The organism is Siphonobacter sp. BAB-5405 (genome assembly GCF_002872335.1).
Classification (GTDB): domain Bacteria; phylum Bacteroidota; class Bacteroidia; order Cytophagales; family Spirosomataceae; genus Siphonobacter.
This window is the reverse complement of record NZ_NJAG01000016.1, coordinates 113,490-171,160: the sequence shown is the minus strand read 5'-3', so window position 1 is coordinate 171,160 and position 57,671 is coordinate 113,490. Positions and strand designations below refer to the sequence as shown.

At 49.4% G+C, this 57,671-nt stretch carries 51 protein-coding genes and 1 pseudogene (2 of these 52 cut by a window edge); 21 read left to right on the top strand and 31 right to left on the bottom strand.

Features of this window, described 5'->3' with window-relative positions; genetic code table 11:
• The 3 genes from BWI97_RS15035 to BWI97_RS15025 all read left to right on the top strand — a co-directional run.
• Positions 1-352, top strand: partial view of a TonB-dependent receptor gene (locus BWI97_RS15035; protein WP_102201572.1) — the 3' end only. It extends 2,837 nt beyond the left edge of the window; 352 of the gene's 3,189 nt are visible here — the last part of the coding sequence; the start codon falls outside the window, past its left edge; it ends in the stop codon at positions 350-352.
• A gap of 12 nt (positions 353-364) precedes the next feature.
• Complete coding sequence (locus tag BWI97_RS15030) at positions 365-2,125, top strand: RagB/SusD family nutrient uptake outer membrane protein (protein WP_102201571.1); 1,761 nt, start codon at positions 365-367, stop codon at positions 2,123-2,125.
• 750 nt (positions 2,126-2,875) lie between these two features.
• On the top strand, positions 2,876-3,814 hold the full coding sequence (locus tag BWI97_RS15025) for a polysaccharide deacetylase (protein ID WP_102201570.1): 939 nt from the start codon (positions 2,876-2,878) through the stop codon (positions 3,812-3,814).
• A 6-nt stretch (positions 3,815-3,820) separates the two neighbouring features.
• On the opposite strand, the gene BWI97_RS15020 is transcribed toward BWI97_RS15025, so the two are convergent.
• From BWI97_RS15020 to sufC, 10 genes are all read right to left on the bottom strand, one after another.
• Complete coding sequence (locus BWI97_RS15020) at positions 3,821-4,891, bottom strand: DUF2891 domain-containing protein (RefSeq protein ID WP_094808802.1); 1,071 nt, start codon at positions 4,889-4,891, stop codon at positions 3,821-3,823.
• 197 nt (positions 4,892-5,088) lie between these two features.
• A complete protein-coding gene (locus BWI97_RS15015; protein WP_102201569.1) occupies positions 5,089-5,385 on the bottom strand; it encodes a hypothetical protein in 297 nt (98 codons plus the stop codon).
• Positions 5,386-5,670: 285 nt separating this feature from the next.
• Positions 5,671-6,567, bottom strand: a complete 897-nt coding sequence (gene hemF / locus BWI97_RS15010; protein ID WP_102201568.1) for an oxygen-dependent coproporphyrinogen oxidase — start codon at positions 6,565-6,567, stop codon at positions 5,671-5,673.
• Between the two features lie 4 nt (positions 6,568-6,571).
• Positions 6,572-9,190, bottom strand: a complete 2,619-nt coding sequence (locus BWI97_RS15005) for a penicillin-binding protein 1A (protein WP_102201567.1) — start codon at positions 9,188-9,190, stop codon at positions 6,572-6,574.
• 128 nt (positions 9,191-9,318) lie between these two features.
• A complete protein-coding gene (locus BWI97_RS15000; protein ID WP_102201566.1) occupies positions 9,319-9,753 on the bottom strand; it encodes a BrxA/BrxB family bacilliredoxin in 435 nt (144 codons plus the stop codon).
• A gap of 147 nt (positions 9,754-9,900) precedes the next feature.
• A complete protein-coding gene (locus tag BWI97_RS14995) occupies positions 9,901-10,212 on the bottom strand; it encodes an SUF system Fe-S cluster assembly protein (RefSeq protein ID WP_094808761.1) in 312 nt (103 codons plus the stop codon).
• Between the two features lie 195 nt (positions 10,213-10,407).
• A complete protein-coding gene (locus tag BWI97_RS14990; protein WP_102201565.1) occupies positions 10,408-10,833 on the bottom strand; it encodes a SufE family protein in 426 nt (141 codons plus the stop codon).
• A gap of 92 nt (positions 10,834-10,925) precedes the next feature.
• Complete coding sequence (locus BWI97_RS14985; protein ID WP_369826595.1) at positions 10,926-12,164, bottom strand: SufS family cysteine desulfurase; 1,239 nt, start codon at positions 12,162-12,164, stop codon at positions 10,926-10,928.
• A gap of 183 nt (positions 12,165-12,347) precedes the next feature.
• Positions 12,348-13,664: a Fe-S cluster assembly protein SufD gene (gene sufD, locus BWI97_RS14980; protein WP_102201563.1), complete on the bottom strand. Its 1,317-nt coding sequence runs from the start codon at positions 13,662-13,664 to the stop codon at positions 12,348-12,350.
• An 82-nt stretch (positions 13,665-13,746) separates the two neighbouring features.
• The gene (gene sufC, locus BWI97_RS14975) at positions 13,747-14,505 is read right to left on the bottom strand and encodes a Fe-S cluster assembly ATPase SufC (RefSeq protein WP_094808757.1); all 759 of its coding nucleotides are present in this window, start codon (positions 14,503-14,505) and stop codon (positions 13,747-13,749) included.
• A 346-nt stretch (positions 14,506-14,851) separates the two neighbouring features.
• Here sufC and BWI97_RS14970 point away from each other — a divergent pair, with 346 nt between their 5' ends.
• The 3 genes from BWI97_RS14970 (at position 14,852) to BWI97_RS14960 (ending at position 18,373) form a co-directional block, all read left to right on the top strand.
• Positions 14,852-16,282 (top strand): arginine deiminase family protein, encoded by a 1,431-nt coding sequence (locus BWI97_RS14970; protein WP_102201562.1) that lies wholly within the window; start codon positions 14,852-14,854, stop codon positions 16,280-16,282.
• 51 nt (positions 16,283-16,333) lie between these two features.
• On the top strand, positions 16,334-17,266 hold the full coding sequence (gene ctlX / locus BWI97_RS14965) for a citrulline utilization hydrolase CtlX (RefSeq protein ID WP_094808755.1): 933 nt from the start codon (positions 16,334-16,336) through the stop codon (positions 17,264-17,266).
• 225 nt (positions 17,267-17,491) lie between these two features.
• A complete protein-coding gene (locus BWI97_RS14960) occupies positions 17,492-18,373 on the top strand; it encodes an SDR family oxidoreductase (protein WP_102201561.1) in 882 nt (293 codons plus the stop codon).
• A 109-nt stretch (positions 18,374-18,482) separates the two neighbouring features.
• Here the strand turns inward: BWI97_RS14960 and BWI97_RS14955 are convergent, their stop codons facing one another.
• Positions 18,483-19,421, bottom strand: a complete 939-nt coding sequence (locus BWI97_RS14955) for a M20/M25/M40 family metallo-hydrolase (protein WP_369826593.1) — start codon at positions 19,419-19,421, stop codon at positions 18,483-18,485.
• A 209-nt stretch (positions 19,422-19,630) separates the two neighbouring features.
• Between BWI97_RS14955 and BWI97_RS14950 the strand changes: the two genes are divergently transcribed.
• Together BWI97_RS14950 and BWI97_RS14945 are read left to right on the top strand one after the other, a co-directional pair.
• Positions 19,631-19,993, top strand: coding sequence for a hypothetical protein (locus BWI97_RS14950; protein ID WP_102201560.1), 363 nt, complete (start codon positions 19,631-19,633; stop codon positions 19,991-19,993).
• Positions 19,994-19,997: 4 nt separating this feature from the next.
• Complete coding sequence (locus BWI97_RS14945) at positions 19,998-20,546, top strand: GNAT family N-acetyltransferase (protein WP_102201559.1); 549 nt, start codon at positions 19,998-20,000, stop codon at positions 20,544-20,546.
• A gap of 183 nt (positions 20,547-20,729) precedes the next feature.
• Here the strand turns inward: BWI97_RS14945 and BWI97_RS14940 are convergent, their stop codons facing one another.
• A complete protein-coding gene (locus tag BWI97_RS14940; protein WP_094808751.1) occupies positions 20,730-21,692 on the bottom strand; it encodes an alpha/beta fold hydrolase in 963 nt (320 codons plus the stop codon).
• A 165-nt stretch (positions 21,693-21,857) separates the two neighbouring features.
• Here BWI97_RS14940 and BWI97_RS14935 point away from each other — a divergent pair, with 165 nt between their 5' ends.
• Complete coding sequence (locus BWI97_RS14935; protein ID WP_102201558.1) at positions 21,858-23,990, top strand: alpha-L-fucosidase; 2,133 nt, start codon at positions 21,858-21,860, stop codon at positions 23,988-23,990.
• An 86-nt stretch (positions 23,991-24,076) separates the two neighbouring features.
• Here BWI97_RS14935 and BWI97_RS14930 read toward each other — a convergent pair whose 3' ends face one another.
• Both BWI97_RS14930 and BWI97_RS14925 read right to left on the bottom strand, forming a co-directional pair.
• Entirely contained in the window at positions 24,077-24,523 is a 447-nt protein-coding gene (locus BWI97_RS14930) for a hypothetical protein (protein WP_102201557.1), read from the bottom strand.
• A 73-nt stretch (positions 24,524-24,596) separates the two neighbouring features.
• Positions 24,597-25,700 (bottom strand): AI-2E family transporter, encoded by a 1,104-nt coding sequence (locus BWI97_RS14925; RefSeq protein ID WP_102201556.1) that lies wholly within the window; start codon positions 25,698-25,700, stop codon positions 24,597-24,599.
• Between the two features lie 213 nt (positions 25,701-25,913).
• On the opposite strand from BWI97_RS14925, the gene BWI97_RS14920 reads away from it, so the two are divergent.
• Together BWI97_RS14920 and BWI97_RS14915 are read left to right on the top strand one after the other, a co-directional pair.
• Positions 25,914-26,714 (top strand): inositol monophosphatase family protein, encoded by an 801-nt coding sequence (locus tag BWI97_RS14920; protein WP_094808747.1) that lies wholly within the window; start codon positions 25,914-25,916, stop codon positions 26,712-26,714.
• A 53-nt stretch (positions 26,715-26,767) separates the two neighbouring features.
• Complete coding sequence (locus BWI97_RS14915) at positions 26,768-26,941, top strand: FeoB-associated Cys-rich membrane protein (RefSeq protein WP_102201555.1); 174 nt, start codon at positions 26,768-26,770, stop codon at positions 26,939-26,941.
• Positions 26,942-27,008: 67 nt separating this feature from the next.
• On the opposite strand, the gene BWI97_RS14910 is transcribed toward BWI97_RS14915, so the two are convergent.
• A complete protein-coding gene (locus BWI97_RS14910; protein WP_158242769.1) occupies positions 27,009-27,542 on the bottom strand; it encodes an NADPH-dependent FMN reductase in 534 nt (177 codons plus the stop codon).
• Positions 27,543-27,678: 136 nt separating this feature from the next.
• On the opposite strand from BWI97_RS14910, the gene polA reads away from it, so the two are divergent.
• Both polA and BWI97_RS14900 read left to right on the top strand, forming a co-directional pair.
• Complete coding sequence (gene polA / locus BWI97_RS14905) at positions 27,679-30,501, top strand: DNA polymerase I (protein ID WP_102201553.1); 2,823 nt, start codon at positions 27,679-27,681, stop codon at positions 30,499-30,501.
• A gap of 185 nt (positions 30,502-30,686) precedes the next feature.
• Entirely contained in the window at positions 30,687-31,205 is a 519-nt protein-coding gene (locus BWI97_RS14900; RefSeq protein ID WP_094808743.1) for a hypothetical protein, read from the top strand.
• A 98-nt stretch (positions 31,206-31,303) separates the two neighbouring features.
• Here the strand turns inward: BWI97_RS14900 and BWI97_RS14895 are convergent, their stop codons facing one another.
• From BWI97_RS14895 to BWI97_RS14850, 10 genes and pseudogenes are all read right to left on the bottom strand, one after another.
• On the bottom strand, positions 31,304-32,344 hold the full coding sequence (locus tag BWI97_RS14895) for a PA0069 family radical SAM protein (protein WP_102201552.1): 1,041 nt from the start codon (positions 32,342-32,344) through the stop codon (positions 31,304-31,306).
• A 156-nt stretch (positions 32,345-32,500) separates the two neighbouring features.
• A complete protein-coding gene (locus BWI97_RS14890; protein ID WP_094808741.1) occupies positions 32,501-32,899 on the bottom strand; it encodes a VOC family protein in 399 nt (132 codons plus the stop codon).
• Positions 32,900-33,362: 463 nt separating this feature from the next.
• Positions 33,363-34,460 (bottom strand): annotated as a pseudogene (locus tag BWI97_RS14885) (alkaline phosphatase family protein); the annotation flags it as partial.
• A 24-nt stretch (positions 34,461-34,484) separates the two neighbouring features.
• Complete coding sequence (gene eboE / locus BWI97_RS14880; RefSeq protein WP_102201550.1) at positions 34,485-35,696, bottom strand: metabolite traffic protein EboE; 1,212 nt, start codon at positions 35,694-35,696, stop codon at positions 34,485-34,487.
• Between the two features lie 209 nt (positions 35,697-35,905).
• Positions 35,906-37,054 carry a 3-dehydroquinate synthase gene (locus BWI97_RS14875; protein WP_102201549.1) on the bottom strand — a complete coding sequence of 383 codons (1,149 nt, stop codon included), beginning with the start codon at positions 37,052-37,054 and terminating at the stop codon, positions 35,906-35,908.
• Between the two features lie 91 nt (positions 37,055-37,145).
• Positions 37,146-38,021 (bottom strand): UbiA-like protein EboC, encoded by an 876-nt coding sequence (eboC, locus tag BWI97_RS14870; protein ID WP_233207861.1) that lies wholly within the window; start codon positions 38,019-38,021, stop codon positions 37,146-37,148.
• Between the two features lie 353 nt (positions 38,022-38,374).
• The gene (locus BWI97_RS14865) at positions 38,375-39,274 is read right to left on the bottom strand and encodes a TatD family hydrolase (RefSeq protein WP_369826594.1); all 900 of its coding nucleotides are present in this window, start codon (positions 39,272-39,274) and stop codon (positions 38,375-38,377) included.
• Positions 39,275-39,421: 147 nt separating this feature from the next.
• Positions 39,422-40,288 carry an EboA domain-containing protein gene (locus BWI97_RS14860; RefSeq protein WP_102201546.1) on the bottom strand — a complete coding sequence of 289 codons (867 nt, stop codon included), beginning with the start codon at positions 40,286-40,288 and terminating at the stop codon, positions 39,422-39,424.
• 273 nt (positions 40,289-40,561) lie between these two features.
• On the bottom strand, positions 40,562-42,451 hold the full coding sequence (locus BWI97_RS14855) for a glycoside hydrolase family 88 protein (protein WP_102201545.1): 1,890 nt from the start codon (positions 42,449-42,451) through the stop codon (positions 40,562-40,564).
• Positions 42,452-42,570: 119 nt separating this feature from the next.
• Positions 42,571-43,806, bottom strand: coding sequence for a DUF819 domain-containing protein (locus tag BWI97_RS14850; RefSeq protein WP_102201580.1), 1,236 nt, complete (start codon positions 43,804-43,806; stop codon positions 42,571-42,573).
• A gap of 588 nt (positions 43,807-44,394) precedes the next feature.
• Here BWI97_RS14850 and BWI97_RS14845 point away from each other — a divergent pair.
• The 4 genes from BWI97_RS14845 (at position 44,395) to BWI97_RS14830 (ending at position 48,183) form a co-directional block, all read left to right on the top strand.
• Complete coding sequence (locus BWI97_RS14845; protein WP_094808735.1) at positions 44,395-44,874, top strand: Lrp/AsnC ligand binding domain-containing protein; 480 nt, start codon at positions 44,395-44,397, stop codon at positions 44,872-44,874.
• A 71-nt stretch (positions 44,875-44,945) separates the two neighbouring features.
• Positions 44,946-46,409, top strand: a complete 1,464-nt coding sequence (gene sufB / locus BWI97_RS14840; RefSeq protein WP_102201544.1) for a Fe-S cluster assembly protein SufB — start codon at positions 44,946-44,948, stop codon at positions 46,407-46,409.
• 150 nt (positions 46,410-46,559) lie between these two features.
• Positions 46,560-47,582 carry an RluA family pseudouridine synthase gene (locus tag BWI97_RS14835; protein ID WP_102201543.1) on the top strand — a complete coding sequence of 341 codons (1,023 nt, stop codon included), beginning with the start codon at positions 46,560-46,562 and terminating at the stop codon, positions 47,580-47,582.
• Positions 47,583-47,733: 151 nt separating this feature from the next.
• Complete coding sequence (locus BWI97_RS14830; protein WP_102201542.1) at positions 47,734-48,183, top strand: GNAT family N-acetyltransferase; 450 nt, start codon at positions 47,734-47,736, stop codon at positions 48,181-48,183.
• A gap of 134 nt (positions 48,184-48,317) precedes the next feature.
• Here the strand turns inward: BWI97_RS14830 and BWI97_RS14825 are convergent, their stop codons facing one another.
• Both BWI97_RS14825 and BWI97_RS14820 read right to left on the bottom strand, forming a co-directional pair.
• Positions 48,318-48,944, bottom strand: coding sequence for a carbonic anhydrase (locus BWI97_RS14825; protein WP_094808730.1), 627 nt, complete (start codon positions 48,942-48,944; stop codon positions 48,318-48,320).
• Positions 48,945-49,104: 160 nt separating this feature from the next.
• Positions 49,105-49,479, bottom strand: a complete 375-nt coding sequence (locus BWI97_RS14820) for a helix-turn-helix domain-containing protein (protein WP_102201541.1) — start codon at positions 49,477-49,479, stop codon at positions 49,105-49,107.
• 98 nt (positions 49,480-49,577) lie between these two features.
• Between BWI97_RS14820 and BWI97_RS14815 the strand changes: the two genes are divergently transcribed.
• From BWI97_RS14815 to BWI97_RS14800, 4 genes are all read left to right on the top strand, one after another.
• The gene (locus BWI97_RS14815; protein ID WP_102201540.1) at positions 49,578-50,108 is read left to right on the top strand and encodes an NAD(P)H-dependent oxidoreductase; all 531 of its coding nucleotides are present in this window, start codon (positions 49,578-49,580) and stop codon (positions 50,106-50,108) included.
• Positions 50,109-50,865: 757 nt separating this feature from the next.
• Positions 50,866-52,167 carry a rhamnogalacturonan acetylesterase gene (locus BWI97_RS14810; protein ID WP_102201539.1) on the top strand — a complete coding sequence of 434 codons (1,302 nt, stop codon included), beginning with the start codon at positions 50,866-50,868 and terminating at the stop codon, positions 52,165-52,167.
• A gap of 169 nt (positions 52,168-52,336) precedes the next feature.
• Positions 52,337-53,125 carry a rhamnogalacturonan acetylesterase gene (locus tag BWI97_RS14805; RefSeq protein ID WP_102201538.1) on the top strand — a complete coding sequence of 263 codons (789 nt, stop codon included), beginning with the start codon at positions 52,337-52,339 and terminating at the stop codon, positions 53,123-53,125.
• 60 nt (positions 53,126-53,185) lie between these two features.
• Positions 53,186-54,313 carry a glycoside hydrolase family 88 protein gene (locus BWI97_RS14800; protein WP_102201537.1) on the top strand — a complete coding sequence of 376 codons (1,128 nt, stop codon included), beginning with the start codon at positions 53,186-53,188 and terminating at the stop codon, positions 54,311-54,313.
• Between the two features lie 129 nt (positions 54,314-54,442).
• Here the strand turns inward: BWI97_RS14800 and trmD are convergent, their stop codons facing one another.
• The 4 genes from trmD to BWI97_RS14780 form a co-directional block, all read right to left on the bottom strand.
• A complete protein-coding gene (gene trmD / locus BWI97_RS14795; protein WP_094812995.1) occupies positions 54,443-55,117 on the bottom strand; it encodes a tRNA (guanosine(37)-N1)-methyltransferase TrmD in 675 nt (224 codons plus the stop codon).
• 77 nt (positions 55,118-55,194) lie between these two features.
• Positions 55,195-55,764, bottom strand: coding sequence for a ribosome maturation factor RimM (gene rimM, locus BWI97_RS14790; RefSeq protein WP_102201536.1), 570 nt, complete (start codon positions 55,762-55,764; stop codon positions 55,195-55,197).
• Between the two features lie 137 nt (positions 55,765-55,901).
• Positions 55,902-56,447, bottom strand: coding sequence for a 30S ribosomal protein S16 (locus BWI97_RS14785; RefSeq protein WP_094812991.1), 546 nt, complete (start codon positions 56,445-56,447; stop codon positions 55,902-55,904).
• Between the two features lie 506 nt (positions 56,448-56,953).
• On the bottom strand, positions 56,954-57,671 hold the 3' portion of the coding sequence (locus BWI97_RS14780; RefSeq protein ID WP_094813528.1) for an OmpA family protein. Its footprint extends 848 nt past the window's final position; 718 of the gene's 1,566 nt are visible here — the last part of the coding sequence; the start codon falls outside the window, past its right edge; it ends in the stop codon at positions 56,954-56,956.

Sequence of the window (57,671 nt, the reverse complement as noted above, 5' to 3'; positions counted from 1 at the left end):
TCGTTCCCGGGCCCGCCCCACGGTAAACCGCCCTTCCTTCTGGACGGATCACTGGACACCGGAAAACCCGAACGCCGCGTATCCCGACCCGTTCTACGAAGATTCGTACAGTGTGGCTTCGTCGTTCTGGTTTAGGAATTCCTTCAGCTTCGCGATGCGAAACCTGAATATCAACTACGCATTACCCGCTCCTGTAGCTAAAAATATGGGAATCGGCAGCATGAGCGTGTTTCTGGTAGCGATCAACCCGATTAATTTTTACAATCCCTACACGTACAAAACGTATCAGGGAGCTTACGATTCCTATCCGACCATCCGGTCGTTTTCGCTGGGTCTGAATGTGGGTTTTTAATTGACGAACGAAATGAAAGGTATACATACACTGATGGTGGCGGGCAGTCTGCTCGGGCTGATGACCAGCTGCGAGAAAGCTCTGGATAAAACCGACCTGGGTTCCACGCCGCCGGAACTGATTTACAACGATTCTACACTAACGAACCTGAGTCTGAACTACCTCTATGATCAGAACCTGCCCAGCTGGGGCGGAACCTGGGGAACGTCCAGTAACTTATCGGATGAATCTTACGGAGAAAGTAAATACTTCGAAGGAACCATTCAGCCGAATGACGTAGCTGATTTTGGAACGGCCCTCAACAATACCAACAACTACGCCAAAATCCGGCAGTTGAATATGTTCCTGGAAGAGGTCAGCAAAGGAGCACTACAACCGTCCACTAAAAACCGCATGAAAGCTCAGGCTTTCTTTTTCCGGGCCTGGCGGTATTTCGATCTGGTACGGATCTACGGGGGCGTACCCCTGATCTTAACGCCGCAGTATGCGGTAGGCGTGGAGGCTAAGGAAGGAACCTTTGTCCCCCGGAATACGACGACGGAAACTTATACGCAGATTACGGCCGACCTGGATTCGGCGATGCGGTACCTGCCCAATACCTGGACTACCTCCGATTGGGGCCGGATTACGAAAGGAGCCGCCGCCGCACTTAAGGCTCGGGTGTTGTTGTACGCGGCTAGTCCGCAGTTCAACCCCGGCGACGTCAAGAGCAAGTGGCAGGCAGCGTATGACGCCAGCGTACAGGCCAATGCCATTCTGACGGCCAGTGGCTACAAACTGAATGACTCATTTGATCAGCTATGGTTCCAGGAAGTGAATAACCCGGAAGCCGTTTTCATTACGGGTTTTAATACGAACTCAGGCGGTCAGTTGAACAAAAATAACGGATACGATAATTCGACCCGCCCCTCTTATACGGGCACGGGCGGTGGCTCGAACCAGCCTTCCTGGGAACTGGTCAAAGCTTTCCCGATGCTGGACGGCAAGAAGCCCGGCGAATCGACGAAGTACGCGTATTCGGATACGCTGTTCTACAAAAACCGGGATCCTCGCTTTGGCAAAACCATTGCCTACAACGGTGCCACTTGGCCCTTGAATGGTAATACGAACTACCGCCTCTGGACGTATTTTGCCGGTGGAAAAACCGTCGAGCAACGGGCCAGTAACACGGGTTTTTACACGCGGAAGGCCATTAACCCCAGCCTCGCAATTGGTGAAGTTCAATTTGCTGGTACGGACTGGATGGAAATTCGCTTTGCCGAAGTGCTGTTGAATCTGGCGGAAAGTGCGGTAGGGGCAGACCGACTCGACGACGCCTACACGCAATTGAAAGCCATTCGCAAACGGGCCGGGATCGAAGCGGGTACCAATGGTTTGTACGGATTAAAGGAAAACATGACCCGGTCGGAACTCTTTGAGGCCATTCTGCACGAACGCCAGATTGAGTTTGCCTTCGAAGGAAAACGTTTCTGGGATCTGCGACGCTGGAAACTGATCGAAAAAACGCTGAACGGTAAACGCCGAACCGGAGTAATCATCAACCTGAAAACGACCGGTGTACCCGCTGATTTTGCGAATAATCGTAACAACATCAATCTGGACGAGGCGTATCAAAAGTACTTTACGATCTCGTTCAAGGATATGGATACGCGGTATACGATCAACTGGAAGCCGGAATATTACTTCTTTGCCATTCCACAATCGGCGATCGATAATAACCCGAGACTCATCCAGAATAACACCTGGGGCGGATCTTTCGATCCGGTGCAGTAGTGCGAGATTTAGTCGACCTACAACAACCCGGAGGCTTCAGGCCTTCGGGTTGTTTGTTTAGAGGGCTTGTCTGGAGGAGGATTTCCGGGTTACGGTGCATGGCATAGGGGGGCGGGTGCAAGCACCCCCGCATTTCCGGGGCTATTGCTGTTGAACCCCTTCGGGGTTGAGTGTTCGTTTGAAAAAGTGAAGTGATAAGTTTCAAAACGTGTTCCTACCCTCTGACAATTTCCAAGGGCCTATCCATTCCAGATTTATTTTAGAAATCCGATAGAGTCAGCGGACGCGTTGTCCGTAGCATTTGCTACGGACGTGTAAGTTGGTAGGCTGTGCCTACCTGGCTGGTCAAGCACCTCGCATACGAGGTTATGTATATTGAACTCCTTCAGAGTTGGGGTGATCGTTTGAAAGAAGGGTAGCAGTGCCCATTTCGCAGCTTTCGGATTTATAATTTCATGAATTGAAAATCCACAACAGGTAGGTTACTGATTACAAATCAGGAACAGCAAGAACAGCGAAGGAATACGAGTTAGTGGAGAGCAAGGCTATTACCGAACCCCGGAGGGGTGTAACCCATGGACATCGGTTACACCCGTGGACATCATTACTCCGCTCTTTACACGCTTCGTAATTGCTCTATAGCATATACAACCAGCCATTTTTTTGCATAAAATAGCTCCACGCTGAAAACGAAGCATCCGCTATTAATAAATTCAGCCACTAATTAACTGATACGAATTCCCCAAGGATATGAAAATACTTCTTCGGTCTGTCTTTACCCTATCGGTACTAAGCGTCTCTACGGCGTATGGTCAACTGACCAACTACCAGGTCTGGAACGGACAAAGCAATGGTCAGCTCGTGTTACGTCGCTGGCAACAGGAAGGAAAAAACTATTACTGGATGGTCAACCCGAAAACGCTGGAGACAACCATCGCACCGGATGTGGTCGTGCAGCCGCTGGAACCGCAGGCTGTCTCTCGTACCATCTCGGGTACTGCCTACGGTCGGGCGTTGAAGCAGGAACAGCTGCGGGAGGGGCCATTGCAAGACGCTGGAATCGAACGTACCAATGTCAATGAAAAAGGCTTTAGTCTAACGATGGATTTATGTCCTTCCCACAAACCGTTAACCCGTTCCGTATTTGAAGACCTCATCGCCGCCTTCGAACCCGAAGAGAAGCCCATACCGCTCACCATTACCATCACCGGACTCTGGATTCAAACCCACGAAGATGACCTGGAATGGCTGAGAAGCCTCGAAAAACGCGGTGACTTACGCATTACCTGGGTGAACCATTCCTTTCACCATTACTTCAATCCGAAGCTGCCCCTGACCCGCAATTTTCTGTTAAAAAACGGTACAAACATTCAGGATGAAGTGTTACAAAATGAACAGGCCATGATTACTCACGGATTACTGCCTTCCATCTTTTTTCGCTTCCCTGGCCTGATTTCAGACCGATCCATTTTCGACGAAATCCTCAAGCTGGGTTTGTTACCGCTCGGAAGCGACGCCTGGCTGGCGAAAGGACAAATACCCCAGAACGGGAGTATCGTTCTGATTCATCCGAACGGCAACGAACCCATCGGTATCGCCGATTTTGTGAAATTGGTGAAAAGCAAAGCTTCTTCTATCCGTAAGAAAGACTGGCTGCTATATGATTTACCCGCCAGTCTGTCGAAATAGAATCATTTACTCTACACTCAACGCGTATACGGCAAAGGAAGCCAGCCAGTGTTCGCCACCGTAATTGCCCGCTGCCACGTGCGGTAAGGTTTTACTAAGGTGTTCGCTGGCACTATCAAGCAGCAACTGACGACGTTTATCCTGTTTCGGCAGGGCAGAAGCAATGCCCTTCATGCACCAGGCCCGGCTCAGGCAAAGACCATCGAGGTGAACGATGGAATAATCCGTACGGTCGCTTACGAAAGGAAGCTTGGTCACCGTGTTCAGACTTTCCTTGCTTAAGTAGCGATCGAACCAGTTCAGAAAATCCTTGGCAGGCAAAACCCGACGCATCAGATCGCAGACTTCCAGCGAAGGCGACAGAAAATCCGTACCGTCGGGTTCCTGATAACCCGGTGCATTGGTATTGCCGCCGTAGTAATCTTTGCTTCGCTGAATGATTAGTTTTTCAAACGCCGTATCCTTGACAGTTCGGGCGTAATCCAAGGCAAACACCAGACCAAAAGCCGTATTGGGGTGCACGCCCGTGCGATTCGGATAGGTTTGTTTGGGTAGAAAGTTTTTCCAGAGCGTCAGGATTTTGGCCGTGAGGGGCTGAAGATTCCGGTGCCAGACTTTCGCCTGCGGGTCGTTCCAGGTTTGCAGCTCTTCGTCTAGTTTCAGCAACCAGGCCCAGCCGTAGGTACGCTCAAAGCCTTTCGCCAATTTGTAAGTATCGAAATACGCCGCTTCCGCCTGTAGGCGTGAGGCCTGAAAACTTGAATCCAGCACAGCCCGAATGGCCGACTGCTCCGGCAATGTTGGAAACGTTTTCAGCAATCGTACCAGCATCCAGTGCCCGTGTACGGAGGAATGCCAGTCCAGACAACCGTAGAAGGAAGGGTGTAATTGCTGAGGCGTCAGTTGGAGATCCGACTCAAATTCGTACGTATGATTGGGCTTGTTGGGGAGTACCTGCGTGATACAATGCAGGGGCAGGCTCGCTAAATGGGAAGCCTGAGCTTCGGTTAAAGAAGGGGTCTGAGCCAGCACCTGACCACTCATCGCCAGACCGGCCAGGAAGATACCGTATTTCATTGCGTTCATTAAGGAAAAGAAACGGGCCCCAAAAGCGGTTGCCCGGATGCGTTACAAGTTATCACCGTAACGAATCCGGGCAATGCAGCAATGAATAAAATCAGATCGTTGAAGGTAAAAATGGTTGTCGGTTGAACGTTTTGCGACTGGATACGCCACTCATCCTTTCCTCACACACGGGGGACGAGCGTAAAAAACTAACGAGAAACTTTTGCGGGCTGGGCGGTTGGCGGCGTTTGTTGAGCTGCCTGAGCGTTACGATTGGGTTTATAAATAGCACCCGTGGCAAAATCAACAATGAGTCCCGGCCAGAATAAAATAATATCGGCAATCAGGGCACCGGTACGAACGGCTCGCTGGGGTTCACCCGCTCCCGGTTTACGTCGTTGATGATCGGTAATGCGTCCGCCAAAAACGGTGGCACAACTACTCAGCGAACCGGTAAGCGTAAGGGTACACAGTCCCAGTACAAGGTACTTTTTGAGGGCTTTCATGATAAACAAAACAATTTTAGGTTGAAGGAAACAGGGGAATAGTCGCTGGATTCAATCTCACGCGATAGTGGCCTATATAGAGAGGTTTCCGCCAGCGACCTTACAAAAATGGCTGAACGTTACTGCCCATTCCAGAACAAGCCGAACCAGGTGCCAGCAATACGGGCTGAAGTGTATAAAACGGAGAATGAACTGTAGAGAATACGGAAGCCAAAAAAGGAAAAACCCCGGATCCATTACCTAAAGCAGGAATGAATCCGGGGTTCTAAAAAAAACGAAATAGGACTATACCCAGTCTACGCCCTTGCGTAACCAGGCCAGTGTCTGAGCTTCGGCACTGCCCGGCTCGGGGTGATGATCGTATTCCCAGCGGGCCAGGGGAGGTAAACTCATGAGAATGGATTCCGTACGACCATTGGTTTCCAAACCGAATTTGGTACCCCGGTCATGGACCAGATTAAACTCAACGTACCGACCCCGCCGCAGGAGTTGCCAGTCGCGTTGAGCTTCGGTGTAAGGCTCGTCCCGATGTTTCAACATCAGGCTGGTATAAATCGGTGCAAACGATTCGCCAATAGCCTTTGTAAATGCAAACAGGTGTTCTTTACTCTGCGTTTCGGAGGGTTTTAAATAGTCGTAGAAAATTCCTCCAATACCCCGCGTTTCATCGCGGTGCGGCGAAAAGAAATAGTCGTCCGCCCAGTTCTTAAATTTGGGATAGTACTCCGGTGAAAAGCGGTCACAGGCTGCTTTCAATTGCTGATGAAACCAGCGGGCATCCGCTTCGTTGACGTAATGAGGGGTCAGATCGATGCCCCCGCCAAACCAGCAGCTTCCCGTCGAAAGCTCAAAGTACCGGACGTTCATGTGGATGATGGGTACATTCGGATTTACCGGATGTTGTACAATCGAAACACCCGTAGCAAAGAATTCCGTTCCTTCTTCCACACCCAGCGAAGCCCGCATTTTTGGATGGATTTCACCCGATACCGCGGAAAAACCTACGCCTCCTTTTTCAAGTACGGCTCCATCGGCAATGACCCGTGAGCGACCGCCGCCGCCGCCGGGACGTTCCCAGTGATCTTCCCGGAACTGGGCCTTCCCATCGGCTTTTTCCAGCTCCTGGCAAATGTGATCCTGCAATCCCTTGAAGTACTCGGAAATCTGATGTTTATCAATCATGCGTTTAATTAAAATTCAGGGTACTGTCGGGTCTGGGTTCCACGATGGGCGGAGCAAAAAGATCTTCCAGCGAATCATTTGCAAAGTAATTCGTGGTATCACTTTGAATCGGAGCGTACCAGGTCTGGCAGGATTTGTATTCCTTCGTAACAATCAGATTCAACTCCTGTTCGGTCGGGAATGGTTTAAGGGTATACGCTCCGCTATTCAGAATACGCAGCATGAAATCCTTATAAATCGGCAGGGCCGTTTGGGCTCCTTCCCCGCGTCGACCTTTGAAGTGAATACTTCGGTCATCGCCCCCGACCCAGACGCCCGTTACCAGATCGGTGGTTACGCCCATGAACCAGCCGTCGGAATAGTTGGATGTAGTACCCGTCTTACCCCCAAAAGAATCGTACAGGGTCTGCCGCGATACGCCTTTAGGGTTGAATTGCCAGAGTAATCGGGAAGAAGTACCACCGCCCGTGATACCGCCCTGCAACATGTTACGCAAGAGAAAAGCTGATTCCGGACGAATGACCTGCGTACGGTTTTTCACGGCGGTATCTTTGAAGTCGGCCAGTACTTCGCCATCGCGATCTTCAATGCGGATGACGAGTTGCGGCTCAATCCGGAACCCGCCGTTGAGGAACGTAGCGTAGGCCTGTACCATTTCGTACAAGGACACGTCTTCTGAGCCCAGACCCACCGAAGGAACGGGCTGAATCCGGCTCTTGATGCCCAGCTTATGGGCGTACATGGCTACCGTATCGGGTGTAACCAGATCGGTTACCTGGGCGGCTACCGAGTTGATGGAACGGGCCATGGCTTCGCGTAACGTCATGTCACGATAGGTGAAATAGCCTTCCGCGTTTTGGGGCGACCATTTTTTGACTTCACCCTTTTCTTCGTACACTTTCGTGAAGGGCTGATCTTTCACCTGATAGCAGGGACTCAAATTCCGGGGGCCATCAATCGCCGAGCAGTACATAATCGGCTTAAAGGTCGATCCGGGCTGACGCTTGGCCTGCCGCACGTGATCGTACTTGAAATAATTGTAGTCCAAACCACCTACCCAGGCCTTGATGTAACCCGTTTGGGGATCCATCGCGAACATACCCGCCTGTAGCATCCGTTTGTAGTACGACAGAGAATCCAGTGAGGAAAACTCCTGTTCAGCACGGGTAATCTGCGGTTCGTCGTCGGTTCGGGCTTTGTCATTCCAGGCAAAAACGCGTACCGGATGTTTTCTGTTTTTCAGGTAATACCAGACGGAATCGGGCTGATTAGGGTAGCGTTTGGCCAAAGCCTTGTAGGCTTCCGTGCGTTTCGCCGCGGAGTCCAGAAAGTTAGGAATTTCCTGACCATTCTCGTAAATCCAGGGGTTGCGGGAGCCCCAGTGTCCTTTAAATTCCCGCTGGGTTTTCCGCATGTTGCTAACCAGAGCCTTGATGGCATCCGACTGCATGCGGGAGTCGATCGTCGTGTAGATTTTCAGACCATCGGTGTACAAATCCACGCGTTCGTCGTTGGCCTCGGCCCATTTGGCCACGGCTTCGGCAATGTATTTTTTGAAATAACCTTCGTAACCCACGGCTTCTTCTTCCTGCAGGGCTTTTTCGCGGTCGGTACGCACGCCCAGATCAAGGCTTGCGATGGAATCCGACTGAGCGGCGGTCAGGTAGCCGTACTTGGCCATCTGAGCGAGTACCACGTTCCGGCGTTCTTTGGATCGTTCCGGATTCAGGAACGGGTTATAGGTAGTTGTTGCTTTCTGAAGACCGACCAGTACCGCACCTTCCTGTACACTCAGGTCCTGGGGTTGCTTGCCAAAATACACGCGGGCCGCCGTCCGGATTCCGTAGGTGTTGGAACCGAAATCGACCGTATTGAAGTACATCAGCAGAATATCCTGTTTGGAGTATTGTCGTTCGAGTTTCATGGCCGTAAGCCATTCCTTCGACTTAATGACAAATAGACCCAAAACCGGAATGGAGCCAAGCAAACCTTTACGGCCAATGCCCTGCTTCTTACGAATCTTAAAGAGGTTTTTCGCGACCTGCTGGGTGATGGTCGAACCACCGCCGCGTTGATTACGTGTGAGAACTCCGTATGCCACACGACCCATGGCCGGCCAGTCAATACCGCCGTGTTCGTAGAAGCGGGCATCTTCGGTAGCAATCAGGGCATCGACGATGTGTTTGGGAAGTTCATCGAAGTTCCGTACGGGGGTACGGTTTTCGGTGAAAAAGCGACCGATGGGTTTACCATCCGCCGTGTAAATTTCGGAGGCTACGGCCAGGTCAGGGTTGGCAAGTTCTTCGGTACTGGGGGTTTCGCCGGTGAGGTACAGGAAGTTCGTTTCCAGTACAAACCAGTATACCAACAGCAGTACGACGAGATTGATACCAAAACTGGCAATGCGACCCGGCCAGGGATGTTTGCGGCGGAAGGCCCGGTACGGAGCCCGAACCCGGTGTAGCCAGAAGTCGGATACATTGGTTTCGAAGCGTACATAGGGCTGTCCGATGATTCGTGCCAGCAGCATACGAATCAGGCTCCAGAGCTTACTAAAGATCCAGACGAAGGGAAACGTAATGATTTTCCAGAGCGTACTGAAAAAGACGCGTATTTTTTTCATGCGTGCGTAATAGACCTGCCAATGGGCGGATGGGGCGAAGTTAAACACTTCCCAGCAAAAAATAAGCCCTTCCGATATTAACTCGGAAGGGCTACTTTTTATTTTATCCGCCAGAGGCGTTGATTTTCTTAGGCTTCAGCAGGGCTGCAAAATTCTTCGAAAACCATTTCCAGATGCTGAGCAATTACTTCTGCCGGACGACCTTCAATGTGGTGACGTTCGACGAAGTGTACCAGTTCACCGTCTTTGAACAGAGCAATCGCGGGTGAGCTGGGGGGATAAGGTAACGTGTACTCCCGAACTTTCGCCGTAGCTTCCATGTCCACACCCGCAAAAACCGTCGCTAAACGATCGGGTTTGAACTGGGAATTATTCACTGCGTATTTCACACCGGGACGAGCCGTACGGGCCGAGCAACCACATACGGAGTTGATGAATACCAGCGTAGTACCTTCTTCGGCTTCCGCCATCGTTTGGTCTACTTCCTGAGCCGTGTGTAATTCTTTGAAACCACCTTCCGCGATATCCATTCGCATCGGCAGTACTAATTCAGCAGGGTACATTGACATTGCTTGATGATTTATTAAGTGATTAGACTTTTATTGGTTGATTGATACTGGTTGATCGTTGCTGGTTGTTTGTTAATGGTTGTTACTAGTTGCCTGATTCACTAGTAACAAACAACCTAAAACTAACAACTAGAAACCATGCTACATGAATCCTAACTCCAGTTTGGCCACGTCCGACATCATGTCCTGACTGTACGGAGGATCGAACGTTAATTCAACGGATACGTCGGATACGCCTTCGATTTCGCGGACTCGCTGTTCTACCTCTCCTGGAATTTCACCCGCGGAAGGACAAGCCGGCGAGGTCAGCGTCATGAGTACATAAACGTTATTAACCGGAAAGATTTTAATGTCATAAATCAGACCCAGCTCGTAGACATCCACGGGAATTTCAGGGTCATATACGGTTTTCAGGGCAGCTACTACCTTGTCCCGTAATTCGGATTCAGTCATGGGATAATTATGTTTGGAGTTTGGAGTTTAGGGTTTGGAGTTAATGACTACTGATCAATAAACTGCTACTACAGGCCAACGCGGTATCTTCGAACACAAACCTCGGAAGCCCCAACTCAAAACCCTAAATTCCAAACGTATTAATTCTATGTGAAGCTCGGAAGCTCTAACTCAAAACCCTAAACCCAAAACGACCTAACCTTTCTGTAAAGCACTAAACGCCAGACCGTAGGTTTTCATTTGCTTGACCATGGACGCCAGCCCGTTGGAACGGGTTTGGGCCAGGTGTTGCTGTAAACCTACTTTTTCCATGAAGTACAGGTCCGAATTGACAATTTCATCGGGCGTGTGACCCGAGTATACCCGCACCAGCATGGAAATCAGACCTTTAACGATAATCGCGTCGGAGTCAGCCGTAAAGATAACCCGGTCGCCCTGCAGTGCTGCGTGGAGCCATACCCGGCTCTGACAGCCTTTGATGATATGATCCTCGGTTTTATACTGCTCGTCCAGGGGCGTCAGTTTCTTGCCAAGATCAATGATGTATTCATATTTCCCTTCCCAATCGTCGAACAATTCAAACTCTTCGATGATCTCGTCCTGGGTTTCGTTAATAGTCATATCTGGTAGTTGTTGGTTGATAGTGGTTGGTAGTTTTAAGTTGATCGAATCAGTGGAAATCATCAACGAACAACCAATAACCATCAACTAAATTACGCCATGAGCTTTTTCACTCGCTGCAAACCGGCGACTAATTTATCGATTTCTTCCATCGTGTTGTACATCGCAAATGAGGCACGGGTTGTTCCGAGAATGCAGAAACGGTCCATGACAGGTTGCGTACAGTGGTGACCCGTCCTCACGGCAATGCCCTGCTGATCAAGAATGATCCCAATGTCCTGATGGTGCACGCCTTCCAGTACGAAAGACAGTACCGAAATTTTTTCCTTCGCCTGACCAATCAGCCGAATGCCGTCCATCTGACCAATTTGCTCGGTCGCGTATTGCAGCAACTGATGTTCGTAAGCCGCAATGTTCGGTTTGCCAATGCTGGTGATGTAGTCAATTGCCGCTTTCAGGGCTACCACATCGGCGATATTGGGAGTACCGGCTTCGAATTTGTAGGGCAGGTCGTTGTACGTCGTTTTCTCGAACGTTACTTCCTTGATCATTTCTCCACCGCCCATATAGGGAGGCATGGCTTCGAGTAAAGCCCGTTTTCCGTACAGCACACCCAGTCCGGTCGGACCGTAGATTTTATGAGCTGAAAGAGCGTAGAAATCCGCGTCCAGGTCCTGCACATCGATGTCAAGGTGGCTACTGGCCTGTGCTCCGTCAATCAGAACCACGGCACCGGCTGCGTGAGCTTTGGCAATGATTTCCTTGACGGGATTGACCGTTCCCAGGGAGTTGGAAGCGTGGTTGACGGCTACAATCTTCGTGCGTTCAGAGAGCATACCTTCGAACGTGTAGAGATCAAGTTCACCATTTTCCAGTACAGGAATAGCCCGGATGGTCAAGCCTTTTTCGCCCGCCAGCATTTGCCAGGGAACGATGTTGGAGTGGTGCTCCAGTCCGGAAATGATAATTTCGTCGCCTTCTTTGAGAAAGTGCCGTCCGTAGGTCTGAGCCACAAGGTTTATACTCATGGTCGTACCTGACGTGAAGATGATTTCTTCCGCCGAAGGAGCGTTCAGAAAATCCCGAACGGCCCGACGTGAGGCCTCAAAATCAGCCGTCGCTTTTTCCGCCAGCGTGTGAATACCCCGGTGAATATTGGCATTGTAGCCCCGGTAGTAATTCATCAACGCTTCAATCACTGGAATCGGCTTTTGCGTAGTCGCGGCGTTATCGAAATAGACCAGCTTACGGCCATTGATTTCCTGATCCAGAATCGGAAAGTCAGCTCGTATGCGTTCGATGTCAAAAGGAATCGTGGAGGTTGTGGTCATCATGGTGGGAATCGTTTCTCCGTCAATCTTAGATATAATCAAGATTTTAGGAAAAGAGTTTCGGTTGGGCGTGGAAACTACGCATTCACTTTCGGAAAAAAGCGAATCTAAAAAAACGACCGAAACGAAGGGTGAATAACACAAGCCATCGTTTCGGTCCGTTTGTTACCGTATACCCGTAGATTACACTTCGCCTACTTTCTTGGCGAGGGCGTTTTCCAGGTACTCGCGAATGGCCGGAATTTTGATTCGTTCAACCACGTCTTCGGCAAAGGCCAGCATCAGCAGAGCCCGTCCTTTTTCTTTGGGAACTCCGCGGGATTGCAGGTAAAAGAGAGCCTCTTCGTCCATCTGACCCGTCGTCGTACCGTGCGAACACTTCACGTCGTCGGCGTAGATTTCCAGCTGGGGCTTGGTATTCATCGTAGCTTCAGGGGAAGCTAGTACGTTCTTACAGCTCTGGTAGGCATTGGTTTTCTGAGCATCCTCGCGTACGAAGATTTTGCCGTTGAAAACACCCGTAGCCTGATCAAAGATGATGCCTTTGTACAATTCGTTCGAGTACGAATTGGGCATGGCGTGATCAACCAGCGTATGGTTATCGATGTGCTGTCTGCCGTTGGGCAGATACAGACCGTTCAGGTGAGCTTCTACGTGTTCACCGTTCAGGACCAGGTTCAGGTTGTTCCGTACCCAGCCGCCGTTGAGCGTTACCGTCGTATCGTGCGTCTGGCTGGCCCGGCTGTGTTGTACCTGCGTAGTGCCGATGTGATAGGCTTTCTGCGTTTCGTCCTGAACCTTGTAGTGATCGAAATGAGCTTCTTCACCCACAAATGCTTCGGTCACCGTATTGGTAAAGGAAGAAAACTCACCCAGCGTACGAAATGATTCTGCCACTTTCACTTCCGCCCGATCTCCAACGATAATCAGGTTGCGGAGCTGAATGGCTACATTCTCGGTACGGGCGTCGGAAATGAAACGGAGAATAATCGGCGTTTCAACCACTTTGCCTTTGGGTACGTAAATGAACGCTCCATTCTGAGCAAACGCCGTATTCAGAGCCGTGAAGGCATCTTTGGAATCGTCGGCGTACTGGGCAAAATGTTTTTCTACCAGTTCGGGATACTTTTTGTATCCTTCGGTAAAGGGCAGAATCTCTACTTCTTCCGAAGGCGAAACAATCGTCGAAAGCTGGGGCTGATACTGTCCGTTTATAAAGTAAAGAATATTTCCTGCCAGGTTCGGTATTTGGAGGGAAACCAGATCTTCGTCCGTAATAGAGGCCACCGGCGTAATATTAAATGCCTGATTGACCAGATTTTTAACGTTCGAATATTTCCACTCTTCGTGCTTGATCGTTGGGAATCCCAGCTGCTCAAAACGCGTCAGGGCCTGCCGCCGCCGCTGGTGTAGCGAACTGCGACTTTCGCCGTTCATACGCGTTTCATTCAACTGAAACTCGGCAATCAACTGGGCTTTAAAATCAATCGGAGTAGTCATTAAAGTTGGTGGATCGTCATTCGTAACGAATTCGAATGAATAACACGTTTAGAAATAAACTCGACGAAAGCGTACGCTTGGGTTAGACCAGAGCATCCACTTCTGCCTTGATCCAGTCGTAGCCTTTTTCTTCCAGTTCCAGAGCCAGTTCTTTCGTGCCGGATTTCACGATACGGCCTTTGTAAAGCACGTGTACGAAGTCAGGAACGATATAATCGAGTAAGCGTTGGTAGTGCGTAACGACAATGAACGAACGCTCGCCATCGCGTAGGGTATTTACGCCTTCAGCGACAATACGCAGGGCGTCAATGTCCAGACCGGAATCCGTCTCATCCAGAATACCCAGTTTGGGTTCGAGCATCGCCATCTGGAATACTTCATTCCGTTTTTTCTCACCGCCGGAAAAGCCCTCGTTGAGTGAACGGCTCAGCAGAGACTGATCGATATTGACCAGTTTCATCTTTTCCTTCATGCGTTTGAGGAAGCTGACGGCATCCAGGGGTTCCTCGCCCCGGTACTTACGGATTTCATTAAGAGCCGTTTTCAGAAAGTTCGTCGTCGAAACGCCGGGAATTTCTACCGGATACTGAAATGCGAGAAAAATGCCTTCTGCGGCCCGTTCCTCGGGAGCCAGTTCCAGCAGATCTTTGCCATCAAATTGGACCGTGCCTCCGGTTACGTCGTAGTCTTCGCGTCCAGCCAGTACAGAGGCCAGCGTACTCTTGCCCGAGCCGTTGGGTCCCATAATGGCGTGAACTTCACCGGGTTTCACTTCGAGATTGATGCCTTTCAGAATCTGCTTCTCTCCAATGGATGCCTGAAGGTTCTCTATTTTAAGCATAGCTGCTATGTCAAGGTAAATGTTTCAAAGTGCAAAGGTACAGGTTCTTCCGCAAAAGAATGCTGTCTATGAAGGGATAACTTGCTTTTCAACGGATTGGTTCTCTTTGCGAAAGGGAAGAAAAAGGGATTTGAAAATTTTTTCTGGGTTTAAACGAAATAGGGCCTGTTTTGGCACGAAAGGCCGAATTTCTTGTTTTTGAAGTGTCCGGGAAGCCTCTATCTTGCGGGCCGAGTAATCAAGTTTTGCGGGGAGAATGGTCGATGAATAGGCAAACAAAGCCCGCGTTTACGGACGCAATGGGCTGATAGCAACTCCCGAGTAAAACCCCAAACTAGTAAACCGTATGCAACCCATTTTTGTCGCCAGTGAAGTAGGCACGCTTCAGCGGCTACTCATTCACAGTCCCGATTCCGGGTTAGGGAAGGTGGTACCTTCCAAAGCTCAGGATTGGCTTTTCGAGGATATCGTTCATCTGGATACCATGCGGAAAGATGAGTACGATTATTACGTAAAAATTCTACTGTACTTTCTGGATCCGGAAAAAGTAAAGGGAAAGATTGCCCAGATTGACGCCGATCCGAAACGTTCCTTCTATAAACCCGATCACCCGGAGTATTTCAATTCCGACAAAGTCATTGAGTTCCAGAAACTACTGGCCGATATTCTGGAACAGGAAGCCATCAAGACCAAGTTGATTGCGGCGATTTGTGCCGTGGAGCACGAGTGGTACAGCACCCAGGCCGAATTGAATGAGTTATCGCCCGTGGACCTGGCCAAAACGCTGATTTCGGGTACTACACCCAGCGGAGAAATGCTCTTTTCTCCCGTACCCAATCTTATTTTTACGCGGGATATTGGCATTACCATCAATGACCATTTGCTGTTGAACAAACCGGCTAAACAGGCCCGTACCCGCGAAGCTCTGCTGGCTCAGTACATTTTCTATACGCACCCGATTTTTGAACCCCTACGCGGAAAAATCATCGAGTTGCCCGACAATGAGTTGTACTTTCTCTTACCCGACAACGAGAAAAATTACAACAAGACCACGCTCGAAGGCGGGGATGTGATGATGGTGGCTCCCAATCACCTCGTCATTGGGGTATCGGAGCGAACGACCGTTTTTGCGGCTCAGCAGTCGATTAAGATTTTGTTCGAAAAAAATGTAGTTGATAAAATTACGGTCGTCCGGATTCCATTCAAGCGGGATTACATGCACCTGGACACGGTCTGTACGCAGGTCAAGAAAAACGTCTGGGTCGTGCTCGGCTCGCTACTGAAACAGGGTCGGCACGCGGAGGATCAGATTGACCCGACCATGAGCGGACTCATTCCGCCCAAAGCGGACGAAGATGTGAAGATTGTTCAGTTCTATAAAGATGGTACTTCGCCCAAAGAACTCGCCAGCCTGGAGGAACTGCTCACGCAGATTAGCGTAGAAGATCTGGGCTGTCGCGAAGAAGAGGTTACCTTTATTTTTTCGGGAAATAACGAGTTTCCTTACGGAGCCCGCGAGCAGTGGACCGACTCTTGTAACCTGTTAGCACTAAAAGAAGGCGTAGTGATTGGCTACGACCGGAACGATAAAACACTGGAAGCGTTTCGGCAGAAAGGCTTCCGAATTATTCGGGCCGCGGATCTGATCCAGGAATTTGAAAAAGGCCTCAGCTCGCCCGAAACCCTGACGGACACGTTTATTTTGTTACCCAGTGCCGAATTATCCCGGGCTCGCGGCGGCTCGCACTGCATGTCGATGCCCATTTTAAGAAAGTAATAATCCTAGTACCTGAAACGAGCCTTTCTGTAGTACAGGCAAACGCAAACCATGAGAACACAGTCCACCTCTAATTTATTAATGATCCGGCCCGTACGCTTCGGGTTCAACGAACAGACGGCCTCGTCTAACGCGTTTCAAAGCCTAAGCGTAGCCGATCAGACCAAGGCTATTGCTCAGACTAAAGCCCTCGAAGAATTCGATGAAATGGTACGGCTGCTGCGGGCCAAAGGAATGAACGTACTGGTAATTGATGATACAGAGGAGCCGCATACGCCCGACTCTATTTTTCCGAATAACTGGGTCAGTTTCCACTTCAACGGAACGGTCATTACGTACCCCATGCAGGCGGAAAACCGTCGACTCGAACGCCGGGAAGATATTCTGCGTAAAATCGAAGAGCAGTTTTACATCAATCGTCGCGTGGACCTGACGGCGTTTGAAAACGAAGGGAAGTTTCTGGAAGGAACGGGTTCGATGGTGCTGGACCGCAAGTACAAAATTGCGTACGCCTGCCTCTCGCCCCGGACGCACGAAGAAGTACTCGATGCCTTTGCTCTACAAATGAACTACGAGGTGGTCAAGTTCAATGCGGAAGATGAAATGGGGCGGCCCATTTATCATACCAACGTCCTCATGTGCATTGGGGATCTGTTCGCCGTCGTTTGTCTGGACGCCATTCCGGATCCGGACGAGAAGTTTATGGTGCGGAGTTCGCTCGAAACCTCGGGTCGGCAGGTGGTTGAAATCTCGCTGGAACAGATGAAACACTTTGCGGGGAATATGCTGCAGGTACGCACGAACAAAGGCGAACAGGTGCTGATGATGTCTACGAAGGCCTACGAAAGTCTGACCGCCCGGCAAATTGATTCGCTGGATGACTACTGCCAGATTTTACATACCGACTTAAGCATCATTGAAGGCAACGGGGGTGGCTCGGCCCGCTGCATGATTGCCGAAATTCACCTGCCAATGAAGTATTGATTCAGAATAGTTTCAGGCGTTTATGTATCTTCCCGAAAGCTTCCGGTTTTCGGGAAGTTTTGTTTAGATTCCCCGCATGGCATACGGGGCTAATGACAGGAAACCTCTTCTGGGTTAAGGGCTCGATTAAAAAAGGGCGACTGGTGCAAGTTTCCAAACTTGTACCTACCATTCGGCAGGGTCCTGCCTGCCTTCAATACAAACAAAGAACGTAATACTAAACCTATGCATCTCTATACCCAGCCCATGCTTACCCCAGGAACATTAACGGGCAAAACCATTCTGGTAACGGGCGGTGGTACCGGCCTGGGCAAATCCATGGTTCGGGAGTTTCTAAGGCTGGGAGCGAATGTTACGATTTGTTCCCGCAAACAGGCCGTGATCGAAGCTACGGCCCGGGAGTTGATGGAAACTACCGGCGGACAGGTACTTGCCGTACCCTGCGATGTTCGGCAGTATGATCAAATCGAAAACGTACTCTCGAAAACGCTCGAACGCTTTGGCCGGCTTGATGGACTCGTCAACAACGCGGCGGGTAATTTCATTAGTCCAACCGAACGGTTAAGTGCCAAAGCCTTCGAAACCGTTATCGGCATTGTTCTACAGGGTTCGGTGAATTTTACGCTGGCGGCGGGCAAGCACTGGATCGAGCAAAAGCAGCCGGGAACCATCCTGAGTATCATCACCAGTTACGCCTTTACGGGTACGGGCTATACCGTTCCCTCAGCCGTATCCAAGGCGGGAGTGCGTATCCTGACGCGTTCGCTGGCGGTGGAGTGGGCCCGGCATGGGATCCGACTTAACAACATCGCTCCCGGACCTTTTCCCACCAAAGGAGCCTGGGACCGACTCGTCCCCGAGCCCGTCGCTGACTTAATCAAACCGGAAAGTCGGGTACCCCTAGGACGAGTGGGTGAGCATCAGGAGCTGGCGAATCTGGCCGCTTACCTGATGTCGGACTATTCGGCCTACATCACCGGCCAGGATTTTACGATCGATGGCGGCGAGTGGCTGAAAGGGGCCGGGCAGTTTAGTGCTTTGGAAATGATTCCGGATGAAGGATGGGACGAAATTGAACAAACCATTCGGCGTACCACCGGGGGGTAGTTGTTGGTTGTTTGTTAATGGTTGTGGGTAATGGGCCTAGGCCATCGGCTATAAACCAACGACAATCAACAACCACTAATAACAAACAACCAACAACTAAACTAATAAACTAACTAACGGGCGTGAAGCTCATCTTCGGTTGCTTCAAAGCGTTGTCAATGATCTTTATTTCCAGATTAAGAATACCTACTTCGGACTTGAAATCGATTTTTTCTACGTCGTCTGTGGGTTTGTGGTAATCATCGTGGCCACCCGTGTGGAAGAACAGAACGGGAATCTGTTTGGCGTAAAACGCGGCATTATCCGATCCGCCATTGCCCGCCCGATCCGTAAAGAACTTCACCGAAGCGTCCACCCCTTCAAACACTTTGGCCCAGGTATCGCTCGTTCCAACGCCACCCACGCCCACGCCACGATCGGGGTTGTACCGACCAATCATGTCCATGCAAACCATGAAATTAAGCTGATCCAGTGGTACGGTTGGATTGGCCAGAAAATGGCGGGAACCCTGCAAGCCTAGTTCTTCGGCCCCGAAAGCAATGAACAGAAAGTTGTATTCTTCTTTCACGCCATTCTGAGTGTAGTACCGGGCCAGTTCCAGTAAGCCCGCTACACCCGAGGCGTTATCGTCGGCTCCATTATGAATTTTTCCTTCGGGATTTTTTTCCAGCGAGCTACCCTGACGACCCATACCGAGGTGATCATAATGAGCACCAATGACAATGGTATGCGGAGCCCGATTGTTCAGAAACCCGATTACGTTTTTCGCTTTTCTCAGGCTGTCCGTTACAACGACCCGCTTCACTTTAGCCGTAAAGGGCTGCCAGTAGCCTTCGGAACCCATCGGTAGTAGACCGAGTTTGCGAAATTCTTTGGTAATGTACTGGGCGGCTTTATCATTTTCCTTACTACCCGTACCGCGGCCTTTCATCTGGTCGGAAGCCAGCGTGTGAATATGTTTGGAAATACGATCTACGGAAGGTAAATATTCCTGGGCAAAGAGCGGAGCAGAACTGAACAGGCAGAGCAGAGCAAAGAGTTTTTTCACGGGAATGAGACGTTACGTACAAACTTCAAAAGTAGCCACGATTGGGAGGTCGAGCCACGCTTTTTTTTCATTTTGGAAATTCTATCCTATCAAAGTGGAAAGGCGAAGATAGGATTCCTTTGAATAATTTGCTGACGATCAGTGGGTCCAAAAAAAGCTAATCGGCTGGCATTGGTTTGGTATCCAACAAGGCAAAACTTACCTGAAGTATGGAAATACGCAATGCCGATCTAGTTCCGCTGGTGCGGACCCGGGTACCCGAAGCTCAGGGCGATCTGGCGAGGATTTCGCCCGAACTAGGCCCCTGTAAAGTGATGGCTCTGCTGAGCGAGCTGACGCATCGATTTGCGGACCACCACGATTTTATCGCCGTCAAACATTGTTTTGTAGCCGCGGACGAACTGCTTGCTGACGGGAGCCATCAGATTAGAAACGCGGTTTGTGCCAATTACGTATACAGTCTGGCCTCATTGCTGGATCGGCACGATGAAAGTGCGGAAGTGCTCATTCACCTCATGCCCTTACAATTACGTAGTGAATACATTCGACAGATTTCCAATTCGCTGCCCTAAGGTGATGAAAGAAGCGTTTAAAATTGAAGTAGCCTCGGCCCGGCACGCCGCCTTCGCCGACACAATCTGTATCGCCATGAAGGAAAGTGCCGAGGCTCGGGGCACGGGGATCGGCGAACGTTCGCCGGAGTACATAAGGACCAAAATGCGGGAGCACGAAGGCATCGTAGCAACGTACGCCGATGGGACCTGGGCCGGTTTCTGTTACTGGGATGTGTACGAAGAAGGCAAGTTTGTTTCCAATTCCGGCCTCATCGTCGCTCCGGAATTTCGGGGCATGAAACTGGCCGAAAAGCTGAAAAGGAAGCTGTTTCGATTATGTCGAAAACTATTTCCGCAGGCTAAAATCTTCGGCATTACTACTGGGACGGCGGTCATGAAAGTAAATACCCGCCTAGGTTTTCAACCCGTAGCCTTCGAGGCTTTGCCCCACGATGGTCGCTTCTGGAAAGGATGTCAGGCTTGCAAGAACCACGATATTCTGGATCGGACGGAAGGACGCTACTGCTTATGTACAGGAATGGTGTTCGATCCAGCCACTAAAAAAGATTAAAGCCCTTCTCGTAGCGAAAATCCTAATAACCCCGGAGGGGTTCAACCTGAATAGCCTGGGATGCAATCCCAGGAAAAATTTGGCCCCGGGATTGCATCCCGGGCTATGCACATGAAACCCCTCCGGGGTTTTTAGATTATTTGTAATAGGGGTGGCGTTGCTGGATGGTGTATCACCTCTCGTTTACTTCGCAAAGTCTAATACAGCCTTTCGATACGCTTCCAAATCCTGTACGTGCGGAATATGTCCTACGCCGGGCAGAGCTACGAGCTTGCTGCCCGGTATTTGCTGCTGCGTACGCTTTCCCAAGGCCGGGTACTGACCATACTGATTCACCCGATCTTTGGGTACCCGATTCTTGCCTACGATGGTGCGGTCTTCCTGACCAATAATCAGTAAGGTCGGTACGCGGATATTTTTGAATTCATAACAAACCGGCTGTTCGTAAATCATCTGATAGGTGAGGGCATTGACCCAGGCAATCTGTTTGAATCGCGGGTCTTTCAAAGCGGCGGCCTGCACCTGTACCCATTCTTCGTACGCGGGTTTCCACTGCGGATAATAGCTCTGCTGGTACTTTTTGTAGGATTCGTAGGTGGCGGCAAGTTCGTTCTGGTAAGCTTCGTCGAGGGGTAGGTAAGGGACGATCGTTCGGTAGTCTTCCAGTCCGATTGGATTTTCCAGAATCAGTTCGCGGACTGTTTCCGGGTACATCAGTGTAAACCGCGTCGCCAGCATGCCGCCCATCGAGTGAGCAATCAGGGTGACTTGATCAATACCGAGCGAATCCAGTAGTCGTTTGTTGTGAGTGGCTAAAGCATGGAAACTGTAATGCAGGTCCGGGAAATCGGATTTGCCCCAACCTACCTGATCGGGTACGATTACCCGATAGCCAGCTTTTCGCAGAAAAGCAATAACATCCCGCCAGTACACGCCGTTGAAGTTCTTTCCGTGAAAAAGTAGGGCCGTCTTAGCGTTCATTTTGCCCACAGGCGGTACGTCCATGTAGGCCATACGAAACGTTTTCTGTTCCTGATGGAGGTTGATATATTGAACCGGATACGGATATTCAACCGACTGAGCGACAGTCAATGAAGCAAAAGATACCAGGAGAAACAGAAATAGAAGTACGCGAATCAGTTTCATAATCACGATTAAAAAGACTGCTCTTAGTAGGATAAAGCGAGTAGCAGACGCGAAAAGAAATATTCCAATCCCCGGAAATAAATCAGTAATTCACGGCCTAATCAAAACAATGATCTGACCTTTCGATTATTGCTAGAGAAACGTTAACCCCTTCAACCGGTCTGTATGAAACGATTGTACCTACTACTCATTTTCTTTTGTACCACGCTTGCCAGTTTAGCTCAACAGTCCTCTAAAGCCCTGGAAACCTGGAAGAACGACAAGTACTCCCTATTCATTCACTGGGGGGTGTACTCCGTTTTAGGCGGCGTATGGGAAGGCAAGCCCGTGTCCAGAGGGTATAGCGAGCAAATTCGGGCTCACGCCGCGGGTCTGTATAGCGATACGTACGAGAACGTCGCCAAAACGTTCGACCCTAAACTCTGGAATCCGGATTCGGTAGCCCTGCTGGCGAAAGCGGCGGGCATGCGTTCCATCGTACTGACCTCGAAGCACCACGACGGCTTTTGCCTGTTCAAATCGGCCTACACGAAATTCAATATGGTGGATGCCACCCCCTATCACCGCGATGTCGTGAAAGAAATGGCCGAGGCCTGTCAGCGGAACGGACTTAAATTCGGACTGTATTTCTCGGTCATCGACTGGCATTTTCCGGCGGCGTACCCCATTTCCAGTAGTAATTCCGATCCGATTCCGGCGGCTCACCACGCATACAATAAAAACCAGATTCGCGAACTGCTCACCAATTACGGACCCATTTCCGAGCTCTGGTTCGACATGGGTTCGCAAACGCCCCAGCAAAGTCGCGAGCTCCGGGAGCTGGTTCACCAATTGCAACCCAATTGTATGGTCAGCGGACGACTGGGCAACGAGGCGGGTGATTTCTGCGTCATGGGTGACAATGAATATCCCAACTACAAAATCGCTACGCCCTGGCAAACGCCTGCTTCCATTTACGACGAAACCTGGGGGTACCGTTCCTGGCAGGAACACGGTTCGGTGGAGGATAAGGCCCGCGAAAAACTGGCTAGTTTACTGAAAGTGGTTAGTCGCGGTGGAAATTATCTGTTGAACATCGGCCCCCGGGGCGATGGCTCCGTCGTGGCGTTTGAGCAGGACGTACTACTAAAAATTGGGAAATGGCTCCGGCAGAACGGAGAAGCCGTATACGGCACCAGTCCCGATCCCTTTCCTACGCCTTTCAAATGGGGGGAGGTAACGGCTTCGGGACCGAATAAACTCTACCTGTCGCTGCTGCAAATGCCCGCCAGCCGTACCATTACGCTGCCTAATATCACCGGAGCCGTCAAGATCATTCACGTACTGGGACAACCGCAACAAACGGCTTCGTACAAGCGAATGGGGAACAACCTACAAATCATGTTACCGGCGGAAATCAAATCGGTAAAAGACGTTCCGGTACTTATGCTGGAATTTGCAAACGGATACAGCGTTCCGCCTGCCCGGGTACTTACGGTAGATCCAACGCAGAAAACGGTAGTACTCCAGCACGATAATGCCGAACATCATTACAGCATGGGCGGCGTCGATTATAACACGTATTACCGAACGGTCGTGAAAGATTCCTGGCAGATCGAATTACCCAAGGCCACTTCAATAACGCCCACAGTAGTATTCACCGAGGAAGAAAAAGGCCGTAGTATTGATTTGCAGGTCAATGGTGAATCGCAACCCGTCATTCTGGATGAAGCGGAAGAAGTACCCATTCCGCAGACGGGCAAGCTGACCTGGGGGGCCATCTATCTGAATCAGGTAGCCAATACCGGCATTGGCTGGACGAGCGTCATTCCCATTGATCCTTCCAGAAGCTGGCTCGCCAGTGGAAAACCCTGGCAGGCGACGGATTGGAAGAAAGGCGAAGCTCATCAGCTACCCGCTCAGCCTTCCCAAAGCTGGTTTGTACTGCAGGAAATTACGGCGGACAAAGCTCAGCCCGTACTGGTAGACATCAGAAGTGGGGATGCCGTAGGGGTCTGGCTGAACGGACAACCGCTGTTACTGCACAACAACCCTGAGAAAACGGATTCGACGCGGGACGTGGTACTCCTGAAAGTACGGCCCGGAACCAACCAGTTGCTGGTTAAACTCTACAACCGCTACCACGATCAGGTACCCGTTCTGATCAGCGATCAGGTTCCGCAGGTCATGTACCGTAAACGACTCCAGCGGATAAAACTCGAACCGAGTAATACGCTAAGTTGGCAATTACACGAGCCGCCCACGCCGCATCGGGATTTACAGCTACCCAATCTTTCCCTGGAGTGGAAGGTTAAATAATGAAAAAGAGACGCGATCTACAGGTCGCGTCTCTTTTTCATGAATACTGGATCGTAGCCTTATGGATCGACTTCATTCGAGAACGGCTACCAACTGAAAAACCAGACCCAGACGATGAAGAAAAACTGTAAAGCCGTCCGTAACCAGAGATAGTCAGTACCGGGCCCGGTGTAGGTTGCTTTCTGGTAATCCACTCGTTGTAGGGCCGCATACACATTGGCCGGAAAAATTAGGATAAAGAAGATAATGAGCCAAACGGCCGTCGTATGGCGAAAGGTAGGGAAGAGCAAACCCATAGCGGCGGCTATTTCCAGAACCCCCGTTGCCCAGACAATAACCTTTCGAAAGGGAATGAACGGAGGTAACATCAGGGACATGCCTTTCCAGAAGACGAAGTGGCCCAGAGCCGTGAATAGTAACATGACACTCATACCCACATTAGCCGCAAAACGCAAATGCCAGGCTCCCGACGAGAGCCACACGCCAATAAGGGTAATCAAAGTAAAGGATAGTAAGACAAGAAATGGTTTCATGCGGTAGTTAGGGAAGGATAGAAAAAACAGCAGTCACCGGGCCGATCATCACGGGAGGTGACTGCTGCTATACTTACAAAAGTTTATGATCGGGAATGATAGGCGTATCGGGCTGTTCGAGCATGGCCTGCTGCTGGATGATTTTATTTTCCTGTTTCTCTTCTTTGATCAACTGCTTGTTGGTTCGTTCGAACACTTTGAAGAGTACGATCAGGTAGGCAATGAGTAACGGACCAATCACCAGACCCAGAATCCCGAACAAGGGAACGCCGAGTACTACCCCCGCCAGTGTAATCAGGGGATGTACATCGCCCATGCGTTTAGCCAGTACAATCCGCAGGACGTTATCGACATTGGTCAAAACGATAAGTCCAACGAGCAGAATACCCACGCCCTGACCCGTATTGCCTTGAGAAAGTGCAATCAACCCGGCCGGTCCCCAGACCAGTGGAGTGCCCAGTACCGGAATGAAACTCAGAAAGAACGAAACGGTACCCCAGAACGCCGCGTCCGGAATATCGAAAACCCAAAGCGTAAGTCCCGTCAATACGCCCTGAATCAAAGAAATCAGACCCTGACCCAGAATATTGGCGTTTACCATGTTCTTGAGACTTTCGCCCAGTTCATCGTCCGTATCGTTATCGAAGGGCAGGTACCGCCGCAGTCCGCCCAAAAATTGTTCTTCCTGCTGAAACATGTAGTACATCGTAAAAAACAGCAAACCCAGAATAATCAGTACGTCGAGGGTACCACCGATGATGGAAGGAAACTGTTGACTGGCCCAACTCGCTCCCTGCTGAATGAGCGACTGGATATTGTCTTCGTCCGTAATGGAAAAGCCCGTCAGGTCTTCCAGCCGTTTCACCAGTTTGAGAATATCCTGGTAATTCTGACTGTAGTAGCGAACCCGCCCAATCAGCAGCAAGCTTAGTACCAGAAAAGGAATAATGATGACAATGATGGAAAATAGCAGTAAGCCGATTGTGACGAGTGTCCGATTGAAATTCTTTTTATGAACCAGCGTCGTAAACCAGGGACGAAAAATGACATACAAAATACCGGCTCCGAAAAAAGCCGTAATGTATTGCCGTAAACCGGCGATAATAAATCCTGTAATCACTACAAGACTAAAAACGAGCAGATAACGCTGCTGTTTGGGGGTGTAAATAGAAGCCATACATTGAAGGGGTGAAATGCTGCGTGCAAATGCAGGAGGTCTTAAAAAAATAATGCCCTATTCTCTACAAGACTGCATAAAAGCTTATTTGACGCAAAGAAATGCTTTCTTCCAGCGAAAATGTTCGTACGAATAAGTGTTACTTTGTCAAAGGACGCCTTAAACGCAAACCGCCCAACCTTGCGTGGCTCCTGTAGCTAAACCAAATGACGCATGAGTTTTGAGAAAATTACCCTCGAAGTAACCCAATTGGCGAAAGCTGCCGGTGAATTTATGCTGGCGGAACTCAAACACTTCGATCCCACGAAAATCGAGCACAAATACGGCGAAAATTTCAATCTGGTTTCGTACGTCGATAAGGAAACGGAAAGTCGGCTGGTGGAAGGACTTTCAGGGTTGTTGCCGGGCTCGGGTTTTATTACCGAAGAAGGGACAGTAGAGCAGGCCACCGATCAGGAATTTGTCTGGGTAATCGATCCCCTGGATGGTACGACGAACTTTCTGCACGCCTATCCGCAATTCTGTACCAGCATTGGACTGTTGCAGGGTGGCAAACCCGTAGCGGGCATCATTTACGAGCCTTTTCGGGATGAAATGTTTTATACCTGGAAAGACGGCGGAGCCTGGATGAACAAAGAACGCCTGTCGGTATCCAAAGTAGACCGGGTACAGAGTAGTTTGCTGGCCTGTGGTTTCCCGAGTCGTCAGAATCAGAAGACCGAAGCGTACATGAACATGATTCTGCGGATTACGAAAGAATCGCATGGCTTCCGGCGAATCGGCTCGGCGGCCCTTGATCTGGCGTATACGGCTCGGGGCTGGTTTGAGGGCTATTTTGAATACAACATCAATAGCTGGGATATTGCGGCTGGTATCTTGCTGGTACAGGAAGCCGGTGGTACGGTTACTGATTTCAAAGGCGAAGAAAACTACCTCTTCGGCGGCGAAATCATCAGTTCCAACGGCCGCATTCATCAGGAATTGATTGACATGATTAGCGAAAGTATGGCTTAGTCCGAACAAAAAGGTTTGACTTGAACGTTATAGGCCCAAAGACAGAAGAAAGCATGGAAACACTCGTCATCGGAATGTTATTCGTCGGTGCCCTGGTGTACCTGGGGAATCAGTTCAGAAAGCAGTTCAGCCTGCGAAAAACCGGCGGTTGTGCCAAAGGTTGCGGGTCCTGCGGAGCGATCAAATTCGACGAGTCCAAGCTGCCTCCCATCCAGAAAGTGAACTAACGAGCAAAAAAATAGAAAAGCCCCAACGAATGCCATTCGTTGGGGCTTTTTGTATGCCATTGATAACTTACTGCAAGACGGGTTTTTCCGTGAGTTCCTGCAGCAAAGCGTTTAATACAGACTTCAGATCGGCTTCGGTTTCCGGCTTGTCCATCTTGGTACGGGCGTGCGAAATGAGTAAACTGGTGTTTTCCAGAATACGGGCTCCCAGGATGCCTAAAGTCAGTCGCAACGATTCGTGGGCTTTTTCACCCAGTATCGAAGCCGTAATCACCGCCGTAGGTTTTTCATGCCATTCGCCGGAAGAGAACGCCGAGGTCCAGTCCAGCAGGTTTTTCAAAACTCCCGGTACGCCGAATACGTATTCCGGAGAACAAAAGACGAGTGCATCCGCCGCCAGCAACTGCGTACGAAACTGCTCGACGGCCGCCGGATATTCCGTATAATCCGGATCAAAGGGAGGAATTTGAGCCAGCTCTTCGTAGATCTGCCACGAAACGGTATCAGGCACCCAGTGGGAAATTTTCTCCAGAATTTGTGTATTGGTCGAGGCGGCCCGCAGGCTGCCCGAAATGGCTAGGATCTGATACGGTTTTTCCATGGTGCAAAACATAGGTAAACGGATGAGGCTGAAACAATCATCCAATCTAACGAAAATTCCTCTTTCGCAATAATCGTACCAGTGACGAAAGCCTGCCACGAAGCGTTAACTTGCGGGCAAGAAACGCAGCGGTTGCATGAAAAAACTATTTCTCCTGGACGCGATGGCCCTCATTTACCGGGCTCACTTCGCTTTTGCCAAAACGCCCCGTATTACGTCTACCGGACTGAATACCAGTGCTGTTTTTGGCTTTACAAATACGCTTCTCGAAGTATTACGCAAAGAAAATCCCTCGCATTTAGGGGTGGCTTTTGATACGGCGAAACCCACGTTCCGCCATACCCGTTTTGAGGCATACAAGGCTCAGCGGCAACAACAGCCCGAAGATATTACGATTGCTATTCCGTACGTCAAGCGGTTGTGCGAAGCTCTGTGCATTCCGGTACTGATTATGGAAGGCTACGAAGCCGACGACATCATTGGTACGCTGGCCAAAAAGGCTTCCGCAACGGGTGGATACGAGGTGTACATGATGACCCCCGACAAGGATTACGGACAACTGGTAGAGGAACACGTGAAGCTCTATAAGCCCGCTTTTATGGGGAAGGACGTGGAGATCATGGGTCCCAAAGAGGTTTGCGAACGCTGGGGCATTAGTAATGTCGATCAGGTCGTGGATTTGCTGGGACTGATGGGCGATGCCGTCGATAATATTCCCGGTATCCCCGGTATTGGCGAAAAAACGGCGGTGAAACTGATCGCGGAATACGGTTCAGTCGAAAACCTGATTGCCAACGTAGACCAGTTGAAGGGCAAAATGGCGGAAAACGTCCGTGCGTTCGCCGAGCAGGGACTTCTGTCCAAAGAACTGGCCCTGATTGAGCAGAATGTGCCGATTGAATTCGATGAAAAAGCTCTGGAACTCTGTGAGCCCAACCGCGAAACGCTGTCAACCTTACTCGATGAACTGGAATTCCGTACGCTTCGCAAACGCTTGCTGGGCGAAGAACCGGCACCCGCCGAGACCCCAAAAACGGCCAAATCCAAAGCCCCAACGGCTCAGATGGATTTGTTCGGAGCCGCTCCAGTAGCCGCCATAGCGACGTCGGAAGTAGCGGGGCAGTGGGAAACCACTACGGTTCGCCGGACGGTGCATGATACGGTTCACGATTATCAGTTAATCGATACCCCGGAATTACGGAAATCACTGGCCCATTACCTCAATCTGCAGGATGCCATTTGTTTCGATACCGAAACAACCGCTTTGTCGGCCATTGAAGCGGATTTGATTGGAATGTCTTTTTCGTACCGCGTGGGCGAAGCTTTCTACGTGCCCGTTCCGGACAACCGGGAGGCGGCTCTCGTCATTCTGGAAGATTTTCGTTCCGTATTCGAAAATGAAGCCGTCGAAAAAATCGCTCAGAACATCAAATACGATCTGACGGTTCTGGCCAACTACGGCGTGGAAGTCAAAGGAAAACTCTACGATACCATGCTGGCCCATTACCTGATTGAGCCCGAAAAACGGCACAACATGGATATTCTGGCCGAAACGTATTTGAATTACACGCCCGTAGCCATCGAAGAACTGATTGGTAAAAAAGGCAAGAATCAGGGCAATATGCGGGACGTGGATATGGAGAAAATCAAGGAGTATGCCGCTGAGGATGCCGATATTACCCTGCAACTCAAGGAGGTACTCAACCCCGTACTCCAGCAAAATCCGAAGCTGGTTTCGCTCTTTGAAACGGTGGAAATGCCGCTGGCCCGCGTACTGGCTGAAGTGGAAGCCGAAGGCGTACGACTCGACGTCGGTTTTCTGAAAGAGCTTTCCCAGCAACTCGACGTGGATTTGCGGGATACGCAACAGCGGGCCTGGGAACTGGCCGGACAGGAATTCAATATCGCTTCCCCGAAACAGCTGGGAGAGATTTTATTCGAAAAACTGCATCTCGATCCCAAAGCGAAGAAAACCAAGACGGGTCAGTATATGACGGGGGAGGACGTATTGCTAGGTCTGGAATCAAAGCACGAAATCGTACGAAAGATTCTGGATTTCCGGGAATTACAGAAACTCAAATCCACCTACGTGGATGCTCTGCCCGCCCTGCTTTCGCCGCGTACGGGCCGTCTGCACACCAGTTTCAACCAGGCCGTAACGGCTACGGGCCGGCTGTCGTCCACGAATCCAAACTTGCAGAACATTCCGATTCGTACGCCACGTGGACGGGAAATTCGCAAGGCCTTTATTGCCCGCGATGAAGATCACGTGATTTTGTCCGCCGATTATTCGCAGATCGAATTACGCATCATGGCGGCGTTTTCGGGCGATGCCAGTATGACGGAAGCCTTTAATCAGGGCCTGGACGTACACCGGGCAACGGCGAGCAAGGTTTTCCACGTACCGCTGGAAGAGGTTACCGCCGATATGCGACGCAAGGCGAAAACGGTCAATTTCGGGATCATCTACGGCGTTTCGGCCTTCGGTCTTTCTCAACAGGTAGAAGTGTCCCGGACTGAAGCCAAGGAATTGATTGACAACTATTTCCGGGAATTTCCGGCGGTAAAGGAATACATGGACGAAAGTATGGCCAAAGTACGCGAGACGGGCTACGCTGAAACCATTCTGGGCCGTCGGCGGTATTTGCCGAATATTAACTCGGGCAACCAGACTGACCGGGGTTACGCCGAACGCAACGCCATCAACGCTCCGATTCAGGGAACGGCGGCGGACATCATGAAAATCGCCATGGTGAAAGTGCAGGATTTTATTCGGCGGGAAAAATTAAAGTCCCGAATGATCCTTACCGTACACGATGAATTGGTTTTCGACGTTCATAAGAGCGAACTCGACTATCTGCGGGAGCACGTAAATGAGCTGATGGTGCATGCCTTGCCCTTGTCGGTAAAAATGGAAACTGGCATGGGCGTAGGGCAAAACTGGCTGGAGGCTCACTAAACAAAGAATTTAGGTGCGATACATCCCTGAACATCAGAAGTTAAGCTATATTCGTGGCGGTTTGCTGCGTTTGCCCTCGCATCCTTGTACTGTTTTTTAGCTCCATTAACGCATTGTAAACAAACCCAGGAAGTCCGTCGTTTTACCCGCCAGAAACGGAACGACTTTCGAACACAAACAATCTCATGAAAAAAAGCTTAATGTTACTGGCTTTATCAGCCGCCTTCATTTTTGGTTGCAAAAAAGACGACGACAACACGAATGACGGGGGAACGAATAACACGAAGGCAGCCCTGATTAAGACTTGGCAAAGCCAAAGCGTAGTTGCCTACGATGTTAATAGTGTTATCAAACAACTTCCTATATACGCTAGAGGGGGTTCCGCAAATCTGTACGACTTCGGTTCATTTTCGGTTACCTTTAAATCTGATGGGACTTTTCAGCGGAACGATCTAGACGGTGCCAACACGACGGGGACCTGGGCCTTAGCTTCAGACAACAAGACTATTACGATGACTTCTACTTCAGGGGCTGTCTTGAAATACTCTGCTGAATCAGTAACTGATAAAACAGCAACGTTCAAGTATATACTGAACGTGAAGAATCCTACGGGTATCGATGCACAGATCATCGACAAAGCAAAAAGCTTAGGTTCTCCTGTTCAGGATGGTGCATACCTTAATCTGGTTGTAACTCCGAAATAAGCTTGTTCGGTAAGCATACACAGAAGGCTGCAAAACATCGTTTTGTAGCCTTTTTTTGTGTCTAGACCCACAAATAACTAACAACCAATAACAAAATATCAAAACAACTTCATCTGCATACCTTCCCGCCGAAACTGCGTTAGGTCGTACGCAGGCATCTGGCGGTTGGGCATGTACCGTTGCCGCGAAATGCGGTGAAGTTGATGAATGTGCTCGGCTATTTTACCCTGGCCCATCATGCGTACGTTCCAGCGACTGTCGTTGAGTTGTCCACCGTGACAATCCCGAATCTGATTCAGTACTTTATCGGCCCGGTCGGGGAAGGTCTTCCGAATCCAGTCCTCAAATAATTCACCAATCGCTCCATTCAGCCGAACGACGGTCAGGGCCGCCGTAAGGGCTCCGGCGTTTGCGGCCGCTTCAATCAGCTTCGGAATTTCATGGTCGTTGAGGCCCGGAATGATGGGAGCGGTCATCACGCCCACAGGTACGCCCGCCGCCGTCAGTCGTTCAATGACCTGTAGTCGTTTTTGAGCCGTAACCGTACGCGGCTCCATGGTCTGCCGTAACTCTTCATTAAGCGTAGTAATCGAAATGTAAACGTGAACGAGTTGGTGAGCAGCCAGTTCGGAGAGTACATCCAGATCACGTAAGATCAGAGCATTTTTAGTAATCATGCTCACGGGATTACGGTATTTGGCGAAGACCTTCAGCAAACTTCGCGTAAGCTCAAATTTGCGTTCGGCAGGTTGGTAGCAATCCGTATTGCCCGAAAGTTCAATGGGTGTAGGTACCCATGCCGCTTTTCGAAATTGTTCTTCCAGTAAAGGGGCGGCGTTCCGCTTCACCATAACCTTCGTTTCAAAATCCAGTCCCGCCGAGTAGCCCCAGTACTCGTGCGAATTGCGGGCGTAACAGTAAATACAACCGTGTTCGCAGCCCTGGTAAGGGTTGATGGATTTGCCCATGGGTAAATCCGGGCTGTTGAACGTACTGATGATTTTCTTAGGCGTCTCCGGAATGAACTGCGTTTGAGGTGACGGTTGCAGCACTTCGCTGGGCTCTTCCTCGTAACGTTGTTTCAGAAAACGATTGGCTGTATTGAGCTGGGCACCCCGACCTTTCAGGTAATCCTCCATACATTTGATTATGTTTTGTATTCAAATGTATGCGAAAATGAATTAAAATTTATGTATTTGATGAAATTTGGTTAAATAACTTGATCATTTGTTGATAAAGCACAAAAAAAGCGATCAAGAGCCTTGATCGCTGGAAATGCAGGTTGAAGATGAACCCTAATCACAATTAAGCATCCATTTGATGCCATACTTATCGGTAAGCGTTCCAAACTTCGCACCCCAGAAGGTATCCTGTAAGGGCATGGTTACCCGACCGCCCTGGGCCAGAACTTTGAAAATGCGTTTGATTTCATCTTTTGAGTTACAGTTGACATTCAATGTAACCATATTACCACAGCGGACCGATTTATGCTGAACGTCGTCGGCGGCCATCAGTTCCAGCGTATCGCTCACCAGCCGCGAGTGCATGATCTTCGATTTTGCGTCGTCCGGAATCTGCATGGGAGAGTTTTCGTAGGTCATACAGTCGAAATCACCGCCGAAACATTGCTGGTAAAAATTCATGGCTTCCAGACAGTTTCCACCAAACGTAAGGTATGCTTTGATTTGTGCCATAACTCGAAGAGTAAGAGTTGAGGATCAGCTTAGTAGATACAAGATTAGAAATAATATTATAATTATTGAAATGTTTATTTGTAATTTTTCTATAGAAAATTATCCAGTTACACTAGACTTATAAGCTAAACGCACAAAAAAAGTACCCCGGAATATGGGTCCGGGGTACTCCTAAAGCGTAAATAAAATTCTTCTAGTTGTTCAGATGCTGCCAGATAACATCGTACACATCCGTAGCCACGAGCTGATCTTTGCCGCTGGGCTGATCCGTAATGAGGACCGGATGAAACGCCTGGGGAGCCAGTACGGCTCCGTGTGATCCTTTCACCAGCGTAGCATCCAGCGGAATAACATCCATCAGATACCGAAAGCCCATGAGTTTACGAGCCAGCTTGTACCCCGCCCGCAGTTTAATGAGTGGGTTGGCCGGGTCCATGAACATCTCCACGGGGTCATAACCGGGTTTACGGTGAATGTCCACCAAATGAGCGTAGTCCGGGGCTTTTTTATCGTCGAACCAGTAATAATAGGTAAACCAGCTATCGGTTTCGGCCATCACGACCAAATCACCCGCCCGGTCGTGGTCAATGTGGTGTTCGCGTTTGCCCGCTTCATCCAGTACCCATTTCACGCCCGGTACTTTTTCCAGCAGCTGTTTCACGAACGGAATGCGGGATTTGTCTTTCACGTACACGTGAGCAATCTGGTGATCGCAGGCCGCGAAGGCTTCAGACACTCCGGCATCCAGCAATTCATACCAGCGTTCCTGACGAACGGAAATTAAGCCCGCTTCCCGCAAAATACGATTCAGGTGGACGGGCCGATTTACATCGTTGATGCCGTATTCCGAAAGTAAAATGATTTGGGCATTTTTCTTCTGGTAATGCGTAATAAGCTGTTCCAGTACGCGGTCGATCTCCCTTAATTCGTTCTGAATTTTTGAGAAGTCAACGCCGAATTTCTGTAAACAATAGTCTAGGTGCGGCAGATAAATCAGCGTAAGCGTGGGATTATGCTGCTCTTCTACAAATAGCGACGCATCGGCAATCCATTGAGTAGATTTGATATTAGCGTTTGGTCCCCAGAAACTGAACAGCGGAAACTGACCAAGTTTGGCCTGTAACTGATCCCGCAGTTCGGGCGGGTAACTATAACAGTCGGGAGCCTTCACACCATCGGCGTGGTACTGGGGCCGGGGCGTTACGGACCAATCCGCCGAGGAGTACATGTTGTACCACCAGAACATTTTGGAAACCGTAAACGAGGGATCCACTTTGCGGGCAGCCTCCCAGATTTTTTCGCCTTTCACCAAATGATTGGACTGCTTCCAGAACTTTACTTCGGCGTCTTCGCGGTCGTACCAGCCGTTGGCAACGATACCATTTTCACTCGGCCATTTTCCCGTTACGTACACGCTTTGCGAAGTCGTCGTAACGGCAGGCAGTACGGGGGTAATGGTTTGTATATTTCTCGTCTTGAGGTAATTATTCAGAAATGGCGTATACTCGCCAATCACACTCTGACTAAGCCCTACGACATCAATTACGACGGTCTTTTGCATGATTTTCTTGAAACAGGAATCCGCTTAATTCAGGTTACGTACGTTGCCTTCTACCTGGGCGAGCGTCCATTTCAGTTCCCGAATGATCGACTCTTCGATGGGCAACTGCGATTCAGGGGGCAGAACTCCCCAGGTGTACGTTTCTACTTCCAGATGTTCGGTAAAGGGCTTGCGTTGCTGCCGGTTCAGTACCCGAATAATGTCGTCGCGGGTGGAATTCAATAGACCATACTGCTCCACAAACAGCGGAACGTGGTAGTGAATCCGCCATTCGCCCGTGGGCGTGCCGTCCCATAGAGCCTGGTTGAGGTCGGGGTATTTCAGCAGTGTACCTTCGTGTTGAGCTACAACCTGATGCAGGTACGTCGGCTCGTCGAACCGACTCAGTAGCTCCATTTTCTCCGAGACGTAATTTTCAAAATCAACTTTCAGAGCAGAACTGATCTGGATTTTACCAATGCCAATGCCTTCGGCTTCGAAGCGATTGAGGGCTTCGTCGGGATTTTCGAATTCCACCGCAAAATGGCAAACGTCGTAACACACCTGAATGTGCGTCCGAAGGGCGGCTTCGGCTTCGGCTTCACTCAATCCGGCTTTTTGTACGAGATAGGGTACGCCATCAAAAATGAGCTGGCCGTTGAACCATTCAATAAATTCCGCTGAATTTTCCAGTAAGCCATCGGGCTCGGGTTCAATGTCGAGGTGAAGCACCTGCCCGGTCGCCTGATTGATTCGGACCAGTTCAACCACCACTTCGAGCATGTGATGCGTAGCCTGCTGAAAAGCTTCGGTTCGCGTGAGTTCCGTTGGCCACCAGTGGCGATAGGTGAGCGGCGAAGTGGAGATACCGCCCCGCATCCCCGCGGGCAACAGCTGCGAGAGAATCTGGAAAAGCCGGATGGTGTAATCCCGTCGCTCGGGCTGAATCCAGTCGGGAGCGTGAACATCTTCTTTGACCCGCGTATCGTGAAAGCCTCCGTAGGGAAAGCCATTCATGGTAAATACGTAGGCATTCTGCTCGGTCAGCCACTCCTGAAAGGGCTTCAGGTTACTTTCCAGCAGTAAATCCTTGCTGGCTAGACCCGCCACGCGTAAACCCATGCCAAATGCTTTGTCCGGAGCAACGGCCTGGCGAATGAGCGGAAAACTGGTTTGCAGAGCCGAAAAATGATCGTCCCAGCGTTCGCCGGGGTGAATATTGGTACAATACGTCAGATGACCCAGGGAAGTTTTCATCGCTTATCTTTTTGGGTTTGAGGTTCGAACTGGGTAGCGTATTAGGGTGCAAAGGTACTGGGGTTTCGGGGTACCAGGGGTTTCACCCCTGGCTAATGAGATTGAACCCCTTCGGGGTTTTGCGATTGATGAAGGGAAATGGTCGATTCAAACGTGAGACAATTGTCAAACTTAAATCGTCAAACCTGAAGCCACCTTCGAACCCTACTCTACACCGTTTCCCCCTGTAAAGCCACGACGGCTTTCTGAATAAGTACAGCATCCATTTCGTGGACTTCTACCCCTACGCCGATGGCATCGAGTAGGGTGATCGTCAGGCGACCGCCCAGATGTTCCTGAAATTCCCGTAATCCGTTGATGAGATGCACGGAATCCTGTTCGGCCAAAGCGGGATGATATAGCTCGAAACCCAGTTCGTGCAATACCTGAATGACGCGTTGCGTATCGGTTTCGGACAGACGACCCGTCAATTGCGAGTAATAGGTATCCAAAGCTATGCCAATGGCTACGGCTTCCCCGTGGCGAACTTCAAAATGGGTCAGGTATTCCAGCTTGTGAGCCGCCCAGTGCCCAAAGTCCAGCGGACGGGCGGAACCACTTTCGAAGGGATCGCCACCGCTAATGTGCTGCATGTGTAATTCGGCACAGCGGTGAATGAGGTATTGCATGGCCGCTTCGTCGCGTTGAGCCAGAGCTTTGGCATTCGCTTCGAGCCACTCGAAAAAGACTTTATCCTTGATGAGAGCTACCTTAATCGCTTCGGAAATACCGGAACGCCAGTCGCGGTCGTCGAGCGTACGCAGAAAATCCGTATCGTTGAAGACGGCAACGGGCGGAGCAAAGGTGCCCAGAAAGTTCTTTTTACCCCGGTAATTAATACCGTTTTTCACGCCAACCCCCGAATCGTTCTGAGATAATATGGTCGTTGGAATCCGGATGTGTTTGACGCCCCGATGCGATACGGCGGCGGCGTAACCCACCAGATCGAGTACAGCACCGCCTCCAATGGCTGCCACGAATGAATGCCGGTCAATGCCGTACTGATCGACGGCCTCGACGATCTGATCAAACAAAGCCGGAGCGTTTTTCGCCGCTTCGCCGCCGGGAATAATCAGCCATTCGGGAACGAGCGAAAGCGTGGGCACGGATTCAAAATAGTGCGTAATCTGGCTTTGTAAGGTCGGATGAGCTGCTAGAACACCCGAATCGATACAGAAGAATATCTTTTTGCGAAAATCGCGTTCGCCGTATTGACTAAGGAAATCCCGAAGTTTTGTATTCTGGGGATCAAATAACTGCTGCGTGAAGATCACCGGATATGAAAAGGTGACTGAAAATCGCTGCTGAATGGTTTCCATGGACTGAGTTTAAATTATAGAGTTTAGAGTTTAGAGTCCAGGGTTTTGAGTTTTTTCAACTTTAGACCCTAAACTCTAAACTCCCAACTCGCTATGTTACGGCGAACCATTTGGCTAGTTGTAACGAGAATGGTAACAAGAGTAAAGTAGCCAGGGCCAGGGGCCAGGCTCCGAAAGCCATACACCAGGCCGCGTTCATTAAAATAAGGGAGAGTACGCCTGCTTTTACGGCCTTGCCAATGTTGGGCCCAATGGGATTCTGATACGCTCGCAGGAGAGGTCTGAATACCATAATGGCGTGTAGCAAAACCAGCGGTACAGTTTCCAGTACATGTCCCTGACTATAACCGATGTACAGTTGAGCCAGTTCTACCACGGCAAATAAAATTCCCGCGAATAACATGGTCCGCGAATGACCGCCGTGCACTTCGCCCCGGCTGATCATGGTAACGGCTGCAATGAAAATAATGGGAAGAAATCCAAGTCCATACCATTCAAACATGGCATCGGGAATGATGCTAATCCCTAACAGGAGATTTAAGCCCCGGCATAAGCCCATGTTGAGGGGACCAAGGATAGAGTCGTGTTTGGCGAAGCGATTGTAACTCAGGGTAAGTACGGCAATGGCCGCCGCCAGAATACCGCTTTCGGTACTGCACAGACTGGCCGCAGCAATGCCGAGTAAATGCAAAAGCGTACCCTGAAAAATGGCGGCTTCGATGGGTACTTGTCCACTGGGAATGGGCCGCTCGGGACGTTCGACGGCATCGAGTTGGGCGTCGAATACATCATTGAAAACGACACCACCGCCGTACAGACCAATCGTGGCAACGCTCAAGGCAAGAAAAGGTTGCCAGTCGAATACAGTCGAAAGTACCCCGGCGATGGCGGCCCCTGCCCATACATCCGCAATGGACGTAACAATGTTGGCGGGCCGCATCAACTGGAGGTAGGGCTTAATGGTCAAGACTTTAGTAGGCTATTAATACGATTAACGAATGAAATGCGAAACGGTCAAACCGAAAAGGCTAGCAATTTAATCAACAGGGTTGACAAATGGACGGCTTGAGGTTTGAAGTTTAACTTTGGTTTAAGGTTTGAAAAGGGTTGTTGGTTGATAGCGGAAATAGTTGTTGGTTGATCGTTATGAGTTGTTAGTGAATGAGTGGAGTAGATGACGAAAGCTGAAACCCTTATCTACGTATTTTATGCAGAGAGAAAACGCCTGGCAAGGAATACCTAAGGTGTCTGGTTTCGCAAGGCCTACGCCACGAAATGTCTGCCAACAACTTATAACTACCAACCAACAACTAAAAATCCCTAGTTAATAAATAGCGAATCCTTATCGATTCGTGGTTGCTGTCCACCCCGCAGGATCGTATTGCCGTTGAATTTCTGGCTCTGATCGATCTCGCCTCCGAATTCTTCTTCAAAAATCTGACCGCTTTTGCCGAAAGCATCCAGTGCATTCTGGTACGTCACGAGGCGAATGGCTTCGTCTGAAATACCTTTCATTTTCATCAACGCGGCCGTCTTAGGAACGGCCAGCGGATCGGAAATACCCCAGTCGGCGGCCGAATTAACCATAATCCGCTCGGGACCGTATTGCCGTACTACCTCAACCATCCGTTCATTGCCCATTTTCGTAAACGGATAAATGGTAAAGGCCGCCCAGAACCCCTGATCGAGTACACTTTTTACCGTTTCCTCATTGTTATGATCGATGATGACCATGCCGGGATCCAGTCCGTGTTCGAGAGCAATGGCCATACTGCGTTCCGTACCCTGCTTTTTATCCCGGTGCGGCGTATGAATCTGTACTGGTAGATTGGCTTCCTTCGCTAATTCGAGCTGGAGTCGGTAGTATTTTTCTTCAGCGGGCGTCTGATCGTCGAAGCCAATTTCGCCTACACCGACCACGCCTTCCTTGTAAATGAACAAAGGCAAAACTTCCATCACCTGCTCGGCCAGAGCTTCGTTGTTGGCTTCGCGGGAATTTAGACCAATCGTGCAATAGTGTTTGATGCCAAATTGCGAAGAACGAAAGCGTTCCCAACCTACCAGACTACTAAAATAATCCTTGAACGAAGCCACGCCCGTACGCGGTTGTCCGAGCCAGAAGGCGGGTTCAATCAGTGCCACGATTCCGGCGTCGGCCATGGCCTGATAGTCGTCGGTAGTACGCGAGGTCATGTGTACGTGCGGATCGAAGAACTTCATGCCCTGAATCGACTCGCGGTACTGATTCCACTGCAAATTGCTGTGGGTAATTTCTTCTTTATTTTCCTCGAAATGGGAGGGGTTTAATTCGTGCTGACACATAAGCAGTACAATTCCGAAGAATCGATTATAAAACAGTAAAAGCCATTAAGCCAGTTGTGTATCCAAGTTTTTCCAACGCAGTTGCTCCGCATGTTCGACCGGAAATTGTCGCCCTAAGGCACGGGCCGGTTCGAAGTTAGTTTCGTTGCAAAGGAGAGCCGCGGCCTGCCGATCTACTGCCCGGTCAGAGGTAAACAAACGCTGCAGATCGGGCAACATCGCCTCGTTGACAAAGGGTACGACCATTTGCCAGGCCCGGGCGGGTACGTACCGACCGGCGGCCCAGCGTTCATGAGCAAAATCAACCAGAATCCGGGCCAGGGTAGGATTGCTCCGTTCCACCAATCCAACGATACTACCCACGGATTTATCGTTAAAAATGGTTTTCATGACCAGCTGGTTCCAGGCGGGTTCGGGAAATTGTTCAGAAGGATACGGGTTTCCTAAAGCCAGTGCCTCGAATACCAGACCCATGTTGGAGCGAACGGCTTCCGTAGCCCGAAACAGCCAGGCCTCAGGGTAGGGCAGTACGGGCAATGACGCGTACAAGGCGACTAGCTCATTCATTTCAGCCGTATCAAACAGAGTCTCAACGGCCTGAATGAACGCTTCGCGATTTTCCAGAGGCAGCTGTAGTAACAGATAAAGCCGCGTTACCCGGTCGAGCGGCCAGGCCAGTAACCGGAATCCGGGACGGAGTTCAGCTAGTTCCTGCCGACGTTCAGCCGAAAGTGAGACGGGTTGTTTGCCCGTGAAACGGGGAGCGGCTACAAAAGCCATGAGCAGGGCCGAAGTACTGGAGCGGTCTACGCGGGAGAAGAGCCATTGCCGGCCGTTCTCGGGAAGTTGTTCAGTCAGAATTTCCTCCAGCCTTTGTCGGAGTAGTCGTATAGAATCAAGAGGCACAGTCATACGCAGAAAAACCGGTCGGGCCGGGTTCAATCATTTCCTGCAAAAATACCAAAGCCTTTTGAGTTTCTATTTGATTTATATCATTGATGCGACTGAACTAGGTTTTTTGAGGGATGAAGCCGGGAAGGGTGCAAACCAAAAGAATCCGAAAGCAGTAAAGCTTCCGGATTCTTTAACCAAAGGACTGGTAGTTTAATTAACTAAGTAGATCCATACGATCGAACCCCTTTTACTCAACAAACCCACCAACAACTTACAACAATCAACCAATAACTATTTCTTCAACAGCCACTTACTCAACTCTTTCGCTGCTTTGAAGTTTTCAAATTCCATCGGCAGGCGTTTGCCGTTGAGGTATTCGTTGTAAATCCAGGGATCGCCCAGAACAAAGACACGGCCTTTGCCTACTTCAGCTACGGCCATAATCTGGTCGCCATTGGCGGTCAGTACGGGTTTGGCCGGGGCTTTCGTCGTTAGGGTAACGACCTCTTTCACGAAGATTTTTTTCGTATCGCCGAATACGGGATGATTGCTCTCAAACACAAATTTACCCTGGTCGTACACGTTGTTTTTTACCATGTTGACGTTTTTGTCGGTGAATTGAATGCCAAACTTACCCGCCAGAATATTGAAGTTTTTGATCTCGGCATTGGACGTGTCATTCGCCAGCAGTACCAGCGTACCACCTCCTTTTACCCAATCGGCAATCACTTTGGCGTAAGCCTCGGTCATGTAATTGGGCTGAGGCGTTTCCTTTTTCGTATCCGGATCAACGATGATATAGACGTTCAGTTTTTTGAGCGAAGCCGCCGTTGGTGCTTCGGGTACGGATACCGTTTTGGCCCCGTAATCCCGGAAAATGCTGCCCCAGAGTGAATAACCCGAGTCGCGGTAATCTTCCCAGGTATAGTGAAAACGCTCCCCTTTGCTGGTCCGCTCGTTGTTGAAGAAGTAATCCAGTCCTACGGTTTTGCCCTTTCCCACGCTAAGCTCGGGAATGGTTTCCATTTCGATACTGGCCAGAATGAAGGGGCCAACGCCTTTCAAATCATCCAGCCGAATCTTTTCGCTCAGGTAATATTCGTAACTGCCATCGCGGTACGGGTCGCCGCCGAGGCCACCCACACTCACGGTTTTGTCGAGGTGAACCAATCCTTTGTCATCGGTTTTAATGAATTCTTTCAGCATACCCGCGTAGCCTTTCTGAGCGGCTTTCAGGTACGAAGCATCCAACAGACCCGTGCGGACGCCTTTCGCCAAGCCGTACACGAACATGCTCGACGCCGACGCTTCCAGATAATTTCCTTCCTTACCGCCCTTGTCAGTTACCTGCCACCAGCAGCCACTGGCTGGGTCCTGATACTTGACTACGGCGGGCATGAGTCGCTTGTAAATGGCTACCAGTTCCGGACGTTTCGGATGATCCATCGGGAAATAATCCAGTACGTCCACCAGAGCCATCACGTACCAGCCAATGGCCCGTCCCCAGAAGTTCGGCGACTTACCCGTTTTGGGATCAGCCCATTTCTGCTGGCGACTTTCGTCATAGGCGTGGTACAGCAATCCCGTTTTTTCATCGCGGGAATTCTTTTCCATCCAGATAAACTGATTAGCAATGTCGTCGAAGTGTTTCGGCTCTTTGAAGATTAGAGCGTACTCAGCAGAAAAGGGTTCAGCCATGTACAAGCCATCCAGCCACATCTGATTGGGATAACGCTTTTTGTGCCAATAACCGCCTTCTTTGGTACGTGGTTGTTTGTCGAGCTGACTATGCACAAACTGAGCGGCTTTGAGATACTTTTCCTTGCCCGTTTGCTGGTACAGCATTAGCAGAAGCCGCCCCGTGGGAATATTATCGATGTTGTAGTCGTCGAATTTATAGGTACGAATGTCGCCCTGATCGTTGACGTAGGCATCGATGGATTTCTGGATGTAGTGAAAGTATTTACCATCGCCCGTACGTTCCCAAACCCGGTTGAGGGCATTGAGCAATACCCCCTGTTCGTAATTCCAGTGGTTGGATTTGAGAACCTGTACCGTAGACGAATCGGCAGCCTGGGCGAGCATGGAGTTAGCCATCCGCACGGACCAGGGTTCCTGAGCGTACGTACCCAGGGCCAGTGCCGTACCAAGGATGCTTAGTACCAAACGACGAAGAAACATAGCAAGTAAAATAGGAGTGAATACACTTTCCTAAAAGATGCCCGTTTACGGGAAAAGCCCTTAGAGCAGGTACAAAATTTCGCCTCGTACCTACGCTCGGTCTGCTATCAATGTACTCCTTAATAGGCTGCCCATTGCATCAGTAATCCCGTCAGATACCCGCAGTAGGTACCGATGGCGTACCCTAAAATGGCCAGCAATACGCCCACCGGGGCCAGGGAAGGGTGAAAAGCCGCCGCCACTACGGGAGCCGAAGCGGGTCCGCCGATGGCCGCCTGCGACCCCACCGCCATGAAGAAAAAGGGAGCATTGAGGAAACGGGCCGCTACCAGAACAAACAGGCCATGAATGGAAATCCAGATAATACCCACGGCAAACAGGCCCGGATTATCCGCGATAGCCCAAAGGTCCATTTTCAGGCCAATGGTAGCGATGAGTACGTATAGAAAAACGCTGCCGATCCGCGACGCTCCCACGTGTTCCAGCTGGCGTAAAGGGGTAAAAGACAGCGTGATGCCTATGATCGTTGAAAAGGAGATGATCCAGAATACGCGGGACGTCAGACTAAATTGTTCTAAAATTGGATATTGCTTCAATACGGGTACAATTGCATCTGCTACCACATGGGAAAGACCCATAACACCTAAACCTACGCCTAATATCATCAGTAAATCCCGAGTCGCAGGAATACGTTCGTGTTCAGCTTGATAAGTAGCCAGCTCCTTTTGTACCGCTTCGATGGAAGAAGCATCAGCCTTAAATAGGCGATCTATCGCAAGTGCTTTACCAGCACCAAAAATCATGACGGCCATCCAAAGCTCTCCAATGATGATGTCCACAGCTACAGACTGGGAAAAAATACGTTCGGAAGGTTTGAAAATTTCTTTTAAAGCTGCCTGATTCGCTCCGCCACCCGTCCAGCTGCCCGCGATGGTCGCCAGTCCTCTCCAGACCGCATCGGCTCCTTCGCCACCCACCGTAGCCGGGGAAAATTGCTTGACAATCCAGACCGCCAGTGGACCTCCCAGCATTACACCCACAATGCCCGCCAGAAAAACGAGTATGGTTTTCAAACCCAATCGTTTCAACGTTTTCAAATCCATGGAAAGCGTGAACAGGACCAGCGTGGCGGGCAGGAAATACTGCGAAACCACCTGATAGATGGCTGATTCATCACCTACAACCTGCGGAGCGAATACACCGGCCGTCGTGAGTAGGCCGGGAATAAAGTAACACAGTAAGACGGGAGGGACGAGTTCGTAAAACTTTTTTAGGGAAGGAAACGTGGAAGTATAAAACACGAGTCCTAATACGGCACACAGAATTCCCAGTACTACGGCGTAATTTGAAATCATCAGATGAAGCGGACAATGGAAGAATAAAAGACGCGAAATAAAGGGAAAGCATTGGTAAACGTTTGGCGAAATCCAAAAACCATAGATTTTTCGCTCAAAAAAAAACACGCAATCCCCAGGGAGGTTGCGTGTCAGAATTACACTTCATCAACAAACTAAAAACCAAATAAAACTACTGCCATTTCTTGGCTATTCCGAATAATATAGGCAAAAAATTCTTACGGACGAAAGATCCGTGAGAAAGATGCCTGTAAATGTTTTTGGAATAAAAGGTACTAGGAGCTGTAGGAGAAGGATTCGAACCTCCACGAAGCGGTTAGATGCAGCACAAAATTTGGTGGTCAACCCCAGTCGGACTTGCCCGGCTTTATACTGATTTTTTCCCGAACTCTTCACCCCCGAGACAGGAGGGCATGGCTGCCAATTTCATCACCCTACAGTGTGGAACAGCTTGTCGCTTTTGACATGACAAAGGTACGGCAATCCGGAAGCGTTTTGCAAGAGTTGTAGTAAAAATTTATAAAATTTACGATATTATTAATTTTTAGCTCGTATTATTGATTAATTATTAATGAAATTACTGAACCGATGGATCGAAATTACGAGATTGATAACGTAGACCTGAAGATTCTGGGCCTGCTCATGCAGGATGCCACCATGCCCTATACCGAAATTGGGAAGCGAATTTTTGTTTCAGGCGGCACTGTACACGTACGTATGCGGAAAATGGAGCAAATGGGCATCGTGAAAGGCTCTACACTAATGATTGACCATGCCAAGCTTGGCTGGGATATTTCCGCTTTCCTGGGCATATACCTGGATAAAAGCTCCTTGTACGCCGAAGTAGCCGAAAAGCTTTCGCTAATCCCTGAAGTTGTAAATATTCATTACACGACCGGGATTTATTCCATTTTCGCCAAAATCGTTTGCCGGGATACGACGCACCTGCGGGAAGTCCTGCACGACAAGATTCAGAAAGTGGCCGGAATTCAGCGGACTGAAACGTTTATATCGCTGGAAGAGAGCGTTTCAAGGCCCGTTCCTTTTGCCGAACCCGTGCAGGGGTAAATTTATCCTCCCGGAGGAACGTTCTGCCGCGGGTTTTGTTATATTTTTGCATAAATCTCTGACAAGCAAACATGGCGAAGGAAGCAGATATCCTAGAAGAAATCACCAGTTCCGAATATAAATACGGGTTTGAAACCCTGATCGAAGCCGACGAAGCTCCGGTTGGGCTTAGCGAAGATATTGTACGATTTATTTCGGCAAAAAAGAATGAACCCGAGTGGATGCTGGAATGGCGGTTGAAGGCCTACCGCCTGTGGTTGGAAATGAAAGAGCCGAACTGGGCTAATGTCGATTACCAGAAAGTCGATTATCAAAGCATTAAATATTACTCGGCTCCCAAGCAGAAGAAAACGGTGGAGTCGTTGGACGATATTGATCCTGAATTACGCCGTACCTTTGAACGCCTGGGTATTTCTCTGAAAGAGCAGGAGCGGATCGCTGGGGTAGAGCGACTTTCGGGTGTAGCGGTGGATGCTGTCATTGACTCGGTGTCTATTGCTACTACATTTAAGAAAGATCTGGCCGAACGCGGTATCATTTTCTGTTCCATGACGGAAGCGATTCATGAGCATCCTGAACTGGTGAAGAAATACTTGGGTTCCGTAGTGCCCGCGAAAGATAACTTCTTTGCGGCCCTGAACGCAGCCGTATTCTCTGATGGTTCGTTCTGTTACATTCCCAAAGGCGTACGTTGCCCGATGGAATTGTCCACGTACTTCCGGATTAATGCGGCAGGTACGGGTCAGTTCGAGCGGACGTTGATCGTAGCCGATGAAGGTAGCTACGTTAGTTATCTCGAAGGATGTACGGCTCCGATGCGGGATGAAAATCAGTTACACGCGGCTGTTGTAGAACTGGTTGCCGCTGAAAACGCAGAAATCAAGTACTCTACGGTACAGAACTGGTACCCCGGCGATAAAGAAGGAAAAGGAGGTATTTACAACTTCGTAACCAAACGCGGTATTTGCGATGGGGCGAACGCCAAAATTTCCTGGACGCAGGTGGAAACAGGTTCGGCCGTAACCTGGAAGTATCCCTCAGTGATTTTGAAAGGAGATAACTCGATCGGTGAATTCTATTCCGTAGCTGTTACGAATAACTTCCAGCAGGCGGATACGGGTACCAAGATGATTCACATCGGAAAGAATACGAAATCACGGATCGTTTCGAAGGGAATCTCGGCTGGCCGCTCGCAGAACTCCTATCGGGGTTTAGTGGAAGTGATGAAACGGGCTGAAAATGCTCGTAACTTCTCCCAATGTGATTCGTTACTGCTGGGTGATAAATGCGGAGCCCATACGTTCCCGTATATCGAAGTGAAGAATAGCACGGCAACGGTAGAACACGAAGCTACCACTTCTAAAATTGGAGAAGATCAGTTGTTTTACTGTAACCAACGTGGGATTCCTTCCGAAGCCGCCGTTGCTCTGATTGTAAACGGATATGCCAAGGAAGTATTGAACCAACTGCCCATGGAATTTGCGGTAGAGGCTCAGAAACTGCTCGAAATTAGCCTGGAAGGAAGCGTAGGATAATCTGTAGAAGTAGCGACGGAATACGAATCTATAAGAGTGACCTTTTACAGTATTGTAAGGAGCATCAATAACACTCTTTTCTGATACAAAAATTAAAAACCCCTGCCTTTCCGAAGGTGGGGGTTTGTTTTACCAAAGACTTGATGGGGTATGAGTACTGAACCCGAAGAATTAGAAGACGAATTATACGAACACCACCGGATCCTGGTGGATGCGGGTCAGAAATTGACCCGTATTGATCAGTTTCTGACGGAGAAAATTCCGAATGCCACCCGTACTAAAATTCAGGCGGGTATTGAAGCGGAAGGTGTTAAAATAAATGGCAAGGCAATCAAACCCAGTTATAAAGTCAAACCGCTGGATGAGATTGTCATTTCCTTACCCAAGCCCCCACGGGCTGAAAACGAACTGATTCCGCAGAATATTCCACTGGATATTCGTTACGAGGACGAGGACGTGTTAGTACTTTACAAACCCGCGGGTATGGTGGTTCATCCAGCCTACGGAAACTGGGATGGTACGCTGGTGAATGCCCTCATTTATCACTTTCAACACCTGCCTACGGGACGGAATGGCGAGATTCGTCCGGGGCTGGTACACCGCATCGATAAAGATACTTCGGGGTTGATGGTCGTTGCCAAAAACGATTACAGCATGAGTCACCTCGCCCGACAGTTTTTCGAGCACACCATCGAACGAACCTATTACGCGTTGGTTTGGGGTGAACCGAAAGAGGACACGGGTACAATACGCGGTCATATCGGCCGTAGCTCCAGGGATCGGAAAGTGATGGATGTGTATCCCGATGGAGACTACGGAAAGCCTGCCGTTACCCATTATAAAGTACTGAAGCGATTGAAGTACGTAAGTTTGGTGCAGTGTAACCTGGAAACGGGTCGTACGCACCAGATTCGGGCTCACATGCGGTATCTGGGCCATCCGCTGTTTAACGATGCCATGTACGGCGGTGACCGGATCGTGAAAGGCACCATTTTTACCCGGTACCGGCAATTTGTCGAAAACTGTTTCGCGTTATGCCCCCGACAGGCCTTGCACGCCAAGTCCATCGGTTTCGAACATCCGAAAACCAAAGAATGGCTCCAATTTGACTCTGACCTGGCCCCGGATATCGTGGCCGTCATGGAAAAATGGGAAGCCTACAGTCAGGGGTAGGATTCTAAGTTTTCAGTAGCTGTTAGGGAAGGGGTGTTCAGGCACCATCTGACGCAACATTTGGCATCGAATACACTGAAAAGTAAACTTCCATCATACCTGAAAACTTAAAACGACGCCTATTGAAAACCGCAAACCCTAAACGCTTCCTATGAGTACGATTATTCGTCGGGCGACGCCCGCAGATGTACCTTCGATTTATCAGTTAATTATAGAGCTGGCGGAATATGAGAAAGCTTTACATGAAGTCAAAAATACACCCGAGCAGTTGCTGAAAGACGGCTTCGGCGAGCAGCCCTTATACGGTACGATCGTAGCGGAAGTAAACGGTGAAGTGGTGGGCATGTCGCTGTATTATTACCGTTATTCGACCTGGAAAGGCAAACGGCTGTACCTCGAAGATCTGATCATCAAAGAAGCGTATCGCGGGTACGGTTTAGGCAAGCGACTGCTCGAAGCCACCGTGCAAGAAGCCCGCCAAACCCAGTGCTCAGGCCTGATGTGGCAGGTACTGGACTGGAACGAACCTTCCATTGAATTCTACAAGAAATTCGGAGCTAAGCTCGATGGCGAGTGGATCAACTGCCACGTCGATTTATAAACAAAAGCCCCGGCATCAACCGGGGCTTTTGTTTGGTAAGGATTTAAACTACTGGGGTAGTAACAAAAACAGCTCCATCCTGATGGAGCTGTTTAAGGAATGTTGCTATGCAGGTAAGCAAGCCAGTATCTACCCTAGTCGAGATGATAAATCTCCCGGATATTTTCCAGTAACTTGATAAAGTCGATTTCCAGATCGATCAGTTTACCCGAGTGTACGTCAAAGACCCAGCCATGAACCGTAAGATCCCGATCCCGACGGGCTCTCTGTACTTCAGCCGTTTTCAGAACATTGATGCATTGTTCTTCTACGTTCAGCTCTACCAGTCGCTTATACCGTGCTTCTTCGTCCTCAATTTTATTGAGCTCTTCTTTGTGAGTTCGGTATACATCACGAATATTTCTTAGCCATGGATTCAGGATTCCCAAGTCAGCGGATTTCATAGCTGCCTGCACCCCACCGCAATAGTAGTGACCGCAAACGACAATGTGGTTGACTTTGAGGTGATCCACCGCGTAGTTAATCACCGACATTACGCCCAGATCGGTATTGGGAACCATATTGGCGATGTTCCGGAGCACAAAGACATCACCCGGAGATAAACCCATCAGTTCTTCGGCAGATACGCGGCTATCGGAGCAACCAATGTAAAGAATATCCGGCGTTTGGCCTTTCGATAAGTCATTGAAATAGGAAGGGTCTATATCTAGCTTCTTCTGAACCCAGTCCTGGTTGTTGGTAAAAATTTGTTTAATGTCCATTTGTGTGTCCTTGGTGTGAAAACGTCATCTATATAGCTATTAAATAAACAGGTCCTACTACTTTTTGTTTAAAAAGGAAGACTAGCTCAAGTGATCTGGAGTACGAGTGGGTGGATGGGAAAGTAAAAGTACAAGTTGAAAGGGTGTACTACAGCATCCGTCAAAAAGGCTCCTTAGCATCCTTGAGTTGCTTGTGTTTCTCTCCCCATTTTTCAAGTTGCTGAATGATGGGCTTCAATTCGTAGCCAATGGGCGTCAGCTCATACTCCACGCGTGGTGGAACTTCGGCGTAAACGGTTCGGGTGACCATTTGATCTTCTTCTAATTTTCGTAGTTGTAACGTCAACATTCGTTCGCTGATGTTGGGCAACCGTTTTTTGAGCTCGCTAAATCTCAGCTTACCATTGATTAACCAGGAACAGATGACCAGTGCCCATTGTCCGCCAATAATGTTGGCAGCATACACCTCCGGACATTCCTCCGCTAGTGCAGTTTTATTCGCAAAATTGGTTGAAGCTGCTTTAACCTTGGTCATTACTTACATTTTTTATAGTGTCTCACAATGGGGTGTTGTTATGCATACTTAAATGAATTGCTCTTTACTTTGCCAGAGTACTTTAAAATAAGCCTGTCATGAAAACACTAGTGATCGTTATTCATCCGGATCTTAACCATTCAGTTGTTAATAAGCGATGGATGGAAGAGTTGAATAAATTTCCTGAACAATACGTAGTTCATTCGTTGTATGAAAGGTACCCGGATGAGAAAATTGATGTTGAGGCCGAACAGAAAATGCTGGAGCAGTACGATAAAATTATATTTCAGTTTCCCTATTACTGGTTTAATTCTCCTCCACTTTTCAAAAAATGGCTGGATGAAGTTTTGACGCATGGCTGGGCGTATGGGAGTAAAAGCGGGTTTAAAGTTTCGGGTAAGAAAATAGCACTAGCCATCTCCTTAGGGGGTGACGAGCACGAATTCGCTCCGGGAGAGCGGTACAAATATACACTAGAAGAGCTAACCCGTCCATTCGAGTTGACTTTTGAATACGTGAAAGCCGATTATCAGCCGCTTTTTGCTTACTTCGGCATCGAACATAATACCTCGGTGGAATGGGTTGAGAGAAGCGTCCCTCTGTATATGGATTTCTTAAAACGTTTTTAATCAGTTATACGGTTGTTGGGATTTTCTTTAATACTAACAACCGTATACTTGTAACTATCATAAGTGCTGTGTAAAAGGTAAGTTTTAATGCACTGATCATGTTCTATATAACGCATTAAATTATTGAAAATGAGTGGGAATTAATAGTGAGAATTTAGTTGTTAGAAAATTGATTTAAACTAAAAGGTATTACGGAATTTCAGTATACTAATTTTAATTAAGATTATTAATTGAACTGATAGCTAAATGATATTTACTGAAAAAATAACAGGTTTGTTTCTCTTCATTACTCTTCCAGATAAACGAACGGCTTGATGCAACAGAGACTTAATTAGTGGCTACACTAGATTATACTAATCATTAAAAATACCAACACTTACTAAATAGATTTCCGGCTGTCTGAAACCGGGAAGCAGCACGGGTTGCTGTTAGTAGGCCTTCGAATGCTATATAAAAACTACTTAGCCATTTCAGTTACAGAAACGGACGCTTCCAAAGTTGAACGAAACGGGTAAATTCAGTTGAAAAGCGGCCGTTCGTATACCGTCCGAAAAAATACTGGCAAGCATCCGTGTTCAATCCCAAAGAAAATGTTGCTATTGAAGTAATTAAACGGACTTTTGTACCCGTTCAGTCTAACGCTTTTCATAGGTATACTTCCAAAGGTCTGGATAAACTCAAAACCCGCAAGCCCTGATAGTACGGGTTGCTAAGGGATCGCTTTTGCATGTATTCTTGTATTTATTATCATTTTTCTATGTTTCGATTAGCCTTTTTGGGTATTCTTTCGCTCGGTGTTACCACGACAATGGCCCAGTCGTACCGCTTTGACTTTGGGGCGGGCCCGGTGGCTCGTGGTTATACGAAAGTGACGCCTGAAATGCAGTATACGCCCGAGCGTGGGTACGGATTTCTGCCGGGTTCTCCGGTACAGGGTTTATACGCCGTTCGCTACATACGCGATTACGTGACGAGTACGCAGCCCTTCTTTTTCTCCGTAAGGCTTCCCGAGGGTACGTATGACGTGAAACTTTTGCTGGGGGATGAAAAAGATGTTTCCTACACGACGGTTAAGGCAGAAAACCGACGGTTGATGCTGGAAAAGGTAGAAACCAAACCCCGTAAATTCGTTTGGAAAACGTTCACGGTGAATGTCCGTACCGCCCGAATCACGGATACCGATTCCGTACGACTGAAACCGCGTGAAAAAGATTACTTCCAGTGGGATGACCAGCTTACGTTTGAATTTACGGACGTTTTACCGAAAGTAGCCGCTCTGGAAATTCGTCCGAATACGAAGGCCCAGACGATTTATCTGGCCGGAAATTCTACCGTAGTCGATCAGGCCCAGGAACCTTACGCCGCCTGGGGTCAGATGATTCCCCGCTTTTTCAGGCCTAAAAAAATCGTTGTGGCCAATCACGCCGAATCGGGGGAATCCCTGCGGAGTTTTCTGGCGGAAAAACGACTGGCGAAAATACTGAGCGTAATCAAACCCAATGATTATCTGTTCATAGAGTTCGCTCATAATGATCAGAAACAGAGTGATTTACAACCCTTTGTAGGGTATAAGGACTTGCTCAGACAGTACATCAAGGCGGTTCGGGAAAAGGGAGCGAAACCGGTGCTGGTTACATCCATGCACCGCCGAAACTTTGACCAACAGGGGCGTATCATCAATACGCTCGGCGATTTTCCCGAAGCCATGCGACAAACGGCAAAGGAAGAAAACGTACCCTTGATCGACCTGAATGCGATGAGCAAAACCCTCTGGGAAGCACTGGGACCGCAGGATTCGGAAAAAGCTTTTGTCCACGTACCAGCGGGGACCTTGCCCGGCGTGACGAAGGATATTCACGACAATACGCACTTTAGTAATTATGGAGCGTATCTGCTGGCTCAGTGTGTCATTACGGGTATCAAAGCGGCCCAACTAGACATTGCCAGTGAGTTGACGGAGGATACCCCGGCGTTTGATCCGGCTCGACCCATGTCCTATGAACGGTGGAAATTCCCAGCCAGTCCTTTCATTAAAAATGTGAAACCAGATGGGAATTAAGAGGGCTAACAGGCTTTTCAGCCAATGCTCATACGGAGACATCTTTCTGGGCTAGAGAAAAATGAATGTCGTACCTGCGGAAGGTTGCAAACCTACGGGACGAAACGCAGCTCGACGGATTCTTGCATTACGTATGCAACCAATACCTAATGACCTATAACCTAATACGATGACTTCACTCAAACGGCTTTGCTTACTATTTCTGGTCGCTATCGTTGCTCTGGCTGCCCGGCCTACGGTCAAACCAACCCTGTATCTGATTGGTGATTCGACCGTAAAAAATGGGTCCGATAAGGGCGATAAAGGCCTCTGGGGCTGGGGCCATTTCCTACCCGAGTTCTTTGATACCACCCGCATTCACATAGAGAACCACGCCATTGGCGGGCGTTCCAGCCGAACCTTTCATACCGAGGGCCGCTGGGAGAAAATTCTGTCCCGCCTGCAACCCGGCGATTACGTGCTGATGCAGTTTGGTCATAACGATGCCGGAGCTTTGGATGATACGGCCCGGGCTCGTGGTACCATTCGGGGCATTGGTGAGGAAACCAAAGACATTTACAATCCCATTCAAAAACGTCCCGAAACGGTTCATACCTACGGCTGGTACATGAAAAAGTACATCACCGAAGCTCAGGCGAAGGGAGCTATCCCGGTCGTACTCTCGCTGGTACCACGAAACGTCTGGAAGGAGGGAAAAGTAGCCCGGGGATCGCAGGATTATGGTCTTTGGGCGAAACAGATAGCCGAGCAAACGGGGGCCAGGTTTATCGATCTCAACGAAATCGTAGCGAAGCAGTACGAAGCAATCGGGCAGGAGCAGGTCACGAAAGAGCATTTTACCGAAGTCGACCATACTCACACCTCACTCGCCGGAGCGAAGCTCAACGCCGCTGCGGTCGTAGAAGGGGTACGGGCCACCAAAGGATTAAAACTGACCCGATATCTGATCAAAAAATAAGTCAGGCTAGGAAGGGATACCTGATGGAGTGCCCGTCTTATGCTAAACGCAGTTGATTGTATGAAGCTAAAATTCCTGCCCATTCTGGGCGTATTTCTTTTCAGTACGGGTCTCCAGGCTCAGAAGCTTTCCAAAACGAAAGATATTCTGGAGCCCATGCAACGGGCCAATGCCTATTTCATGAAAAAATGGCCGGATACGGGCAAAGAAATTGTAACCAATATTGCTCGCCCCAGTAACATCTGGACCCGGGCCGTGTACTACGAAGGGCTACTGGCTCTTCACGACATTGATCGTAAGAAAGAATACCTGGATTATGCCTACAGCTGGGGCGAATCACACAAATGGGGGCTTCGCGGTGGCATCAAAACCCGCAATGCCGATAACCAGTGTTGCGGCCAGACGTATCTGGCTCTGTATGAAATGAATCCCCAGAAGACGGAGTGCATGCACGACATCAAAGCCAGCATCGACAGCATGATGGCCACGTCGAAAGTGAGCGACTGGACCTGGATTGACGCCATTCAGATGGCCATGCCCGTATTTGCCAAGCTGGGACAAATCACCAAGAATCCGGCCTACTACGAGCGGATGCACGAAATGTACAAGCATTCCAAAGAGGTAGAAGGCGGCAAAGGTCTGTACAATCCGCAGGATAAACTCTGGTGGCGGGATAAGGATTTTGTGCCGCCCTACAAAGAACCCAACGGCGAAGATTGTTACTGGTCGCGGGGGAATGGCTGGGTCGTGGCTGCTCTGGTACGCGTACTTCAAATCATTCCGAAGGACGCTCCGCATCGGCAGGAATACCAAACCATGCTGGTCGATATGCTTAGTGCACTGGCTCCCATTCAACGGACGGACGGCTTCTGGAATGCCAGCTTACACGATCCGAATAATTACGGCGGAAAAGAAGCCACGGGTACTTCGTTGTTCGTATACGGTATGGCCTGGGGCATTAATCAGGGCATTATTCCCGCGAAAACCTACCGACCTATCGTCGTGAAAGCCTGGAACGCTCTCATCAAGGAATCCGTACAACCCAATGGTTTTCTGGGTTACGTGCAGGGAACGGGGAAAGAACCAAAGGATGGTCAGCCTGTAACAATCAGCAGCGTACCCGATTTTGAGGATTATGGACTAGGCTGTTTCCTGCTGGCAGGAAGTGAAGTGTACAGGATGAAATAAAGTTGATGGTTGTTGGTTAGTGGTTGTTGATGCGTGGAGCAAGTTTTCGGCCAGTAATCCTTTTATATGAGTACCAACGCAAAAGCCCCGATTTCTGTCGGGGCTTTTGCGTTGGTACGTTTCGTCTTTCTAGGAAAGCAGATCCGGGCGTCGTTGCTGGGTGCGTTCGACGGCCTGTTCGTGTCGCCAGTCCTGAATTTTGGCGTCGTGGCCGGAGAGCAGGATATCCGGAACTTTATGGCCTTCCCACTCCGACGGCCGCGTATACACGGGCGGAGCGAGCAGATTATCCTGAAATGAATCCGTCAGAGCCGAAGTTTCGTCTCCCAGTACGCCGGGCAGCAAACGAATAATCGCATCCGAAATAACCGAGGCAGCGAGTTCTCCGCCCGACAGTACGTAATCGCCAATACTGATTTCCTTCGTCACGAAAATCTCCCGTAACCGTTCGTCGATGCCTTTGTAATGACCACAAAGGATGATCAGATTTTCGGCCATGGAAAGCGTATTCGCCGTTTTCTGATTAAAACGTTCGCCGTCCGGAGCGGTATAAATGATTTCGTCGTAGGTGCGTTCGGCCTGGAGCTGACGAATCAACTGAGCAATCGGCTCGATCATCAAAACCATGCCGGCACCGCCTCCAAAGGGATAATCGTCAATCTGTTTGTACTTACCAATGCCGTAATCGTGCAGGTTATGAATGTGAACTTCCACGTGGCCTTTGTCCTGAGCCCGTTTAACAATCGAGTTCTGGAAAAAACTATCCAACAATTCCGGTACGGCACTAATAATATCTAAACGCATGACAGAATAAATAAAACCGTTCGGGTGCAGAGCCCGAACCGTATGAAACTAAAATCAATAACGATCAATCCTTAGGGCTACGCTTCCTCGTCCGCGTCATCCCGTTCATCCGCATCTTTGGCTTCGCTCATGTAAATATCGAGTAAGCCTTCGGGAAGCGTAACGCTGAGGGTTTTCGCCTCGTGATCGGCCTCACCAATGATTTCGTCGATGACGGGAATCAGTACCTCCTTGCCTTCATAATCCATCACCATCAGGTCCTGGAGCGAGAAGCTGGCAAATTCGCGTACCGTTCCTAGGGGCCCCACGTTGGTATCAACCACTTGGTAACCAATCACATCGTGAAAGTAAAACTGATCGTCGTCCAGCTCCGGCAGGTTATCCAGCGTCAGCCAGAGTTTGGCTCCTACCAGCGGCGTCGCTTTCTCGATGGAGGTGATGTCTTCAAATTTGGCAATGATTTTATTGGACTGGATATTGAGGTCTTCAATAAAGTACGGAATCAGTTGCCCTTTGACTTCGAGTAGCACGCTATCGAGGTCTTCGTATTCAAACGGATCATCTACCTCAAAAAGTAGCTGCACTTCGCCTTTCAGACCGTGCACTTTGGTAATCCGTCCTAATTCATAACAATCTTCTTTGTTCATAGCAGTAGCGGTGGGCCGTAGCTCGTTGCTGACAGCCGTTAAAAATAGGAGGGAATCTCCGAATCAATCGCCTAAAAATGAAGCAAGTCCGCCGGGAGACCCGCCAGACTTGCCAAAAATCGTTACTCGGAAAGAGCTTATTCAGCTGCTTCAGTAGTCGTAGCTTCACCTTCAGCTGCAGGAGCTTCTTCAGCAGCAGCCTCTTCAGCGGGAGCTTCTTCTACAACCGGAGCATTTTTCTTCGCTAAAGCTTCTGCACGAGCGGCATTTACTTTAGATTCTGCGTCCAGACGAGCTTTTTTGTCATCAGCTTTTTTACCAGCAATACCTTCCGTAGCTGCAGTTACCTGAGCATCTTTCGTTTGCTTCCAGCTGGCAAATTTTTCATCAGCTTGTTCCTGAGAAATCGCTCCTTTGTTCACACCCACTTGAAGGTGTTTTTTCAGCATCAGACCTTTGTACGACAGAATCGCACGAGCAGTATCCGTAGGCTGAGCACCATTCAACAACCATTTTACTGCACTCGTTTCGTTCAGAACGATGGTAGCAGGTTGGGTGTTAGGATCATACGTTCCCAGTTTCTCGATGAAACGACCGTCACGAGGAGCACGAGCGTCAGCAACAACGACATCGTACATAGCATGTTTCTTGCGACCGCGACGGGCTAAGCGAATTTTAACCATTGTAGTTGGGTTTGTGGGGGAACCCGTCCCCCGGTTTCCGAATTGGAATGCAAAGGTACGGAATAGTTTTTAATAATTGAGTTTTGAGTTTAGGGTTTTCTGTTTTGCGTTTACAGTTTTCAATTTCCAGTTTTCTGTTAGGATAAACCCGGTAACATAAGCGGGACGGGTTGTCTCTAGCATTTGCTACGGACGCAAACGTTGGTAGGCTGTACCTACCTGGGCTGGCCAAGTCCCCGCATTGCATACGGGGCTAATGACATGGAACCCCTCCGGGGTTGGCAATCTGCGTGGGATTTCCAATCTCATGTATTAAAAATGCACAGCAGACGGGTTCCAGATTGCAAATCTGGAACAGCCAGTAGATCTAACCTTAAATAAAAAAAGAAAGGGTTTTAAGCCGGTTTTCCAGCCTAAAACCCTTTCTATAGTATGTTAAGAAAATTCAAAACCGCAACGGTAAACACCCAAAACTGAAAACCGTAAACTCTAAACTGAAAACTCCCCTAATTCCCCGGATAATTTTTCCAGTTGTTCAGCGGTAAGATCCGTAGCTCTACGCGGCGGTTGCGTTGCATGCCTGCGTTAGGCTTATCGTTTGGAGCGACGGGCCGGAATTCGCCGTACCATTCAATCGTCACCCGGCTGGGATCTTTCAGACCGTAACGGGTCAGGTATTTTTTAACAGCCTGCGTACGTCTTCTCGACAGCTTCATATTGTACGAATCCGACGCCCGGCGATCGGTGTGACCTACTACTACGACGCGGCATTCCGTGGCATTGTTAAGGTAGGAGATAACATCGTCCAGCAGGCGTTTGGCTTCCGGCTGAATGGTGGCCTGATCGGTTCTGAATTCAACGTTACCGAAAATCTGCGTACAGGTTTCTTTCGGCGTTTTAGCATCTACGAAAGGTTGCAGCAATTGTTGCAAATTCATCGCCACACCCGAACCCGACACGATACTGTTCGGCGGCGTATTGGGTTCCTGATCGTATAAATCTGCTACGCCATCGCCATCGGAATCTGTATACAAACGCGGATCCACTTCACCCGGCATGATCGCTTTCACGCGAGCCAGAGCAGTATCAACCGTAGGGTTGTAAGGTGCTGGAATCAGATCTTTCGGGTCCGTCCAGCGGAGGTGATACATTTCTCCTTTCTTCGTGGAGTATTTGCCCTGATCGCTTACCTGCGAAGCCCGTTTTCCAAATTTATACGTAACC

Bases quoted from the DNA above. Each gene is read 5' to 3' on its own strand.
- BWI97_RS14925 (WP_102201556.1), bottom strand. From the start codon at position 25,700: ATGGCTTCTATTTACACCCCCAAACAGCAGCGTTATCTGCTCGTTTTT.
- BWI97_RS14900 (WP_094808743.1), top strand. From the start codon at position 30,687: ATGAAAAAAAGCTTAATGTTACTGGCTTTATCAGCCGCCTTCATTTTT.
- BWI97_RS14945 (WP_102201559.1), top strand. From the start codon at position 19,998: ATGAAAGAAGCGTTTAAAATTGAAGTAGCCTCGGCCCGGCACGCCGCC.
- BWI97_RS14995 (WP_094808761.1), bottom strand. From the start codon at position 10,212: ATGACTGAATCCGAATTACGGGACAAGGTAGTAGCTGCCCTGAAAACC.
- BWI97_RS14855 (WP_102201545.1), bottom strand. From the start codon at position 42,451: ATGTTTCTTCGTCGTTTGGTACTAAGCATCCTTGGTACGGCACTGGCC.
- BWI97_RS14950 (WP_102201560.1), top strand. From the start codon at position 19,631: ATGGAAATACGCAATGCCGATCTAGTTCCGCTGGTGCGGACCCGGGTA.
- BWI97_RS14830 (WP_102201542.1), top strand. From the start codon at position 47,734: ATGAGTACGATTATTCGTCGGGCGACGCCCGCAGATGTACCTTCGATT.
- hemF (WP_102201568.1), bottom strand. From the start codon at position 6,567: ATGATTGATAAACATCAGATTTCCGAGTACTTCAAGGGATTGCAGGAT.
- BWI97_RS14810 (WP_102201539.1), top strand. From the start codon at position 50,866: ATGTTTCGATTAGCCTTTTTGGGTATTCTTTCGCTCGGTGTTACCACG.
- trmD (WP_094812995.1), bottom strand. From the start codon at position 55,117: ATGCGTTTAGATATTATTAGTGCCGTACCGGAATTGTTGGATAGTTTT.
- BWI97_RS14970 (WP_102201562.1), top strand. From the start codon at position 14,852: ATGCAACCCATTTTTGTCGCCAGTGAAGTAGGCACGCTTCAGCGGCTA.
- BWI97_RS14815 (WP_102201540.1), top strand. From the start codon at position 49,578: ATGAAAACACTAGTGATCGTTATTCATCCGGATCTTAACCATTCAGTT.
- BWI97_RS14865 (WP_369826594.1), bottom strand. From the start codon at position 39,274: ATGAAGTTCTTCGATCCGCACGTACACATGACCTCGCGTACTACCGAC.
- BWI97_RS14890 (WP_094808741.1), bottom strand. From the start codon at position 32,899: ATGGCACAAATCAAAGCATACCTTACGTTTGGTGGAAACTGTCTGGAA.
- BWI97_RS14990 (WP_102201565.1), bottom strand. From the start codon at position 10,833: ATGACTATTAACGAAACCCAGGACGAGATCATCGAAGAGTTTGAATTG.
- BWI97_RS14835 (WP_102201543.1), top strand. From the start codon at position 46,560: ATGAGTACTGAACCCGAAGAATTAGAAGACGAATTATACGAACACCAC.
- BWI97_RS14985 (WP_369826595.1), bottom strand. From the start codon at position 12,164: ATGACCACAACCTCCACGATTCCTTTTGACATCGAACGCATACGAGCT.
- BWI97_RS15005 (WP_102201567.1), bottom strand. From the start codon at position 9,190: ATGAAAAAAATACGCGTCTTTTTCAGTACGCTCTGGAAAATCATTACG.
- rimM (WP_102201536.1), bottom strand. From the start codon at position 55,764: ATGAACAAAGAAGATTGTTATGAATTAGGACGGATTACCAAAGTGCAC.
- sufC (WP_094808757.1), bottom strand. From the start codon at position 14,505: ATGCTTAAAATAGAGAACCTTCAGGCATCCATTGGAGAGAAGCAGATT.
- polA (WP_102201553.1), top strand. From the start codon at position 27,679: ATGAAAAAACTATTTCTCCTGGACGCGATGGCCCTCATTTACCGGGCT.
- eboE (WP_102201550.1), bottom strand. From the start codon at position 35,696: ATGAAAACTTCCCTGGGTCATCTGACGTATTGTACCAATATTCACCCC.
- BWI97_RS15025 (WP_102201570.1), top strand. From the start codon at position 2,876: ATGAAAATACTTCTTCGGTCTGTCTTTACCCTATCGGTACTAAGCGTC.
- BWI97_RS14860 (WP_102201546.1), bottom strand. From the start codon at position 40,288: ATGACTGTGCCTCTTGATTCTATACGACTACTCCGACAAAGGCTGGAG.
- BWI97_RS15030 (WP_102201571.1), top strand. From the start codon at position 365: ATGAAAGGTATACATACACTGATGGTGGCGGGCAGTCTGCTCGGGCTG.
- BWI97_RS14875 (WP_102201549.1), bottom strand. From the start codon at position 37,054: ATGGAAACCATTCAGCAGCGATTTTCAGTCACCTTTTCATATCCGGTG.
- BWI97_RS14960 (WP_102201561.1), top strand. From the start codon at position 17,492: ATGCATCTCTATACCCAGCCCATGCTTACCCCAGGAACATTAACGGGC.
- BWI97_RS14920 (WP_094808747.1), top strand. From the start codon at position 25,914: ATGAGTTTTGAGAAAATTACCCTCGAAGTAACCCAATTGGCGAAAGCT.
- ctlX (WP_094808755.1), top strand. From the start codon at position 16,334: ATGAGAACACAGTCCACCTCTAATTTATTAATGATCCGGCCCGTACGC.
- BWI97_RS14800 (WP_102201537.1), top strand. From the start codon at position 53,186: ATGAAGCTAAAATTCCTGCCCATTCTGGGCGTATTTCTTTTCAGTACG.
- BWI97_RS14940 (WP_094808751.1), bottom strand. From the start codon at position 21,692: ATGAAACTGATTCGCGTACTTCTATTTCTGTTTCTCCTGGTATCTTTT.
- BWI97_RS14785 (WP_094812991.1), bottom strand. From the start codon at position 56,447: ATGGTTAAAATTCGCTTAGCCCGTCGCGGTCGCAAGAAACATGCTATG.
- BWI97_RS14935 (WP_102201558.1), top strand. From the start codon at position 21,858: ATGAAACGATTGTACCTACTACTCATTTTCTTTTGTACCACGCTTGCC.
- BWI97_RS14805 (WP_102201538.1), top strand. From the start codon at position 52,337: ATGACTTCACTCAAACGGCTTTGCTTACTATTTCTGGTCGCTATCGTT.
- BWI97_RS14845 (WP_094808735.1), top strand. From the start codon at position 44,395: ATGGATCGAAATTACGAGATTGATAACGTAGACCTGAAGATTCTGGGC.
- BWI97_RS14915 (WP_102201555.1), top strand. From the start codon at position 26,768: ATGGAAACACTCGTCATCGGAATGTTATTCGTCGGTGCCCTGGTGTAC.
- BWI97_RS14820 (WP_102201541.1), bottom strand. From the start codon at position 49,479: ATGACCAAGGTTAAAGCAGCTTCAACCAATTTTGCGAATAAAACTGCA.
- sufD (WP_102201563.1), bottom strand. From the start codon at position 13,664: ATGACTACTCCGATTGATTTTAAAGCCCAGTTGATTGCCGAGTTTCAG.
- BWI97_RS15000 (WP_102201566.1), bottom strand. From the start codon at position 9,753: ATGTACCCTGCTGAATTAGTACTGCCGATGCGAATGGATATCGCGGAA.
- BWI97_RS14895 (WP_102201552.1), bottom strand. From the start codon at position 32,344: ATGGAGGATTACCTGAAAGGTCGGGGTGCCCAGCTCAATACAGCCAAT.
- BWI97_RS15015 (WP_102201569.1), bottom strand. From the start codon at position 5,385: ATGAAAGCCCTCAAAAAGTACCTTGTACTGGGACTGTGTACCCTTACG.
- BWI97_RS14910 (WP_158242769.1), bottom strand. From the start codon at position 27,542: ATGGAAAAACCGTATCAGATCCTAGCCATTTCGGGCAGCCTGCGGGCC.
- sufB (WP_102201544.1), top strand. From the start codon at position 44,946: ATGGCGAAGGAAGCAGATATCCTAGAAGAAATCACCAGTTCCGAATAT.
- BWI97_RS15020 (WP_094808802.1), bottom strand. From the start codon at position 4,891: ATGAAATACGGTATCTTCCTGGCCGGTCTGGCGATGAGTGGTCAGGTG.
- BWI97_RS14930 (WP_102201557.1), bottom strand. From the start codon at position 24,523: ATGAAACCATTTCTTGTCTTACTATCCTTTACTTTGATTACCCTTATT.
- BWI97_RS14825 (WP_094808730.1), bottom strand. From the start codon at position 48,944: ATGGACATTAAACAAATTTTTACCAACAACCAGGACTGGGTTCAGAAG.
- BWI97_RS14850 (WP_102201580.1), bottom strand. From the start codon at position 43,806: ATGATTTCAAATTACGCCGTAGTACTGGGAATTCTGTGTGCCGTATTA.